We start from the raw sequence: 57,671 nt of genomic DNA on the forward strand, positions 1-57,671 counted from the left end.
CTTGTCTTCAAACGAAAAACACCTCCAATGAATTTGCATACTTAGTATGCGAATTCAGGAGGTGTTTTTTTCATGTACCACTATTCGGGTTCACTTCATCTTTTGATAACAAGGTTTTTTGTTTTAAATTAGTTATTAATAAACTTCTCAAATACAAAACCATAATCTTTCACATTGTATTGTTTCTTCGTATCAACAAGCCAGTTAAAGGCAATCTCGTTCATCTCTTTAAATTGCTCTGCTAAGTTTACTTGTGCGTTTGAAATACGGCTGAAAGCATTAGATGCCATATCTAAACTTTTATGTGCATATTGTAATGTAATGTCGTTGTCGTATGAAATTTCTTCAATTTTAAGTAAAGCCTTATATAAATCTTTTAATTCTTCAATATGTTTTTTATGAACATCAATTGAGTAATGCTCATCTCCCATTTGAAACTTAATTTCTATATCTAAATCAATCGTTCCTGCAGTTTCAAGTGCTACGTTTTTAATTTGATATTTACTATAGCTATAGCGGCGCAGTGTGCGTTTTTTACTTGTTGCGCTTGTACCATCTAGGTGGAGTAATCCTTTGTTTGTGAAGCAATATTCATCTGATTTGGATTTAATTAGAAAATAAATTTTCTCTCCATCTTCGTGCATCACGTAATCATCAGCATCAACTTTATCGTAATCTTTCGGTGTAATGACAGAACCTACATCGCTTAACCCTAAAACATCAGCAGCTACTTTTTTGAACATATATAATCCCCCTTGTAAATTAAATTCTTAATTGTACAAAAATATATTAACATGATTTTCATTTTTTGTTTTCTTGTAATACGAAAATATCTGAAGGTAAGTTAAGAAAAGTAACGCATAATTATTTTGATCCTAAATTATTTAGTAAATCTATTAGTCTAAGAGTCGATTCGCCGAAAAGTAACCAAGAGAAAAAAGCTAATTTTGCAAGTGATTATAGAGAAATTTCGTGAAAGCACCTCAAGCGATATGAGGTGTTTTTCAATCCCTTTTTGAAATCTTACAATTCTGTAAGGTAACTGTAAGGTAGTTCGATGGTAAGAAATTGCTAATCTTTTATAATGAAGATAACAACGATAAAACGAGGAGGAAGAAATGATGAAAGGGTTAGTTGTAACGGGCTTAACGGTTGCTTTTGGATTTGTAGCGTATGAGAAATTAACGTATGTAGTCGATGTTGTGAAACATTTGATTGCTTAGAGAAAACAGCTATGAGAGGGAAAGGGAATGAGTGAATGAATGGAATGGTTATTTGGAATTATAGGTACTTGTAGTGTAGTGTTATTGTTCTTTGTCCCAAGTGGTATACTTAGTTCGACAACAAGTTTGTTCTTCTTAAGTTTGTTTGCTTGTACGATGCTTATTATTATGTTTTTAATGAAGCGAAGTAAACCAATCTTCTATTTTAGCATGATTGTTATGGCAATTATTGTTCTCCAAATTATTACCCTTGTAATATACCCCACAATTATAAAAGCTTTCCATTAATGATGAATCCTCTGCGCTTGTTGCTGGGGATTTTTATTTGTACAATTTTAATTTTTAGTAGAGATTTACTCGTATCGGAATATAAAAATTAAATATTTTTATATTTCAAACAAATGATTTAGGGATGTTGTGTTCTCATTACGCATTTGATATATTTACTTTGAGCATAATTAAAATCAAGAAAAAGAGGCGGACGTATGGATAAAAAAGAAAATACGGTCGTATTGTTTCCACAACTATCAGAGCGCTATATTGATGAAGGTTTTTTAGCGCTGAAAGAGCGGAAATTCGAAGATGCATTGCGTTGCTTTGAAATATTACGTCAGTATAATGCGGAAACGGAACAAACGGAATTAGCTTCAGTTATTTGTTTACTCGAATTAAAACGTATGGAAGAAGCGAAAGATAAATGTGAACAGTTGCTTAAAACAGGAGTTGTCTTATTTGGTGATATTCTTGAAACGTACGTAACAATTTTAGTTCAAACAAATGATTATGAAGGTGTTATTGAAACTGTTGAAAAGGTTTTACAAACGAAAGATATAATGCCTGATCAAAAGGAAAAATTAGCGCAGCTTGCTTTATTTGCAGAAGGTATGCTAAATGAGGGAGACGCATCGCTAGTGGATTCAAACTTTGAATTGGATGAGTTTACTAATGAAATTTTTGGAGAAAACTTTGGACAGAAGCTAAGAGCGATTCAGCGACTTTCGTTAAAAGATTTAGATCTTGCATTACCTGTTTTAAAGAAATTTTTAATAGACGAAGAGCAGCACCCCTATTTGAAAACTTCTATTTTGTATAAAATGATAGAAAGTCAGGTAGAAGAAGAAATAGAGGTAGAAAAGTTTGGAAATACGATTAAGGTGATTCCAGCATTTACAGGTCATAATGAGGAGCAATCCAATAACATTATACATAAATTATCAAGCCGATTAGAGCAAAATTATCCCGATATATTTGAAGCGATGGTTACATATTGGAAAGAGTTGCAAATTAGCGTTTTCCCATTCGCTCTATTAATGGATAAAGAAGAGATTTGGTCAGCTGTTTTAGAGAGAATTGGAAGAAAGCGTTTCGGATTGGCTATTGATGAAGAAGAGCTTATGGCAGCATATAATATCGAATTGGAAGAGTTTCATATTGCCTATCAATGGTTATTACGTGTTGAAAGAGAAGGATATTTGCCCGTATAATTATGAAAAAGAATCGTTCAGTTCTTGAAACGAGCATATTCTATGTTATAATGTAAGGGTTGCAAAAGGCAGAAATCTGCCTGTTTGTAAGAGAAGAGAAGTGCAATTCTCTTACTTAATATGTTTCATATTATTCTCGAACAAAATATACCGTAGTTGTCTTCTGGGCAATTAGTAGATTGGAACATTATATCTGAAAGCTTTTGCTAGAGGGTTATTTGTGTATTTGTTATTTCAAAAAAGAGATAATGAAGATTTTAATCTATAGAGGTATGTGCATACATTATTATAGTTGGAGGGAAAGAATAAATGTCTACAAAATGGGAAAAATTAGAAGGTAACGTTGGCGTTTTAACAATCGAAGTTGATGCTAAAGAAGTAAACAACTCTATCGACGCTGCGTTCAAAAAAGTAGTAAAAACAATTAACGTACCAGGTTTCCGTAAAGGAAAAATGCCTCGTCCATTATTCGAACAACGCTTTGGTATTGAATCTTTATACCAAGATGCTTTAGATATCATTTTACCAAAAGCATACGGTGAAGCGATTGAAGAAGCTGGTATCTTCCCAGTTGATCATCCTGAAATCGACATCGAGAAGTTCGAAAAAAATGCTAACCTTATCTTCACTGCAAAAGTTACAGTGAAACCTGAAGTTAAATTAGGTGAGTACAAAGGTTTAGCAGTAGAAAAAGTTGAAACAACTGTAACTGACGAAGATGTAGAGAACGAATTAAAATCTTTACAAGAGCGTCAAGCTGAACTAGTTGTTAAAGAAGAAGGAACTGTTGAAAACGGTGATACAGCTGTAATCGACTTCGAAGGTTTCGTTGATGGCGAAGCATTTGAAGGCGGAAAAGGCGAAAACTACTCTCTAGCAATCGGTTCTGGTACATTCATCCCAGGTTTCGAAGAGCAAGTAATCGGTCTTAAATCTGGTGAGTCTAAAGACGTTGAAGTATCATTCCCAGAAGAGTACCATGCTGCTGAATTAGCTGGCAAACCAGCAACATTTAAAGTAACAATTCACGAAATCAAAACAAAAGAACTTCCTGAGTTAAACGACGAGTTCGCTAAAGAAGCAGACGAAGCGGTTGCAACTCTTGATGAATTAAAAGCAAAACTTCGCACAAACTTAGAAGAAGGCAAAAAGCACGAAGCTGAGCACAAAGTACGTGACGAAGTAGTAGAATTAGCTGCTGCTAACGCTGAAATCGAAATTCCAGAAGCTATGATCAACACTGAGTTAGATCGTATGGTTCGTGAATTCGAGCAACGTTTAAGCCAACAAGGTATGAACCTTGAGCTTTACTACCAATTCACAGGTACTGACGCTGACAAATTAAAAGAGCAAATGAAAGAAGATGCACAAAAACGTGTAAGAATCAATCTTGTTCTTGAAGCTATCATTGAAGCTGAAAACATCGAAGTTACTGAAGAAGAAGTAACTGCAGAAGTTGAAAAAATGGCTGAAATGTACGGTATGCCAGTAGACGCTATCAAGCAAGCTCTTGGAAGCGTAGACGCTTTAGCTGAAGATCTTAAAGTGCGTAAAGCTGTAGACTTCTTAGTAGAAAACGCTGCATAATAAAATAACAAGGCACGATTTTAATCGTGCCTTGTTTTATAAATATAGAAATAGATTTATAAAACTTTTCGATGGAGAAGGAAAAGTTCCTTTACAAGTCGAATATACATATTTCAAAAGTTTTAAATTTTTTTATTTGTACATAACTAGTCATATTATTTGTATTTCTCGCCACGTAGTGACATAATATGTATTTACATACGATACATTTATCGTGTACATACGAAGGCAAGAGGTTAGCACTTTGTAAGGGGTGTGAAAATATGTTTAAATTTAATGATGAAAAAGGGCAATTAAAATGTTCTTTCTGTGGTAAAACACAAACGCAAGTTCGAAAGTTAGTGGCAGGTCCAGGTGTTTACATTTGTGACGAGTGTATCGAACTTTGTACTGAAATTGTACAAGAGGAGCTTGCGAAGGACGAAGAAGTAGAATTCAAAGATGTACCGAAACCGGTAGAAATTCGTGAAATCTTAGATGAGTATGTCATCGGGCAAGATAGCGCGAAAAAAGCACTAGCGGTAGCGGTATATAATCATTACAAACGCATTAATTCTAACAGCAAAATTGATGATGTAGAATTAGCGAAGAGTAATATCGCACTTATCGGGCCAACAGGTAGTGGTAAAACATTACTGGCACAAACGTTAGCGCGTATTTTAAATGTTCCATTTGCAATCGCGGACGCAACATCTTTAACAGAAGCTGGATATGTTGGGGAAGATGTAGAAAATATCTTACTAAAATTAATTCAAGCAGCTGATTATGATGTAGAGAAAGCGGAAAAAGGAATCATTTATATTGATGAGATTGATAAAGTGGCACGTAAGTCCGAAAATCCATCAATTACACGTGATGTATCTGGTGAAGGTGTGCAGCAGGCACTTCTGAAAATTTTAGAAGGTACTGTAGCAAGCGTTCCACCTCAAGGTGGTCGTAAGCATCCGCACCAAGAGTTCATTCAAATTGATACAACGAACATCTTATTCATTTGTGGTGGAGCGTTTGATGGCATTGAGCCGATTATTAAACGTCGCCTTGGTGAGAAAGTAATTGGATTTGGTTCTGAGAAGAAAAATGCTGATGTAAATGAGAAGCATGTTTTATCTCACGTATTACCAGAGGATCTTTTAAGATTTGGTTTAATTCCAGAGTTTATCGGTCGTCTTCCAGTTATTGCGAACCTAGAGCCACTTGATGAAGATGCTCTTGTTGATATTTTAACGAAACCGAAAAATGCACTTGTTAAGCAATTCCAAAAACTATTGGAGCTTGACGATGTTGAGTTAGAGTTTGAAGAAGGTGCACTAATCGAAATTGCGAAAAAAGCAATTGAACGTAAAACGGGTGCTCGTGGACTTCGTTCTATTATTGAAGGCTTAATGCTTGATGTAATGTTCGAACTTCCATCTCGTAAAGATATCGAGAAGTGTATTCTTACAAAAGAAACAGTAGCTGATAATGAACCGCCAAAATTGGTGTTACAAGACGGTACTGTACTTGATACAAAAACATCTGCATAATGCGAAAGGGAAACAGCAATTTTTATAATTGCTGTTTTTCTTTATGTTTAGCTACGTTCCTCCGCGGAAATACTAAGAGATAAAATATTGCGGGAGGAAATAAATAATGAGCTGGACAAATATATTTTTAGTTGTTCAACTTGTTTTTGGTGTAATTGTCGGATTATATTTCTGGCATTTACTTCGAAATCAACGAACACAAAAAGTTTCAATTGATCGAGAATCGAAAAAAGAATTAGAACAGCTTCGTAAAATGCGTGAGATTTCTTTAACAGAGCCGCTAGCAGAAAAGGTGCGTCCTACAACCTTTTTAGATATTGTAGGGCAAGAGGACGGGATTAAGTCGTTAAAAGCGGCTCTTTGTGGTCCGAATCCGCAACATGTAATCATATATGGCCCGCCAGGTGTTGGGAAAACAGCGGCAGCACGTCTTGTATTAGAAGAAGCGAAACGAAATCCTAAATCTCCATTTCGTACGAATGCAACATTTATTGAACTTGATGCGACGACAGCTCGGTTTGATGAACGTGGTATCGCAGACCCTTTAATTGGTTCGGTGCATGATCCGATTTATCAAGGTGCTGGGGCGATGGGACAAGCAGGTATTCCGCAACCGAAAAAAGGTGCTGTAACAGATGCGCATGGTGGTATTTTGTTTATTGATGAGATTGGCGAACTCCATCCGATTCAAATGAACAAAATGTTAAAGGTGTTAGAAGATCGAAAAGTATTTTTAGAAAGTGCGTACTATAGTGAAGAAAATACGATGATCCCAACATATATACATGATATTTTCCAAAAAGGCTTACCGGCAGATTTTCGCTTAGTTGGAGCAACGACACGTTCGCCAGAGGAAATTCCTCCTGCTATTCGGTCACGTTGCTTAGAAGTATTTTTCCGTGAATTAGATACGGAAGAAATTCAAAAAGTAGCGAAAAATGCTGCGGAAAAAGTAGAAATGCAAATAGGCGAAAATGGTATTGAAATGATTGGGATGTATGCAAGAAATGGACGAGAAGCGATTAATCTCGTGCAAATCTCTGCTGGTATGGCGATAAATGAAGAACGTTCTTTCATTAAAGATGAAGATATAGAGTGGGTTGTTCACTCAAGTCAGCTTACACCGAAATACGAAAAGCACATTTATCCGATTCCAAGGATTGGTCTTGTAAATGGTCTTGCTGTATACGGACCAAATACAGGTGCGTTATTAGAAATTGAAGTAACAGCAATTCCGGCGAAAGATAAAGGGTCGGTAAATGTTACCGGAATTGTAGAAGAAGAAAGTATTGGTAGTCAAACGAAATCGATTCGCCGTAAAAGTATGGCAAAAGGCTCTGTTGATAATGTATTAACAGTACTTCGTTCTTTAGATGTGTTGCCAGAAGGATACGATATACATATTAATTTTCCAGGTGGTATCCCAATTGATGGACCTTCTGCAGGAATCGCTATGGCAACAGGTGTATATTCTGCGGTGCATCGCACATATGTAAATAATGAAGTAGCGATGACAGGTGAAATAAGTATACACGGAGAAGTAAAGCCTATTGGTGGCGTGTACGCAAAAATAAAAGCTGCGAAAAAAGCGGGAGCTAAGAAAGTCATTATTCCTGCTGAAAATATGCAACCATTTTTGTATACTATAAAGGGAATCGAAATTATTCCTGTCCGTAAGTTAAAAGAAGTATTTGAGTTAACATTTATGCAAGAAAATGCGCATAGAGAGCTAGATGTACATACTAACGTAGACGAAACAGATGCACAATCTATGTAAAAATAAACAATAATAAAATTTGCCAGACTTCGTTTAAGTTTGTATGCTTAATCGGAGTCTTTTTTCTTTTCGTGAGGTAGAAAAATAAGCTATTTATAATTGCGAGGAATCTCAGCAATTGCATCTAGGTGTATTGTAATATAAAATAGTTGAACAGGAGTTTAATTTATTATGGAGGTGCTATGTCTAGTATGAATACGAACGAAAGAATCGTGCCCCTCCTACCATTAAGAGGCGTTCTCGTATATCCAACGATGGTTTTGCATCTTGATGTAGGACGTGATAAATCGATACAAGCACTAGAGCAGGCGGCAATGGATGAAAATATCATCTTTTTAGCAATGCAAAAAGAAATGAATATCGATGATCCGAAAGAAGATGACATATATAGTGTAGGTACAGTGGCGAAAGTCAAGCAAATGTTAAAATTGCCGAACGGTACGCTTCGTGTCCTTGTGGAAGGTTTACATAGAGCAGAAGTAATAGAGTTTATCGAAGAAGAAAATATAGTACAAGTGTCTATTAAAACGGTAACTGAAGAAGTAGAAGATGATTTAGAAGAGAAAGCTCTTATGCGTACGTTACTGGAGCATTTCGAACAATATATTAAAGTTTCGAAAAAAGTTTCAAATGAAACATTTGCAACGGTAGCTGATGTAGAAGAACCAGGGAGATTAGCTGATCTAATTGCTTCTCACTTGCCGATTAAAACGAAGCAGAAACAAGAGATTCTAGAGATTGTATCTGTAAAAGAACGATTACATACACTTATTTCAATTATTCAAGATGAACAAGAGTTACTTAGCCTAGAAAAGAAGATTGGACAAAAAGTGAAACGTTCAATGGAGCGCACGCAAAAAGAATATTTCTTACGTGAGCAAATGAAGGCGATTCAAACTGAACTTGGCGACAAAGAAGGTAAGGGCGGAGAAGTAGAAGAACTTCGTGAAAAAATTGAACAGTCAGGAATGCCTGAAGAAACAATGAAGGCTGCGCTGAAAGAATTAGATCGTTATGAAAAGTTACCAGCAAGTTCTGCGGAGAGTGGTGTTATTCGCAATTATATTGATTGGTTATTAGCGCTTCCGTGGACAGAGGCAACAGAAGATATAATTGATCTTGCTCATTCAGAAGAGATTTTAAATAACGATCATTACGGTCTTGAAAAAGTGAAAGAGCGTGTACTTGAATATTTAGCTGTACAGAAGTTAACGAATTCATTAAAAGGACCTATCCTTTGTTTAGTAGGCCCTCCTGGGGTCGGCAAAACTTCGTTAGCGCGTTCAATTGCAACATCATTGAATCGTAAATTTGTCCGTGCATCTCTTGGTGGTGTGCGTGATGAATCTGAAATTCGTGGTCACCGCCGTACATATGTTGGAGCAATGCCAGGACGCATTATTCAAGGTATGAAAAAGGCGAAAACAGTTAATCCAGTCTTCTTATTAGATGAGATTGATAAAATGTCTAACGATTTCCGTGGAGATCCATCAGCGGCATTACTTGAAGTATTAGATCCAGAACAAAACCATAACTTCAGTGATCATTACATTGAAGAACCATATGATCTATCGAAAGTTATGTTTGTAGCAACCGCTAATACACTTTCAAGTATTCCAGGTCCATTACTTGACCGTATGGAAATCATTTCGATTGCTGGCTATACAGAACTTGAAAAAGTACACATTGCTCGTGAGCATTTATTGCCGAAACAATTAAAAGAGCATGGCTTACGAAAAGGTAATTTACAAGTGCGTGATGAGGCGCTTCTTGAAATTATTCGTTATTATACACGTGAGGCTGGTGTTCGTACGCTAGAACGCCAAATTGCAAAAGTTTGCCGTAAAGTAGCGAAAATTATCGTTACAGCAGAACGTAAACGTATCGTTGTGACAGAGAAAAAGATTGTTGATTTACTTGGTAAACACATATTCCGTTATGGGCAAGCTGAAAAAACAGACCAAGTTGGTATGGCAACAGGTCTAGCTTACACAGCAGCAGGCGGCGATACACTTGCAATTGAAGTTTCTGTAGCGCCAGGAAAAGGGAAACTAATTTTAACGGGGAAACTTGGGGATGTTATGAAAGAATCAGCACAAGCTGCGTTTAGTTATATACGCTCTCGTGCAGAAGAGCTTCAGATTGACCCGAATTTCCATGAGAAAAATGATATTCATATTCATGTTCCAGAAGGAGCAGTTCCAAAAGATGGACCGTCAGCAGGTATTACGATGGCAACGGCACTTATTTCTGCACTAACAGGTATTCCTGTAAGTAAAGAAGTAGGTATGACAGGTGAAATTACACTTCGTGGTCGTGTATTACCAATTGGTGGCTTAAAAGAAAAAACATTAAGTGCTCACCGCGCAGGCTTAACAAAAATTATTTTGCCAGCAGAAAACGAGAAAGATTTAGATGATATTCCAGAGAGCGTAAAAGAAAACCTTACGTTTGTGCTTGCATCTCATTTAGATGAAGTATTGGAGCACGCATTAGTAGGAGTGAAACAATGAAAGTAACAAAAGCAGATATTGTAATTAGTGCTGTTAAACCAGAACAATATCCAGACAGTGATTTACCAGAAATTGCATTAGCAGGTCGTTCAAATGTCGGGAAGTCTTCCTTTATTAATAAAATTTTAAATCGTAAAAAGTTAGTGCGTATTTCTTCTAAACCAGGAAAAACGCAAACACTGAACTTTTTCTTAATCAATGAGATGATGCATTTTGTTGACGTTCCAGGTTATGGATATGCGAAAGTGTCTAAATCGGAGCGCGCGGCATGGGGGAAAATGATTGAAACGTACTTTACAACGCGTAAGCAATTAGACGCAGCTGTATTAGTAGTTGATTTACGTCACCAACCAACAAGTGATGACGTGATGATGTATGATTTCTTAAAGCATTATGAAATCCCAACAATTATTATTGCGACGAAAGCCGATAAAATCCCGAAAGGGAAATGGCAAAAGCATTTAAAAGTTGTAAAAGAAACGCTTGCTGTTGAAATTGGCGATGAAATCGTTCTATTCTCTTCTGAAACAGGACTTGGAAAAGAAGAAGCGTGGAAGGCAATTCATAAAATGACAAAAACAAAAAACGCGTGACGAATGTCGCGCGTTTTTTTCTTTATATAAGCTGTTAACGTACGTTTAATGTAACTTCAATATTACCTCGTGTTGCTTTAGAGTAAGGACATACACCGTGAGCCGCTTCTACAAGTTCTTTTGCTTCGCTATGTGAAACGCCAGCGACATGTACATCAAGCACGGCAGATAGGCCAAAACCACCATCTGTATCTTTTCCGATAGAAACGTGAGCGGTTACTTCTGTACTTTCTACTTTCATACGTTTTGTACGAATGACAAGTTGTAATGCACTATCAAAACAAGCTGCATAACCAGCTGCAAATAGTTGTTCTGGATTTGTTGCTTCTCCGCCTGCACCACCTAGTGCTTTCGGCATTTTTACATCAAGATTTAATATGCCATCATCTGAAACTACTTTCCCATTTCTTCCACCTGTTGCTGTTACTGAAGCAGTATATAATTTATCCATATTTATTCCCCTTTTCCATCATTAATTGTTTTCATTGTTTCAATTAGTTTATTTAGCTCAATTAATAAAGAGCGATATTCTTGCTCTGTAATTCCTAAATTTGTAGCCATCGTTGTCGGTAATGAACAAGCCTTTTCCTTTAAATCTTTGCCTTGTTCTGTTAATTCAATACAAACTTTTCGCTCGTCTTCTTTGGAACGAACACGTTTTACAAGTTTTAATGATTCCATTCGTTTTAACATAGGTGTTAACGTACCGGAATCTAAAAATAGACGTTCTCCAATTTCTTTTACTGTTAGTCCATCTTGCTCCCATAGTACGAGTAAAGTAATGTACTGGGGATACGTAATACCCATCTCTTCTAAATAAGGTCGATAAAAACGAGTAACCTCTCTAGAACAGGCATAAATAGAAAAACAAAGTTGGTTATCTAGATGCAAAGAGTCCTCTGTCATACATAACTCCCTTCTAATTAAGTTGTTAACAATTTAATTTTGTAAAATCAATATAACGAAAAAGAAATAAAATGTCAAATACATTGTATTGAGAAAGTGTTTGCTACATTTTGGAACAATCATACATATTTTCCTTCATGATGAAAGAAGATAGGAAAGATGATGTTATAATTTATATGGAATAGTTTCCATCACTTGATTATGAGGACTTTTTTTGGTAACGTACAAATAGAGTTATTAATTTATAATCATTATAAAGTAGAAGATTTTTTTATTAGTTTACTGAATCTCCTTTATTACATACGGAGAATAATTAAAAAATAATCGGTTGTTCACACGATTGTCAGATTCATAAGAGGAAAGTTGTATTATGATAGTAGATAAAGTGATAAAACGGGTGAAGGGGGACATGCTGCGTGCATATTCTTGTTGTTAGTGTAAATTATCGAACAGCCCCTGTAGAATTTCGTGAGAAACTCACATTTCAGGCAGCAGAGCTAGAGCGAGCGATGAATACATTACAAAATCAAAAGAGCGTGTTAGAGAATGTCATTGTATCAACTTGTAATCGCACTGAGATTTATGCTGTTGTCGATCAATTACACACGGGACGGTATTATATTAAGAAGTTTTTAGCTGATTGGTTTCAGCTTGAAATAGAAGAAGTCGCGCCATATTTAACTATTTTTGAACAAGATGGTGCAATAGATCATTTATTCCGCGTAACGTGCGGTTTAGATTCGATGGTAGTCGGAGAAACGCAGATTTTAGGTCAAATAAAAGATAGCTTTTTAGAAGCGCAACAAGTTAAAGCAACAGGCACAATTTTTAATGAATTGTTTAAGCAAGTCATTACATTAGCAAAACGTGCCCACTCAGAAACAACAATCGGGGAAAGTGCAATGTCTGTTAGTTATGCTGCTGTTGAGCTTGGAAAGAAAATATTTGGCGAGTTAACAGATTGTCATGTGCTTATTCTTGGTGCTGGTAAAATGGGCGAACTTGCACTGCAAAACTTATATGGAAGTGGTGCTCGTAAAGTAACAGTTATGAATAGGACACTTTCGAAAGCAGAAGTAATGGCTGAGAAATATATGGGACATGCAAAATCGTTAAGCGAATTGCAATGTGCATTATTAGAAGCAGATATTTTAATTAGTTCAACTGGTGCATCTGAGTATGTCATTACGAAAGAGATGATGACAAAGGTGGAGAAAATGCGCTCTGGTCGCCCTTTATTTATGGTTGATATTGCAGTACCACGTGATATTGATCCAGCGATTGATGAGTTAGAAGGTTCTTTTTTATATGACATTGATGATCTGCAAGGAGTAGTGGAAGCAAATCGTGCTGAGCGTTTGAAAGAAGCGGAGAAAATTCAATTTATGATTGAAGAGGAAATTGTTCTATTTAAAACGTGGTTAAGTACACTTGGTGTTGTTCCATTAATATCAGCTCTTCGTGATAAGGCACTTGCAATCCAAAGTGAAACGATGGTAAGCCTAGAGCGAAAAATACCAAACCTTAGTGATCGTGAGAAAAAAGTCATTAGTAAGCATACGAAAAGTATTATTAATCAATTATTAAAAGACCCAATTTTAGTAGCGAAAGAAATAGCTGCTGAAGAGGGAGCGAGCGAAAAATTAGCGTTATTTGCGAAGATTTTCGATTTAGAAACGGAAGAAGTAGAGAGTCGTGCGGAAGAAGTAGAACATAAAAGAGTGTGGACACCATCCGTTCCATCTTTATAATTTGGAAGGATGATCGGATGAGTTTTTTAAATAACAGTATTATTTATCATATTGCAATTATTTTATATGCTTGTAGCATTAGTTTATATTTTATAGATTATTTCCAAAGTAACCGAAAGGCGAACCGATTTGCTTTTTGGTTACTTTCGATTGTATGGGTATTGCAGTCTATTTTTATGTTGCTTAGGGCGACAGATTCAGAAACGAACCCCATTTTAACTTTATTATCAGGGATTTATTTTTATGTTTGGTTATTGATTACGATGTCGTTAGTCATAAATCGATTTATGCGCGTTGACTTTTTAGTCTTCTTTACAAATGTTGTTGCATTTGGCGTAAGCGCTTTTTCTATTTTTACACCGCTCGGAAAGATGTCGCCAGTACTTGCAGAGCAATTAGTTTCAGAACTTGTATACGTGCATGTTGGAATGGCGATTATTTCTTATGCAACGTTTACGGTATCATTTATTTTTTCTATTATGTATTTACTGCAATATCGCCTATTAAAAAAGAAAAAGTGGAATGCGAGATTAAGAAGGTTAGGGAATTTACCGAAGCTTGAATCTACGTCTTACGGATTAAATTTATTTTCTGTTCCATTTTTCTTACTAGCAATTTTATTAGGATGTATATGGGGATATACAAAATTAGATAATTTTCATTGGTATGATACGAAAGTAATTGGTTCGTTTGTCGTTCTATTTGTATACTGTGCGGGCTTGTATTTAAGAGCGGCAGATGTATTGCAAGGGAAGAAAATTGTACTGTGGAATGTAGGGGCCTTTCTCGTAATGCTAGTTAACATTTTTTTATTAAGTAGTTTATCTAATTTCCACTTTTGGTATTTATAATGAGGAGAGAGAATTATGCGCAAAATTATTGTAGGGTCACGAAAGAGTAAGCTAGCATTAACACAAACAAACTGGTTTATTGATCAGTTAAAAGCACTTGGTTTACCATATGAATTTGAAGTGAAAGAAATTGTCACCAAAGGTGATGTGATTTTAGATGTTACTCTTTCAAAAGTAGGCGGAAAAGGTTTGTTCGTTAAAGAAATTGAGCATGCGTTACTTACGAAAGAAATCGATATGGCTGTACATAGTATGAAAGATATGCCAGCCGTACTTCCAGAAGGGTTAATGATTGGCTGTACACCAAAGCGTGTTGACCCTCGTGATGCTTTTATCTCAAAAAATGGAGCATCGTTTAAAGAGTTAGCGGAAGGTGCTATTTTAGGTACGAGTAGTTTAAGACGTAGTGCACAGCTACTCGCTGCGAGACCAGATTTACAAGTGAAGTGGATTCGCGGAAATATCGATACACGTTTACGTAAATTAAAAGAAGAGGATTACGATGCGATTATTTTAGCGACAGCTGGATTACAAAGAATGGGCTGGGATGATGAAGTTATTACAGAACATTTAGATGAAACGTTATGTGTACCTGCTGTAGGACAAGGTGCATTAGCGATTGAATGTCGTGAGGATGATAAGGATTTATTGCAGTTGTTAGCGCATATGAATGATGCGATAACAGAAAGAACAGTGGCAGCGGAGCGAGTATTTCTTCATAGACTTGAAGGTGGATGTCAAGTTCCAATCGCTGGATATGCAACCCTTAAAGAAAACGATACAATCGAATTAACAGCTCTTGTTGGCTCTATGGATGGCTCTGTTTTATTAAAAGAGACAGTAGTAGGTACTAATCCTGAGGAAGTAGGATTAGAAGCCGCGGGCCGTTTAATTAAACAAGGCGCCAAAGAACTCATTCTTGCTGCAAATAAGGAGCAACAATAAATATGAACGCTCTCGCTGGAAAAACGGTATTGATTACACGTGCCCAGCATCAAGCGAAACAAATGAGTGTAGCAGTGAAAGAAAAGAGCGGAATTCCATTGGAAATTCCGCTTTTGCATATGGAAGGTATGTCTCATAGGCAAATTCAACATATTGAAGGGCAGCTACATTCGTATGACTGGGTTATTTTTACGAGCAGAAATGGTGTAGCTTTTTTTCTAGATAGTTTGAACAAGAAACTACCGCTAACCATTAAAATCGCTGCGGTAGGTGTGAAAACAAAATTAGAGTTAGAAAAAAGGGGCTATCAAGTTCATTTTGTTCCAACTTCATTTGTTGCAGAAGCATTTGCAGAAGAGTTTCTAAAAGAATTAAGTGGAAACGAACGTATTTTATTTCCGAAAGGGAATATAGCAAGAGAGGTAATTCCGGTTGCACTTCGGGAAATTGGTGTTTCTCTAGATGAGCTAATCGTATACGGTACGAAAGTGAATATAGAAAAAAAGCAAGAGCTTATAGCGGCATTGAAGTTAGGGAAAGTAGACATTATTACATTTACGAGCCCTTCAACTGTTACTAGTTTTGTTCGTTTACTTGAGGGTGCAAACTGGAGAGAATGGACAAAAAAATGTACAATTGCTTGTATAGGACCTATTACGGAAAAAGAGGCAAGTCGTTATTTTCCGTCTGTTATTGTGCCGAAAGAGTACACTGTAGAAGCATTACTACAATGTGTTTGTGAATCTATAAAATGAAAGAATGGGGATAGAAATCTATGAACTCTTTACAATTTAATCGTCATCGTCGTTTAAGACAAAGCGGTAGTATGCGTGCACTTGTGCGTGAAACGTTTTTACATACGGAAGATTTTATTTACCCTATTTTTGTATTAGAAGGTGAAAATGTTCGTAATGAAGTTCCTTCTATGCCAGGCGTATATCAAATGTCTTTAGATTTATTGCAAGCTGAAATGCAAGAAGTTGTTGATTTAGGTATTCGTTCTGTTATTGTATTTGGTTTACCTGCTGAAAAAGATGAAGTTGGATCATCAGCATATTGTGATCATGGAATTGTACAACGTGCTATTCAACAAATTAAAGGCGATTTCCCTGAGCTAGTAGTAGTTGCAGATACATGTTTATGTCAATTTACAAGTCATGGTCATTGCGGTGTAATTGAAGATGGTATTATTTTAAATGACGAGTCTCTTGCAGTTCTTGCGAAAACAGCTGTAAGTCAAGCGAAGGCAGGAGCGGACATTATTGCGCCATCAAACATGATGGACGGCTTCGTAACAGCAATTCGCCATGCATTAGATGAAAATGGTTTTGGACACGTGCCAGTTATGTCGTACGCTGTGAAATATTCATCAGCGTTTTATGGGCCCTTCCGTGATGCTGCGCACGGTGCGCCGCAATTTGGTGACCGTAAAACATATCAAATGGACCCAGCGAACCGTATGGAAGCATTCCGTGAAGCAGAATCAGATGTAATGGAAGGGGCTGATTTCTTAATTGTAAAGCCAGCTCTTTCTTACTTAGATATCATTCGTGATGTGAAAAATAACTTTAATTTACCAATCGTTGCTTACAACGTAAGTGGTGAATATTCAATGATTAAAGCGGCAGCGCAAAATGGTTGGATTAATGAAAAAGAAGTTGTGCTTGAAAAATTAATTAGCATGAAACGTGCAGGAGCAGACTTAATTATTACGTATCATGCGAAAGATGCAGCAAAATGGTTGCAAGAAGGAGGCGTTAAATAATGAAAAAGTTTGATAAGTCAATTGCAGCGTTTGAAGAGGCGCAAGATTTAATGCCTGGTGGCGTAAATAGCCCAGTTCGTGCCTTTAAGTCTGTTGGGATGAATCCGTTGTTTATGGAGCGTGGTAAAGGCTCTAAAGTATATGATATTGATGGAAATGAATACATCGACTACGTATTATCATGGGGGCCTTTAATTCATGGGCATGCAAATGATCGTGTTGTTGAAGCGTTAAAATCTGTTGCTGAAAGAGGTACAAGCTTCGGTGCACCGACAGAAATCGAAAATAAATTAGCGAAACTTGTTATTGAGCGTGTACCATCGATTGAAATTGTCCGCATGGTTAACTCTGGAACAGAAGCGACAATGAGTGCACTACGTTTAGCTCGTGGTTATACAGGCCGTAATAAAATCTTGAAATTCATCGGTTGTTACCACGGTCATGGTGATTCGTTATTAATTAAAGCTGGTTCTGGTGTGGCGACTCTAGGTTTACCAGATAGCCCTGGCGTACCAGAAGGTGTAGCGAAAAATACGATTACAGTAGCTTATAATGATTTAGAAAGTGTGAAATACGCTTTTGAACAATTCGGTGATGATATTGCTTGTGTAATTGTAGAACCAGTGGCAGGGAATATGGGTGTTGTTCCTCCGCAACCAGGATTTTTAGAGGGACTTCGTGAAGTAACAGAACAAAACGGTGCACTGCTTATTTTTGATGAAGTAATGACAGGATTCCGTGTTGCTTATAACTGTGGACAAGGTTACTACGGTGTAACACCTGATTTAACTTGTTTAGGTAAAGTAATCGGTGGTGGCTTACCAGTAGGAGCGTACGGTGGTAAAGCAGAAATTATGCGCCAAATTGCGCCAAGCGGACCGATTTATCAAGCTGGTACTTTATCAGGTAACCCACTTGCAATGGCAGCAGGTTATGAAACGTTAGTACAGTTAACGCCAGAATCGTATGTAGAATTTGAGCGTAAAGCTGAAATGTTAGAAGCTGGATTACGTAAAGCAGCTGAAAAACATGGCATTCCACATCATATTAATCGTGCAGGTTCTATGATTGGTATTTTCTTTACAGATGAGCCCGTTATTAATTACGATGCAGCAAAATCTTCAAACTTAGAGTTCTTTGCGGCTTACTATCGTGAAATGGTAGAACAAGGTGTATTCTTGCCACCATCTCAATTCGAAGGTTTATTCTTATCGACAGCACATAGTGACGCAGATATTGAGGCGACAATTGCAGCGGCTGAAATTGCAATGTCAAAATTAAAATAATGTATTAGAGAAAAATCGCTCTCCATAAGGGGAGCGATTTTTTTTATTCATAAAGTAAGCTTTCCCTACATAAATCTGTAATGACATATAGTTTGGGAGGGGGAAAAGAAGTGGCTGCAGATCATTCGTTACGATTTTCATTAAAAGAATCTGTTTGGTTCCAAAAGGGACAGGAAGTCGATGAACTTTTGTCAATTTCGTTAGATCCAGACGTTGAGATAGAAGAGCTTGATCATGAAGTAATCGTGAGAGGGCAATTAGATTTAACGGGAGAGTATGTTGCAAGGCAAGATGATTCGGCGTATTCACTAAGAGAACTATCGCCAGCAAAGTCAATTGATTATGTAGAAACAAGGGAAGATGGGGTTAATGAACTTGTTCATTCCTTTCCGCTTGAAATATCAATTCCGAGAAATCGCGTGAAAGTAATTGAAGAACTATATGTATCAATTGAGGAATTTGATTATGAATTAAAGGAAAATGGTTGCTTACAATTATTAGCGGATATATCTATTACTGGTTTATGTGATGAAGAGAGAAGCGAGGATGAAGAAGAAACGGTGTATGCTGATTTAGAAGAAGATTCAGCGCAAGAGGATGAGAATAGACCGGCGCCCCATGTAGAAGAACCAACATACAAGGAATCAGATGAGTGGGAAGATTACGCATTTGAACCGTTCCAATTAGAGGAAAGAAAAGAGCAGGAATTAGAAGAAGAGAAAATAGAAGAACATGAATTTGTGGAACGTGAAGAGGAGCAAGAAACAACGCCGCAATTTGAATTGTTCGGACGAAAAGATTTCAAGAAAGAAAAAGCGAAAAAGCAGGAAGAACAAGAAGAAGAGTACTCACAGCGAGATGAAAATGCGCTTTATTTAACAAAACTATTTACGAAAGAACCGGAAGAGGAATTTACAAAGTTAAGAATGTATTTCGTACAAGAAGGGGATACAATTGAATCTATTGCAGACCGTTATGAAACATCGGTACAAAATTTGTACCGTGTCAATCAAACAGAAGATATATTTTTAAATACGGGGCAAATTATTTATATTCCCGTTTCAAGAGTAAAGGCGAAATAAAGAAGTTATGTTTTGAATAGAAAGGGTTATTCGTATGGATATTGAATTGCGAAATCACTATGAACCTATCGTGAGGCAATATAGATTGGATACGCAGCATATGGAAGAGCACGGAAATGTAATGAAAATTTATACGAATCAAGGTCCATATGCACTTAAGAAAATAGAAGGCAGAAAGTTAGAGCGGAATAACTTTCTGCATCATATTCAATATTTGAAGGAGAAAGGTTTTTCAAATTATGTACCTATATACCATGCGACGGATGGAAATTATATTTTAAGTGACGGGACGTATAATTATTATTTAATGCCTTGGTTAGAACGTGCAGAAGGAAATGGTGAGGACAATGATCAATACCATAAAATGTTTCAGACACTCGGAACGTTGCATCAAAAAACTGTGAAGGAAGAAACGTATACGGAAGAAGATTTAGAAAAACATTATACAACTATATCCAATCGCTGGGAAAATGATGGTGAGATGTTAGAAGAGTTTCTCGTAGAATCTGAATCAAAATGGTATATGTCCCCGCTTGAATTGCAATATTGTACGTACTATCATCATGTAATGAGAGCGCGTGAATTTGCAACGAAGCAATTAAATGAGTGGAACGATGCGATGAAAGAAAAAGATAAAACGCGTATTACTTTTGTACATGGTAACGTGTCACTTAATCATTTTTTATTTGACTATGAGCGGAATGGCTATTTTATTAGTTTGGAAAAATCGAAGTTTGCAACGCCTGTGCAAGATATAGTAGGTTTTTATTCACGGTCTTTAGACACATATCCGATCGCAAGAAGTGATCGGTTTGAATGGTTTCAAATGTATCAAAAAAATTTTCCGTTTACGAAAGAAGAGCAACTTCTCATGTTTGCTTATATGACGTACCCATCACAATTTATTCGACAAATCGGTTCGTATAGAAAAAGAAAAGATAATCGCAACGAGGAAAATGAATTGCTGGAAGTAAAGAGTTTGCAACAATCGCATTGGCTCGTTAGCAATATAGAATATTTCCTATCACAATTACAAGCTGCCCAGCAAGGGAACGGGTAAAGTAAAACTTTAATCAGCGGGGCTCCCGCCTAACTTCTTTGCTTCAGCTGAATTTTGATGTAGGGATCTTACTGCCCGCAAATAGCGAGATAAAGAAGATAAGTAGAGAATGCTACTTATCTTTTTTGTGCGCCTGAAAATTCATAGACTTAAATTTATCTTGACGAATAAGGTTTCGTTTTTTACACTATTGTATATAATAATTAACAATCATATAAATGCCTTGAAGGGGAAGAGTATAACATGAAACGTCTTCAGAGAGGAGAATCATTAGCTGGGAGATTCTCTAGATAGTTATGTTAGAAGGTAGCCCTGGAGCATCTTTTCTGAACGGAATAGTTCTTATTAGGAAAAGACGGATTTGTCCGTTATCAAATTAAGAGTATAAGCAAATTATGAATTTGTTTGTAAATAAAGGTGGTACCGCGATGTCCCTCGTCCTTTTTGGATGAGGGACATTTTTTATTTTAAGGAGGGAAAATAATGTCAAACACGGAAAAGAATTTACCAACTAAATATGATCATATGTCCGTTGAAGAAGGCCTTTATCAATGGTGGCTTGAAGGCAAATATTTTGAAGCAACAGGAGACGAGAAGAAACAACCGTATACAATTGTAATTCCACCTCCGAACGTAACTGGTAAGTTACACTTAGGTCATGCTTGGGATACAACTCTTCAAGATATTTTAACTCGTACGAAGCGTATGCAAGGATACGATGTACTATGGCTTCCAGGAATGGACCATGCTGGTATCGCAACACAAGCGAAAGTAGAAGGAAAACTTCGTGAAGAAGGTATTTCACGTTACGATCTTGGCCGTGAAAAATTCCTTGAAAAAGCTTGGGAGTGGAAAGAAGAGTACGCTTCTCACATTCGTCAACAATGGGGGAAAGTTGGTTTAGGACTAGACTATTCTCGTGAACGCTTCACATTAGACAAAGGTTTATCAGATGCGGTTAATAAAGTATTCGTTCAATTATACGAAAAAGGCTTAATTTACCGTGGTGAATATATTATCAACTGGGATCCAGCAACACGCACAGCTCTTTCTGATATTGAAGTAATTCATAAAGAAGTTCAAGGTGCATTCTACCATATGAACTATCCGTTAACAGACGGTTCAGGTCACATTCGTCTTGCTACAACTCGTCCAGAAACGATGCTTGGTGATACAGCAGTAGCAGTTCATCCAGAAGACGATCGTTACAAACATTTAATCGGAAAAACAGTTACACTTCCAATTGTAGGCCGTGAGATTCCGATTATTGCTGATGAGTACGTAGAAAAAGACTTCGGAACAGGTGTTGTAAAAATTACACCAGCTCATGACCCGAATGATTTTGAAGTAGGTAACCGTCATGACTTACCACGCATCTTAGTAATGAATGAAGATGGATCGATGAACGAAAAAGCTGGTAAGTATAACGGTATGGATCGTTTCGAATGCCGTAAAGCATTAGTGAAAGACTTACAAGAGGCTGGCGTATTAGTAGAAATCGAGCCTCATATGCATTCAGTAGGTCATAGTGAGCGTAGCGGTGCAGTAGTTGAGCCTTACTTATCAACACAATGGTTCGTAAAAATGGCTCCACTTGCAGAAAAAGCAGTAGCACTTCAACAAAAAGAAGAAGAAAAAGTAACGTTCGTACCAGAGCGTTTTGAAAACACATACTTACGCTGGATGGAAAACATTCATGACTGGTGTATTTCTCGTCAATTATGGTGGGGACACCGTATTCCAGCTTGGTATCATAAAGAAACTGGTGAGGTATACGTAGGTACAGAAGCACCAGCAGATATTGAAAACTGGAATCAAGATAACGATGTACTTGATACATGGTTCAGTTCAGCGTTATGGCCATTCTCAACACTTGGTTGGCCGGATGAAGATTCAGCAGACTTTAAGCGCTACTATTCAACAGATGCATTAGTAACTGGTTATGACATCATCTTCTTCTGGGTATCTCGTATGATTTTCCAAGGTTTAGAGTTTACAGGCGAGCGTCCATTTAAAGATGTATTAATTCACGGTTTAGTTCGTGATGAGCAAGGTCGTAAGATGAGTAAATCTCTTGGTAACGGTATTGACCCAATGGATGTTATCGAGAAGTACGGTGCAGATGCAATGCGCTATTTCTTATCAACAGGAAGTGCACCAGGTCAAGATTTACGCTTCAGCATGGAGAAAGTAGAATCTACTTGGAACTTCATTAATAAAATTTGGAATGCATCACGTTTCGTATTAATGAACATGGATGATATGAAGTATGAAGAAATCGATTTAACTGGTGAAAAATCAGTTGCAGATAAGTGGATCTTAACTCGCTTAAACGAAACAATCGAAAGTGTAACACGTAACATGGATAAATATGAGTTCGGTGAAGCTGGACGTTCATTATACAACTTCATTTGGGACGATTTCTGTGACTGGTACATTGAAATGGCGAAGCTTCCACTATACGGTGAAGATGAAGCAGCTAAGAAAACAACTCGTTCTATTTTAGCTTACGTATTAGACCAAACAATGCGTCTATTACATCCATTCATGCCATTCGTAACAGAAAAAATTTGGCAACATTTACCACATGAAGGCGAATCTATTACAGTAGCTGCGTGGCCAACAGTTCGCGAGGATTTACAAGATACGGAAGCTGCGGCAGAAATGCACCTTCTAGTTGATATCATTCGCTCTGTTCGTAACATCCGTGCAGAAGTAAATACGCCAATGAGCAAAAAAGTTCAAATGCAAATTAAAGCAAAAGATGAGGCTGTACTTGCTCAACTTACGAAAAACAGCTCTTACATTGAGCGTTTCTGTAATCCAAGCGAATTAACAATTCAAACGGATTTACAAGCGCCAGAAAAAGCAATGACTGCAATCGTATCAGGTGCAGAGTTATTCTTACCATTAGCTGATCTTATCAATCTTGATGAAGAGAGAGCTCGTCTTGAGAAAGAACTTGAGAAGTTCGATAAAGAAGTAGAACGTGTACAGAAGAAACTTTCTAACCAAGGTTTCGTAGCGAAAGCTCCTGCGGCAGTTATTGAAGGAGAGCGTGCGAAAGAGCAAGATTACCTAGAAAAACGCGAAGCAGTTCGTCAACGTCTAGTAGATCTTGAAAAGTAAAAATGTTTTTAGAGACTCACTATATTGGTGAGTCTCTTTTCTTTGCGTATAATAGAACTATGAAAGTTGTCTTTTGAAAGGGGAAAAGCATACGTGATACATACATACGAAGAAGCGATAGGGTGGATTCATAGCCGATTGAAATTTGGAATTAAGCCAGGATTAGAAAGAATGAGATGGATGCTAGAAGAACTCGGAAATCCAGAGCGTCATATAAAATGTGTTCATCTTGCTGGTACAAATGGAAAAGGTTCAACGTTAACATATATGCGCTACATGTTAGAAGGCGCGAAATATAAGGTAGGAACGTTCACCTCTCCTTATATCGAAACATTTAATGAACGCATTAGTGTGAATGGGGCACCAATTGCAGATGAAGAGATTACTGAACTTGTAAAGATGGTAAAACAAGTCGTGGAAAAACTAGATGAGACGGATTTAGGGGAAGCGACGGAGTTTGAAATTATTACTGTTATGGCAATTTGTTATTTCGGTAAAGTCAATTTCTGTGATGTTGTTTTATTTGAAACAGGGCTTGGTGGACGTTTTGATTCTACAAATGTTATACACCCTGTTCTCACGATTATTACGAATATCGGTCACGATCATATGCATATTTTAGGGAATACACTAGGAGAAATTGCATATGAAAAGGCGGGGATTATTAAATCTGGTGTGCCGGTAATTACTGGTGTGCAGGACGAAGAAGCTTTGGAAGTCATTCAAAATGTTGCAAAGGAAAACCATGCAAACCTATACGAACTTGGCAAGCATTTTACAGCGTTACATAAGCAGTCTAAAGAAGATGGGGAACAGTTTGATTTTACTTGTCCTTTTGCCGCATTTGAAGATTTGCAAATCTCAATGAAAGGCATTCATCAAGTAGGAAATGCAGCGCTAGCACTTATGGCAGTCATGTATGTAAAAACATATCTATCATTTTTAATTGAGGAAGAGGAAATAAGAACGGGATTACGGGAAGCGTATTGGATTGGGCGCTTTGAAAAGCTGCAAAGTAACCCGGATATTATTATAGATGGTGCCCATAATCCAGAAGGTATTGAAAGCCTTGTGAAAACAGTAGAAGCGCATTACAAAGATAAAAATGTAATAGTTTTATTTACTGCCCTTGGTGATAAACAATTGCATAACATGGTAGGCCAATTAGAAACCATTGCAGATGAAATTATTTTTACAACATTCGCCTTTGATCGTGCTATCTCTGCTGATAAACTTGCATCATATTCACAAAAAGAATCAAAATTAGTTTTTGAAAATTGGAAAGAGGCAATTGATACAAAAGTTGAAATGATAGGAGAAAATGATGTTTTCATCATAACAGGTTCTCTTTATTTCATTTCTGAAGTTCGAAAATATATTCGCGAGAAAAACTAGATAGTCTTTGCTATCTAGTTTTTTGTTCTACAAATGAAGTCAAAAGCATACATATAAGATAAATATATAGGGTTATTTGGCGAATTTCTCTGACAAATATCTCGTTTTTTTGTGAAAGGAATATGATATGATGCGGACAACGATAAGAGGTGAGGTGTGAGTGTATGGACAAGCAATCACGAACGATCTCAGTGAAAGTGAATGGAACAGAAGCGAAGTATGAGGAAAAGAAGAAAGATGAATTTGAATGGATGGTAGTAGAAGGTGAACGACCGAGAAATGTTGTTCCGTTTCAAAAAGCGAAATCGATGTCTGTGGAAAAATACCGAAAGAAGTGGAGTAATACATTAATTGCAATCGTTGCAACCGCAATTATTATCGGTACGGCGTTTGGAATGGGGATGCTTCATTTACTCACCGGACAAGGAACGACAGGAGGAAGTGAAGTAACAGCTTCCAAGCCGACTGGGAATGGAGAATCAAAGGTGGGTGGAACGGCAGGACAAACATCAGAACCAAAAGAAGAAAAACAAAAAGCACAGGCAGGAGTGTCATTGGATCCGATGAAATTATTTTTTGTTCAAGGGGGGCTTTATTCTTCTGAAGAAAAGGGACGAGCAGCTCTTGAAGAATGGAAAGGCAATGGGGGCATTGGAGCTTTGAGACCGAGCGGGGATAAGTATGCAATAGTTGTTGGTATTGCTAGCGATGAACAGGCTATAAATCAATTAATGACTCAGTATAAAAATGATGGTGTCTCCGTTTTAAAAAAGAACTGGGATATAACAGATAAAGCGTTGCTGAAAGATGATAAAGAAGTAGGAATATTTTTAACAAAAGTGCAGCCATTATACACTCATTTAGCAAAATATGCTTCTAGTGTACAAGTTGGTGGAAAAAGCAGCGCAAAAGATATAGAAGCGATTGAAAAAGAATGGAAAGCGATTGAAAAAGAGGGGAAAAGTATGAAGCAAGAAGAAGCAAAGAAACTGTATATGTATACGTCGGTAGCTGTACAAACAGTAAAAGATGGGAAAATGGATAAGGAATCTTTGGTGAAATTAAATCAAGTTATTATTGATGGCCTACTTTCGTATGAAAAAATTGTTTCGTAGAAAGTGAAATGATAGGATAATAAAATGAGTAAGAAAGAAGTACATGTACTTCTTTCTTTTCTTTTGAATTTAGAGCAAAGTGCTTTCTCTATGACAGGAATATAATCGTATGCAATAAAGAATTGTTATTTTAGTTAGAGAAATTAATATTTCTTTCATTTGTGGACAAACTATTCCTTTGATACGATTGATATAAATTGTTCTGCTTCATGTGAGAAAGGAAGGAGAAAATATGAAAAAAATAATTTTAGCTTCAGGATCACCTCGGAGGAAGGAATTGCTTGAGTTAGCTAGCATACCATTTGAAATCGTTGTAAGTGAAGTAGAGGAAACAATTGGTGCATATTCATCGCCTTCTGATATTGTAATGTCGCTTGCCTTGCAAAAAGCATCAGCGGTGGCAGAAAATAATAGTGATCACATTGTGTTAGGTGCAGATACAATTGTTACATATGAGTCGCGTATTCTTGGTAAGCCTTCTAATGAGGATGAGGCGAAAGAGATGTTACAATTACTATCAGGGAAAACACATGAAGTGTATACAGGTGTTGCGATTATATCAAAAGAAAAAACGGTTACTTTTTATGAGCGTACAGAAGTTACGTTTTGGGAGCTAACAGAAGAGGAAATTGATACATACGTCACGTCGAAAGAACCTCTTGATAAAGCCGGTAGTTATGGGATTCAAGGTAAAGGATCTATTTTCGTTCAAAATATTCAAGGGGACTACTATAGTGTAGTTGGCTTACCAATTGCACGTCTCGTTAGGGAATTAAAACAATTTGATATTGATGTAACCCATGCGTAAAATTGCATGGGGTTTTCTTTGAGAGAACAAATAAAGGAGTGGAGAGATGAACGGTATTCGTGATGTTGTAAGAGAAGAACAGCCACGGGAGCGTTTATTGTTAGAAGGTGCCGGAAGTTTATCAAATCGAGAGCTTCTCGCAGTATTACTCAGAACAGGTTCTAAAGAAGAAACAGTGTTAAAGTTATCAGATAAAATTTTACACCAATTTGATGGCTTACGTATGTTGAAAGATGCAACATTAGAAGAGCTAATTAGTATACATGGTATTGGGATTTCAAAGGCATCGCAACTTATGGCAGCCTTTGAACTAGGCAGAAGAATGGTGCGTTTAGAATATCAAAATAGATATAGTATTCGAAGTCCAGAAGATTGTGCGAAATACATGATGGAAGAAATGCGTTTTTTACAACAAGAGCATTTTGTTTGTTTATATTTAAATACAAAAAATCAAGTTCTACATAGGCAAACGATTTTTATTGGAAGTTTAAACACGTCAATTGTACACCCCAGGGAAGTTTTTAAAGAAGCCTTCCGTCGTGCAGCAGCCTCTATTATATGTCTTCATAACCATCCCTCAGGAGATCCCACGCCGAGCCGTGAAGATATTGAAGTAACAAAACGTTTAGTAGAATGCGGCCAGATTATCGGAATTGAAGTGCTAGATCATATTATAATAGGTGACCATAAATTCGTGAGTTTAAAGGAAAAAGGTCATATTTAAGACTATGCTTTTTACTTATTTTGTTTTATAATGTGATTTATGAGTTTTTTGTAGAAATTTATCTACAAAAAGGATAAAGATATAAAAAACGTACTGTTTTTATAATATAAAGTAAGAAAAAATGAGTCCGTGAAAACAAGAAAGGAAGATAAATAATATGTTTGGATTTGGTGGATTTACTCGCGATCTTGGAATAGACTTAGGAACTGCGAACACGCTTGTATATGTAAAAGGAAAAGGTGTAGTTTTACGTGAACCTTCAGTAGTTGCGTTACAAACTGATACGAAACAAATCGTTGCTGTAGGTAGCGACGCAAAACAAATGATTGGTCGTACACCAGGGAACGTTGTGGCACTTCGCCCGATGAAAGACGGTGTAATTGCTGATTATGAAACAACTGCAACAATGATGAAATATTACATTCAACAAGCTCAAAAATCAAACGGTTTCTTCTCACGTAAGCCGTATGTAATGGTATGTGTACCATCTGGTATTACAGCTGTAGAAAGACGTGCAGTAATCGATGCGACTCGTCAAGCGGGTGCTCGTGATGCTTATCCTATCGAAGAGCCATTTGCAGCAGCAATTGGTGCAAACTTACCTGTTTGGGAACCAACTGGTAGTATGGTAGTTGATATCGGTGGTGGTACAACAGAAGTTGCAATTATTTCTTTAGGAGGTATTGTAACAAGTCAGTCAGTTCGTGTTGCTGGTGATGATATGGACGATTCAATCATTCAGTACATTAAGAAAAGCTATAACTTAATGATCGGTGAAAGAACAGCTGAAGCATTAAAATTAGAAATCGGTTCTGCAGGCGAGCCAGAAGGTATCGAGCCTATGGAAATTCGCGGTCGTGATTTAGTAAGTGGTTTACCAAAAACAGTACTAATTCAGCCAGAAGAAATTGCAGATGCATTAAAAGATACAGTAGATGCGATTGTAGAATCAGTTAAAAATACACTAGAAAAAACTCCACCTGAATTAGCAGCTGATATTATGGACCGCGGTATTGTATTAACAGGTGGCGGGGCATTACTACGTAATTTAGATAAAGTAATTAGTGAAGAAACAAAAATGCCAGTTCTTGTTGCAGAAGACCCATTAGATTGCGTAGCAATTGGAACAGGTAAAGCATTAGACAATATCGATCTTTTCAAAACTGCTGCTCGATAATATTGCAAAATAAAAATCAGTGAAATTAAGAGGGTGTGAACGTGCCACAGTTTTTCTTAAACAAAAGATTAATTGTTTTGTTAGTTAGTATTATTCTTCTCGTGGCATTGATTGGAATCTCATTGAAAGAACGGAACAGTTTAACATGGCCAGAGCAGTTTGTTAAAGACACTGTCGGTGTTGTAGAACGTGTATTCCAAAAGCCAGCGAAATACGTAGCTGGATTCTTCGAAAATGTAGAGGATGTAAAGCGCACGTATGAAGAGAATAAAGAATTAAAAGCAAAATTAGATAATTATGCAGGTCTATCAGGGAAAGTAAAACAATTAGAAGATGATAACAAGAAGTTACAAGAGTTAACTGGAAAAAAGGAGTTGCTGAGCGATTATACTGAGATTCCAGCTACTGTTGTTTCTCGTAGTTCAGATAAATGGTACGATTTAATTGGAATTGATAAAGGGGCACAGCAAGGAATTAAAAAAGATATGGCTGTTATGACTTCACAAGGTTTAGTTGGACGTGTGAAAAGTGTATCTCAGTTTACATCATCAGTAGAGTTATTAAGCTCTATGAGCCGAACAAATCGTGTATCTGCTATTGTACAAGGGCAAGAAAATATCTTTGGTTTAATTGAAGGTTACGACAAAGAAAAACACTTACTTCTTTTCACAAAGATTGGTTCTGATGCAAAAGTAGAAAAAGATCAAATGGTTGTAACATCTGGACTAGGTGATATTTTCCCGAAAGGTCTTGTAATTGGGAAAATCGTTGATGTACAACCAGATGCATACGGCTTAACAAAAACAGCTTATGTAAAACCTGCCGCTGATTTAAATGACGTAGAGCATATTATGGTTGCTAAACGTAAAAAGCCTTCAGCGCCATTAGAATAGGAGGGAGAGAAGAGATGATGAAGATTTTAAAAAGAGCAGCTCTTCCTCTTTTGCTCCTTTTTGTGTTTCTATTTGAAAATATGTTTGCTACCATTGTTCCAACAAATGTGTTTTGGAAAGAGAGTATAGCAGCACCGCATTTCTTTATAATCGTCTTATGTTTTATTACAGTGTATTATAGTCCGGTCCAAGGGATTTATTACGGACTATTATTTGGTTTCTTATTTGATACCGTATACACAGAACTTGTCGGTATATATATTTTTGCTTATCCGATTTTAGCTTATTTAGTTTATAGTGTGATGAAAGTACTGCAATTGAATTTATTTATTGTTGTTTCCATCATATTAGCTAGCGTTGTAGCACTAGAGTATTATGTGTATGGATTTTTAACTTTGTTGGGACGTACTCATATGCCAGCGTATGTCTTTTTCACAGATCGTCTCCTTGCTACTTTATTGTTAAATGCTATTTTCTTGTTGATAGTTTGTTTCCCACTGAGACGATATATATTGCGTCTTTCAAAAGCGATGGAAGAAAAAGAAAAAAGGATTTTCTAATTTTATGTCGAATTGAATCGGTGGGGTGAACTTTAGTGGAAGAAAAAAAGCAACAAAATGTAACGATAAAAGGGACAAAAGATGGGATAACGCTTCATTTAGATGATTGTTGTTCATTCTCTGAATTGTTGATAGAATTAGACGAAAAACTTTCTACACATTACTACGATGGTGATGGACGCTCTTTAATTGAAGTGCATGTGAAAGTAGGAAATCGTTATTTAACAGAAGTCCAACAAGAAGAGATTCGTACGTTAATTCGTAATAAAAAGAATCTTGTTGTGGATTCAATTAAAAGTGATGTTATCACTAAAGCAGAAGCAATAGCTTGGAAAGAAGAAACAGAAATTGTCCCTATTTCCAAAATTGTTCGCTCTGGACAAGTTTTACATGTAAAAGGAAATTTGTTGTTAATTGGAGATGTTAATCCAGGCGGAACGGTTATCGCTGGGGGGAATATTTTTGTTGTAGGATCATTAAGAGGAATTGCACATGCTGGGTATTATGGGGATTCGGATGCTGTAATCGCTGCATCTGTTATGAACCCGATGCAACTTCGAATTAGTGATGTGGCAATGCGGGCTCCGGAAGAGAAAGAAGACGGAGCGGAGGCGGCAGAATGTGCGTATATTAATGAGAACAATCACATTGTTGTCGATCGCCTGCAACTTCTCACTCATCTTAGACCTAATTTAACAAAGTTAGAAAGGGGAATTGTATAGCTGTGGGAGAGGCAATAGTAATTACATCTGGAAAAGGCGGAGTAGGTAAAACTACAACGTCTGCGAACATTGGTACGGCCCTAGCGTTATCTGGAAAGAAAGTGTGCTTAATTGACACAGATATCGGTCTTCGAAATTTAGACGTAGTAATGGGGCTGGAAAATCGTATTGTATTTGATCTTGTTGATGTCGTTGAAGGGCGTTGCCGTTTACCTCAGGCTCTTATTAAAGATAAACGTTTTGATGATCTTTATTTATTACCTGCAGCACAAACGAGTGATAAATCAGCGGTAACACCTGAACAAATGGATGAATTAATACAAGTATTACGTCAAGATTATGATTACATATTAATTGATTGTCCTGCGGGGATTGAGCAGGGATTTAAAAATGCGGTAGCTGGTGCGGATAAAGCAATCGTTGTTACGACGCCAGAAGTATCCTCAATGCGCGATGCGGATCGTATTATTGGGCTTTTAGAAAAAGAGGATATTGAACCACCAAAACTTGTTATTAACCGTGTACGTAGTCATATGCTTCATGAACAGGATATGTTAGATGTTGATGAAATTGTACGTACATTGTCAATCGAGCTTCTTGGTGTTGTCGAAGATGACGATGAAGTTATTCGAGCTACAAATACAGGTGAACCTGTGGCGTTGCAACCAAGCGGAAAAGCAGCGTTGGCTTATCGTAATATCGCAAGACGCTTGTTGGGTGAGAATGTACCATTACAAGCATTTGAACAAGAAAAGGTATCGGTATTTGCAAAGGTAAAAAACTTCTTTGGAATCCGTTAAAAGCACTTCGCACATATGCGAAGTGCTTTCTTTTTTCTTCACACGAATATCTTTCTTTCTTAGCTCATACACATGTACAAACTGTATACAACTGTTTCTATTGAAATTAGCTTACGGAAAGAAAGGAGACAGTATGAAGAATAGACGCGTAGAAGAAATTAAAAAGCGGATTGCGAAAAGGAAGGCCGAGCAAGAAAGGATGGAGGAAGAGCAGTATTTTACCGGAGGGAATTTTGGTAGCGAAACAGTATTTATTGAAGAAGGAGAAAAGGAAATTCACCCTTTATTTCGAAAGGAAGTCTTTTTCTTCAAAGTTTTATTATCAGCAATATTAGTTCTTTCGGTTGCTATTTTATATAAGAATGCCCCGTCTTCGTTCGATGGTGCTAAAGCTGTTACAGAAAAAGTGATGAAAGAGGAATTTCAGTTTGCTACTGTAGCGAAATGGTATGAAAAGCAATTTGGAAAACCGCTTGTATTTTATTCACCGAATGAGAAAAAAGAAGGAAGTATTCAGCAAAAAAATTATGCAATTCCTGCTTCTGGAAAAGTAATGCAAGGGTTTCAAAAAAATGGTCAAGGTGTATTTGTCCAAACAGCTACAAATGCAACAGTTGAGTCAGTGAATGAAGGATTAGTTGTTTTTGCGGGTAAGAAAGAGGAACTTGGAAATACAGTTCAAATTCAACATGCAGATGGTACGGAGTCATGGTATGCAAACTTAAACGATATGTCAGTGAAATTATATGATTACGTTTCAAAGAAACAAAAAATTGGAACGGTGAGTAATGATACAAATGATAAAAATGGAAAGTTTTATTTCGCGATAAAAAAGAATGAAAAATTTATTGATCCGATCCAGGTGATATCATTTGATTAAATATAGGGACGTTTTAACGAAAATTTCCGTGCATCCATTATTTTGGGTTATCATTGTCATTGGTATTTTTACTGCACGTTTTAAAGAATTAATACTGTTATTTTGTATTGTTCTTATTCATGAACTTGGGCATGCTCTTGCAGCAGCGCACTATAATTGGCGTATAAAAAAAATTCAGCTTTTGCCGTTTGGTGGCGTGGCTGAGCTTGAGGAACATGGTAATAAGTCGTTGAAAGAGGAACTTGTTGTCGTAATTGCAGGACCGATTCAACATGTTTGGATGATGCTAGTAGGTTATATATTATTTGAAGCCGGTTGGCTGAACGCGGATTTATATTATTTCTTTATGTGGAATAATATAATTATTTTAGCGTTTAATTTACTCCCTATTTGGCCGTTAGATGGCGGGAAAGTATTGTTTAATATACTATCATATCGTTTTCCTTATTTACAAGCACATGGAAAGATGATGAAATTGTCATGTGTTTTTTTTGGTGTAATATTAGGATGGCAGTTACTCTGGAATAGCAATAATATTATGATGTGGGTACTACTCATGTTTTTGGCAGTGTCGTTATATCAAGAGTGGAAACAAAGACGGTATGCCTTTATGCGTTTTTTATTAGAACGTTATTATGGGAACAAAAGAGGAATTGAAAAGATTGCACCTATTGAAGTGCAATCAGAAGATCATTTATATAAGATATTCACAAAATTTCGTAGAGGATATAAGCACTCTATTATCGTCCATGGAAAATATAAAGAACATTACACATTAGATGAAAATGAACTGCTCTATGCATATTTTACTGAAAAACGAACAACTTCATCAGTTGAAGAATTAATCGGTTAGTGTTGACGATAGCACTAACCTTTTATTATTGTAAAAGCAAAGAAGATTATAAAGTGAGGAAATAATTTTGAAAACGTTATATGTGAATTACGCTGGATCGGAAAAGCGCGTTGCAATTGAAGAGAAGAAAAAAATTGTTGAGTTTTTATGGAAACGTAATGAAGAGCAAGAGATTGTTGGGCATATTTATGCCGGACGTATCGTAAGAACAATCGCTGGAATGAACGCAGCATTTGTAAACATCGGTTTAGAAAAACATGCGTATCTTTCATACGATGATGTACCATCTTGTTATCGTATACATGAAGGGCAAGCGATTCTCGTACAAGTTGTGAAAGAGGCAATTGATACGAAAGGGCCTAAATTGACAGCGAATATAGAATTTACCGGGAAATATGTCGTTTATATGCCGTTTGATGAGATGCGCGCTGTTTCTCGGAAAATAAAAAATAATAAAAAAAGACAACAGTTACTCCAAATTGAGGTAGAAGGAACAGGGGGTTACATTTTCCGCTCTGCTTCTGAAAAAGGAGCGATTGAAGAAATACAAGCTGAAATGCAAATGTTACAGCAGTTATATGAAGAGCTAAAAAGAAAAGAGGGCCAAGGAAAGGCGCCGTTATTACTTCATCGACCGGCCACCTTTTTAGATCGTGTATTCCAAGAGAATCCGATTGAAACAATTGAAAAAGTAGTTGTAGATACAAGAAGTATAGTAAAAGAATTAGAGGAAAATATCGGAAAAGAAAAAGTATCTTTTTATAATGAAAAATCTTCAATGTTTAACCATTTTGGAATAGAGCGTGAAATCGAGAAAGCACTTCAAAAAATTGTATGGCTCCCGAATGGTGCTTATTTAATTGTGGAACAAATGGAGACGATGACTGTAATTGATGTGAATACGGGCAAGTTTACTGGAAAACAGAATTTACAAGATACAGTCCTTCGTACAAATGAAGTGGCAGCTGAAGAGATTGCACGTCAATTAAGACTGCGTGATATCGGTGGTATGATATTAATTGATTTTATTAATATGAAAAGAAGAGAAGATAAAGAAATGGTAAGAGAATGTCTCATGGCTGCTATGCAAAATGATCGCACATATACAAGAGTGCTTGGGTTTACAGAGTTAGGGATTTTAGAGATGACACGTAAACGTAAGAAACATTCTTTACGCGACGTATTACTAGAAGAATGTGTACCGTGCAAAGCGACGGGGTATATGATGTCATATGAGACAATTGCGTATGAGTTAGAGAGAGAGCTAATTACATATGGCAATATAGAGGATGAGGCAGTATTAATCGCTGCACCTAAAGACTTGCAAAAACAATTTTTGCAAAAAGAATTACAAAAAAATATTCCATTTGAAATTTATTTCAAAGATGATATGATCGAAAAGTATGCAATTGTCCGTTTTGGAAGTAAAACAGAAATTGTAGAGCGGAAAAATAGTTAGCAGAACATTTATTGACAACCGTCTATGATTCATGATAACATCTTTATGTTATAGTTTATAGCACCTAAACGGCTATATGCTACAACCGCACAAGACAGGTTCCCTAAAGGCATATATGTCTACCTCGTTTTTGGCGAGTCTTAGTAATTAAGAGGAGGTGCAAGTATGTACGCAATTATCGAAACAGGTGGAAAACAAATTAAAGTTGAAGCTGGTCAAGCAATCTACATTGAAAAATTAGATGTTGAAGCTGGTGAAACTGTTACTTTTGACAAAGTTCTTTTCGTTGGTGGCGAAAACGTTAAAGTTGGTAGCCCAGTTGTAGAAGGTGCAACAGTTACTGCGAAAGTTGAAAAACAAGGTCGCGCTAAGAAAATTATCGTTTTCAAATACAAAGCGAAAAAGAACAATCGTAAGAAACAAGGTCATCGTCAACCTTACACTAAGCTAGTTGTTGAAGCTATCAACGCTTAATCCAGGTTAACATGATTAAAATTACGATAAGTCGCACGAAATTAGGAAGTATCCAATCATTTAAAATGACTGGACATGCCGATTATGCGCCACATGGACAAGACCTTGTCTGTGCTGGAACTACAGCGGTTGTGTTTGGTTCTATAAATGCAGTGGAAGAACTTTGTAATGTGCAGGCAACTATTGAACTCGGAAGTGATGGCGGATTCTTAACGTATGAATTGCCTAATGATTTAGACGTTCATACAGTAGAAAAAGCACAGATACTTTTGGAAGGATTGGTTGTTTCGCTTAAGACGATCGAACTTGATTACGGAAAGTATATCCGTTTAATAGAAAAAGTGCAGGAGGTGTAACGTATGTTAAGATTAGATCTTCAGTTTTTCGCATCTAAGAAAGGTGTAGGTAGTACAAAGAACGGTCGTGACTCTCAGTCAAAACGTCTTGGTGCTAAACGCGCAGATGGTCAAACGGTTTCAGGTGGTTCAATTCTTTACCGTCAACGCGGTACAAAAATTTATCCAGGTGTTAACGTTGGTCGTGGTGGCGATGACACTTTATACGCGAAAGTTGACGGCGTAGTACGCTTTGAGCGTCTTGGCCGTGACCGCAAACAAGTGAGCGTATATCCTGTTGCTCAAGAAGCATAAGAACTCACGGAAAACTCTAACCTGAGTGCAGGTTAGAGTTTTTCTATATTAAGGGGTATCTAAATGAATGAAAAATGGACAATTATAGATGCATTGCGCCATTCAAGACATGATTGGCTCAATCGTATGCAGATGGTGAAAGGAAACCTTTCCCTTGGAAAAGTGGAAGAAATTCATAGTCTCATCGATCGTTTTGTCCAAGAAGCGAGACAAGAATCCAATCTGATGGGGCTATCAATGCCTTTATTTTCAGAGTGGATTTTAACATATAATTGGAAACAGCAGCCGTGCTTATTGGAGTACGAAGTATTAGGGAAATTACATAACTTATCTCACTTAGATGAGACTGTATGTACATGGACGAATCAATTTTTCTCGATGCTTCAGCATAGTTTAGACGTATATGTTGAAAATTATGTTTGTATCACAATTGAATGTGACGCGGATAATGCTCGTTTCTTTTTTGATTTTCGTGGTAAGCTAACGAGTGTAGAAGAACTACAGAATTGGCTTGCGACCCAAAACAATAAATGGTATTCCATTTCTTATACAGTGCGAGACGAAGAAGTCTCAGTTATATTACAACCAATTGAAAAAGTGTGGTGAAATAATGTTTGTAGATCAGGTCAAGATATATGTAAAAGGCGGCGACGGTGGTAACGGTATGGTTGCGTATCGTCGTGAGAAGTATGTTCCTAAAGGTGGCCCAGCAGGTGGCGACGGCGGTAAAGGTGCAGATGTTGTTTTCGTAGTTGAGGAAGGCTTACGTACATTAATGGACTTCCGCTACCAACGTCATTTCAAAGCTGATCGCGGTCAGCACGGAATGAGTAAAGGTCAGCACGGACGTAAATCTGAAGATTTAATCGTAAAGGTTCCACCAGGAACAATAGTAAAAGATGAAAAAACTGGTCAAATTCTTGCCGATTTAGTAACGCATGAACAAACTGCTGTAATCGCAAGAGGTGGCCGTGGTGGCCGTGGTAACTCACGTTTCGCAACAGCTACGAACCCAGCACCAGAAATCGCTGAGAACGGAGAACCAGGTCAAGAACGTGATGTCATTCTAGAACTTAAAGTACTAGCAGATGTTGGACTTGTTGGATTCCCAAGTGTAGGTAAATCTACATTATTATCTGTTGTATCATCAGCACGTCCGAAAATTGCAGAGTATCACTTTACAACAATCGTTCCGAATCTTGGTGTTGTTGAAACTGGTGATAACCGCAGCTTCGTGATGGCTGACCTTCCTGGACTAATTGAAGGCGCACATGCTGGCGTTGGACTTGGACACCAATTCTTACGTCATATCGAGCGTACACGTGTAATTGTACATGTTATTGATATGTCTGGTTTAGAAGGCCGTGAGCCATATGAAGATTATGTTACAATTAATAATGAATTAAAAGAATACAATATGCGTTTAACAGAGCGTCCGCAAGTTGTTGTAGCAAACAAAATGGATATGCCAGATGCAGAAGAGAACTTACAAGCATTTAAAGAGAAAGTGGGAGACGAAGTAAAAATCTTCCCAATTTCAGCTGTAACGAAACAAGGTGTTCGTGATTTACTATTTGAAGTAGCGAACTTATTAGAAACAACACCAGAATTCCCAATGTACGATGTTGTCGAAGAGTCTGAAGCAAGTGTAATGTATAAATTTGATGCTGAAAGTCTTAAATTTGAAATTACACGTGAAAGTGACGGCACATTTGTTATTTCTGGTTACGATATCGAGAAGACATTCAAAATGACAGACTTCTCACGTGATGAATCTATACGTCGTTTCGCTCGCCAAATGCGCGGAATGGGTATTGATGAAGCGCTTCGTGCACGTGGTGCAAAAGACGGAGATATTGTAAAAATTCTTGAATATGAATTTGAATTTATCGATTAAGACTGCCGAAATATGGCAGTCTTTTTTTTATCCCACTATTTGCCCGTAGAACCTCCACTGATTAAAGTATCACTTTATATTGCAATAGTTAGATTATTATAGGGAAAAATCCCCACTAATTAAATTTTCAATTTATAATGGAAAAAGGAGTAAATGTAGAAGAATTCTTTTATGGGGAGAAAAAGAACATGTATAAAATATTAATTGTAGAAGATGATGAGAAAATTGCGGGAATATTAGAGGAGCATTTAGAAAGGTATGGCTATCAATCATTTAGAGCAAGTGATTTACGTCATATAAAAGATGAGTTTGTAAAAATAAATCCTCATCTTGTGTTACTTGATATTAACTTACCGTACTTTGACGGTTTTTATTGGTGTCGTCAAATTCGTACTGTATCGAATGCGCCGATTATTTTTGTTTCTGCAAGAACAGGGGAAATGGATCAAGTGATGGCGATTGAAAATGGCGGCGATGATTATATTACGAAGCCATTCCATTTAGATATCGTAATGGCAAAGGTGAAGAGTGCGCTTCGCCGTGGCTATGGAGAGTATGCCTCTGCTGCTGAGAGTGATTGTTTAGGTGTAAATGGACTGTTGTTATTCCCGTCCCAGCATATCGTTGAGTGGCAGGGACAACAAACTGAACTGACAAAAAATGAGTTTTACTTATTAGAGTGTTTAATGAAACAGGTGAATCAATATGTAACGCGTGAAGAACTGTTAGAAGCTCTATGGGATGAAGTAGCATTTGTGGATGATAATACATTAACCGTAAATGTAAAACGTGTAAGGAAGAAACTAGAAGAGCTAGGCATTAAAAATGCAATTGTAACGAAACGTGGATATGGTTATGCGCTTCTTACGGAGTGGGGCGAAGGGCATGAAGGTTAAAAATTACCTCGTGGATCGCTTTCCTTTAATTCTTTCTTATATTGTTAGCCTTTGTTTATTTGGGCTCGTTTTGCAGTTGCAAAGTCTTTTAGAAAAGAAATCCATTGATTGGAGTACGTGGTTATATGGACTTTTATTAGGAACAGTTGTGTTTACTGTATACCTCATTTACGATTATCGAAAACGGAGTGTGTTTTTAAAGAGGATCGAAAAGTACGTTACTGGCGGAAATACATTACATGACTCTTTACTTATTGATGAATCTTATACATCAGAGCAAGAAATGGTCGTTGAATCTTTTACGTTATTAAGACAGCAATATATGAATGAAATTCATAAACAGCATGCGAAAGAGCAACAGCAAATGATATTTATGAACCAATGGATTCACCAAATGAAAACACCAGTATCTGTTATTGAATTATTGTTGCAGAAGTTTGGCAAAGAGCATCGTGAGGCAAGAGTAACAGTTGAAAGTATCCGTGAAGAAAATAACCGTATACTAAATGGGTTAGATTTAGCGTTACATATGGCAAGACTAGAGCAGTTTGCGAAAGATTATAAGGTAGAAGTAGTAAATGTTATAGATATCGTGCGAGGTATTATTAATGAAAACCGAAAATCCTTCATTCAATCGTCTGTATTCCCGAAAGTGATGTTTGAAGAAGATACTTGTATGGTTGCATCTGATAGAAAATGGCTGAGCATTGCTATAGGTCAAATTGTTGTAAACGCAATCAAGTATACCAAAATTTCAGCGGTAGAGAAAAAAGAAATTCAATTTCAAATTGAAGAGAAAAATCAAAAGGTGTTATTACATATTAAGGACAATGGAATTGGTATTCCAGAGCAAGACGTAAAGCGCATATTTGACCCATTCTTTACGGGAATAAATGGACGTAAAACGAGAGAAGCGACTGGGATGGGCTTATATATTACGAAGGAAATTTGCGATAATTTACATCATGGAATGTATGTTCAATCGGCTGAAGGAGAAGGGACAACATTCACGTTCCAATTTGCAAAAGATGAAGAATATCATACATTGATGAGAAAAATGACAAAACTGTAAGATAACAAAACGTTTTGTAAGGGAAATCACTCGTTTCTTTTTCTTATTTTTCTTATAGTAAATGTAAGAAGAAAACACATAGGGGGATTAGAAATGAGTGTTCTTGAAGTAAAAGGATTAACGAAGGTGTACCAATCAAAAGGTTCAGTAGCGACGACTGCTTTAAACGATATAAATTTTAAAATAGAAGAAGGCGAATTTGTAGGGATTATGGGTCCTTCGGGAAGCGGGAAAACAACGCTTTTAAATTTATTGGCGACAATTGATAAGCAAACTTCAGGTCATGTGCTTGTAAATGGGGAAGAAATTAATCAAATGCGTGCTGCAAAATTAGCGGAGTTTCGCCGTACACATTTAGGGTTCATCTTCCAAGATTTTAACTTACTTGATACGTTATCTATTAAAGAAAACATTATTTTACCACTTGTAATGGCGAAGAAATCTGTAAATGAAATCGATGCGAAAGTACTGGAAATTGCGAAGTTTTTAAACATCGAAGAAATTTTAAATAAAAAAGTATACGAAGTATCAGGCGGACAACAGCAACGTGCAGCAGCTGCGAGAGCGATTATTCATGAGCCTACGTTAATTTTAGCAGATGAGCCGACTGGAAACTTAGATTCGAAGTCAGCAAAATCATTAATGAGCGCGTTGCAAGACTTACATGAACAAAAGAAAGTGACAATTGCAATGGTAACGCATGATCCAGTAGCAGCGAGTTATTGCGAACGTATTCTATTCATTCGCGACGGAGAAATTTTCTCAGAAATACATAAAGGAAGAACGAAACAAGCCTTTTTCCAAGAAATTCTGGACGTACTTGCGATGCTAGGAGGAGAATATCATGAACTTTCGCCAGCTCGCGCTTAATAACGTAAAAGGGAATTGGCGTAACTATAAAGCGTTTCTTATAAGTAGTTGTTTATCGATTGTCGTATTTTTCATGTATGCTTCTTTTATTTATCATCCAGATGTCGTAAGCGGTAATATTAGTATGAGAAAGATGATTACAAAAGGATTAGAATCGATGAATTATATTGTGGTCATCTTCTCGGCACTCTTTATTTTATATGCAAATTCAACGTTTTTACGAGCAAGAAAAAAAGAGTTTGGTCTACTAACATTAATAGGCGGAACGAAATCGCAGCTCGGCCGAATGATTATATTAGAACAACTGATGTTAGGTGGTATTGCAATTGTAGTTGGTATTGGGGTTGGAATGCTTTGTTCAAAATTATTTTTCCAAGCGTTAAGCGTATTATTGAAAATAGATAAGACACTTCCACTCGTTTGGAATAGTAAAGCAGTTCTTATTACAGCTGGTGTATACTTTATTCTATTTTTAATCCTATCATTATTTAGTGTTTGGACAGTAGGACGCTTGCAAATTATTGATTTATTAAGAGAAGCAAGAAAGCAAAAAGTAGAGCCGTTTGCATTTACATGGTTAAGTGTAGTTGGTATAGGATGTATTATTGCTGCATATGTACTTAGCTTCCAAGTAACGTTTCTGAATTTCATCATCCTCTTTTTACCGGTGGTAGGACTGACAATTGGCGGAACGTATTTACTATTTACACAAGGTAGTACAGTTGTATTAAAAGCATTACAAAAAAGAAAGCAATCTTTCTATACGTATCCAAATATGTTTGTTCTTAGCAACCTTATTTATAAAATGAAAGATAATGCTCGTTTTCTATTTGTAATTTCTATTATTACGGCGATTGTATCCTCGGCAGTTGGCACGCTTTACGTATATTTTGAAAATTTGAGTGCGAAAACGGTAGAACTTACACCACATGCTATCTCATATGAGGAAAAGGGGTTAAATACATATAGCCTTATTAATGAAGAAAAGGTACAGGAGCTTGTGAAGAGACACGGGTTTGAAGATGCGCGAAAAGTAACATACATAAAACTACCAGCAACACAGAAAATAACGTTGTTTAATAGTGAACATGAAGTACCGATGACGATTATTTCAGAAAAAGAATATAATGCGGAAGTGCGTAAACAAAAGAGAGAGCAACCTTCAGAAATTCATAATGCAATGGGTAGTGCAACGATGGTTATGGTTGATATGTCAAATGAACTGATGAAGATAGATCGTACGAAACCGTATGAATTTACAATTAACGGACAAAAGCAGTCTGTTCAATTAAATGCCCCAACGCAGTATTCTGTTTTTAATGATAGTGAATATCTCGTTGTAAATGATCAAGATTTTGAGAAATATGCAAAACTCGTACCAGATGAAGAAAAGAGGAAATATTACGGTTATTATATTGAGGATTGGAAAAGTACAGAAGATCTTGTATTAGATTTGAAAAATGAAATTGCACCAGAAAAGCAAGGAGAATTGAGAAATTCAGTGTTTGCGTATAAGGATATAAGAGAAGGTGGAGCAATTACAATGTTCATCGGTTTCTTCGTAGCAGTACTGTTCTTCTTCTTCGCTTGTAGTATGACATACTTTAAATGGTTTAACGATAAAGAACAAGATCGTATTCAATTTAAATCGTTAAAGAGAATCGGTATGACAGATAAAGAAATTCGCAAAATTGCGATTCGACAAATGGGAGTTATCTTCTTTATCCCAATTTTAATCGGTTCCATTCATAGTGGAGTTGCTCTTCATACGTTAGGGAAAATGCTTTATATTGATTTGTGGAAATCAGGTGCGCTTGTAATTGGAGCATACATTTTAGCTTCTGCCATTTACTTTATGATCGCGCAAAGAGGATATTTAAAACACGTAAAAAGCTAGGGGAATCTCTAGCTTTTTGCCTATGTAGTAAGTTACAGGAGGACGATAGATGAACATTCGGCAACTAGCGCTGCAAAATATAAAAGGAAATTGGCGTAATTATAAAGTGTTTTTCTTAAGTAGTTGTTTTGCAATATTTGCTTCTTACGCATATATGTCTGTCATTGTGCATCCATATATGCAAGAGACGATGTGGTATCAAAACGTACGCTGGGGACTTATCATATGTAATGTTATAATCATTTCTTTTTTCGTCATATTTATTTTGTACTCTACTTCTATTTTCATAGAAGCACGTAAGAAAGAATTAGGGTTATATATGTTAATGGGAGCAACGAAGTCTAACGTAATAGGAGTGATTATGACCGAGCAAATTTTAATTGGGGTCTTCGCGAATATTTTCGGTATTGGGCTTGGTATGATATTTTTAAAACTCTTTTTTATGGTATTTAGTATGTTACTGGGGCTTCCGAAAGAACTGCCTGTCATATTTGACGTAAGGGCGATTGGTGTAACATTTATTACATATATAGTCGTTTTTATTCTATTATCTTTTATAAGTGCTTTACGTATATGGAATATAAAAATCATTCGGTTATTGAAAGAATTTCGAACAGATAAAAAAGAGAAGAAAACATCAAAGTGGCTCTGTTTATTCGGTTTTGCTTGTTTAGTGGGCGGGTATGCGTTGGCGCTACAAGTGACGATGGCTACGATAGCGATATACTTTTTCCCTGTGTCTATACTTGTCTTTTTTGGAACGTACTTTTCTTTCGCGCATGGTGCTACCCAAGTGTTAGAAATGATAAAGCGAAATAAAAAGATTATGTATACATATCCGTATTTATTTATAGTGAATCAATTGTCACATCGAATGAAGGAAAATGGTCGCTTTTTCTTTCTGATGTCTATGGCAACGACGTTTGTAGTTACAGCAACAGGTACGGTGTTCTTATATTTTTCTAGCATGCAAGATATGTGGCGAACTGGAGGGATACACTCGTTTTCGTACATAGAAAAAGGTATTTCTACTCATGAAGTCTTTGAAGAAGGTGCGGTTGAAAAATTACTGCATCAATATGAGTATGATGATTTTCAATATATGAGTTTTATTGGAGTGTATGCATCCTTTCAGTCTAATAAGGGAGAAACAACAATAGCACCGCTTATAAAAGAAAGTGAATATAACCAAGAAGCGAGGAAACAAAAACAGAAAACGTATCGTCCTAAAAAAGGTACAGTGACACTCGTTTATTATAATAAATACAATAATTCGAATGTATATAATCAAAAAGAGATTCAATTGCGAGTAATGAATCAACCATATCAATTCGTATTTAACGGTCAGAAAGAAGGTGTTCAATTTAACCATCATCCCTCGTACATTAATGGTCTGTTCTTCGTTATGAATGATGAAGATTTTGACAGTATAGCAAATCAGGTTCCTGATTCTGAAAAAATGATATATAGAGGCTACACATTACCAAATATCGAAAAGACGAAGAAATTAAATGAAGATTTACGGAAACATATGAAACAAGATAATAATGCATTTCGAAGCAATATGGAGTTATATGTAAATATGAAAGAAGGCGGCGATATTACTCTATTTGTAGGCTCATTTATTAGTATATTATTTTTTCTTACTTCATGTAGTATCGTGTATTTTAAATGGTTCCATAATATTGCATCGGACCGAAAGCAGTATGGTGCACTCTCTAAACTTGGAATGACGAAGGAAGAAGTATGGAAAATTTCTCGTTGGCAATTATGTATGCTATTTTTTGCGCCAATTATAGTAGGGAGTATGCATAGTGCAGTTGCGTTATATACGTTTCATAATACGCTTTTTATGGATGGATCATTAAGAAAAGTAGGTTTGTTCATTCTGTTTTATATCGCAGCATGTATCATTTATTTCTTCTTCGCTCAAAGAGAATATAAGAAACATTTAGACTAGCGAAAGCTAGTCTTTTTTTAATATTCGAAATTTGCATAGAAGAATATAAAAAAGTATGGTATAACAGTAAGAAAACGAAAAAGAGGGGAAAAGACGATGATTCGAGTAGGATATTTAGGACCAGAAGCAACATTTACAAATATGGCGGTGAGTCGTTTTTTTCCGGAAGCAGAGCATGTACCGTATCGAACGATTCCAGATTGTATAGATGCAGCTGCAAATGAAAATGTAGACTTCGCAGTTGTACCGTTAGAAAATGCAATAGAAGGTTCAGTGAATATAACGGTTGATTACCTTGTACATGAGCAGCCGCTTTCCATTGTAGGAGAAATTACAGTACCAATTCAGCAGCATTTACTTGTACATCCGCAGTATGCAGAAGTGTGGGATGAAGTATATGCGGTGCATTCTCATCCGCATGCCATTGCACAGTGCCATAAATTTTTAAATGAAGAATTAAAAGGAGTAACTGTTCGAGATATGACATCCACAAGTGCCGCTGCGCAATATGTGAAAGAACATCCTGAAGAGAAAATTGCCGCTATTGCAAATGAAGCAGCTGCAGAAAAATATGGATTAACAATTGTGAGGCGTAGCATTCATACGCATAAAAATAATCACACACGTTTCCTAGTACTCCATAAGAAAAAGAAAGCAGTACTCCCGAATAACGGAGAGAACCGCGGAGAGAAAACGACGCTTATGATAACGTTACCTGCAGATTATGCAGGTGCCCTATATCAAGTGTTATCAGCTTTCGCATGGAGAAAATTAAACTTATCAAAAATCGAATCGCGTCCGATGAAAACAGGTCTTGGAAATTACTTTTTCTTAATCGATGTCGATAAAGCGTATGATGACGTATTATTGCCAGGCGTAACGATGGAACTTGAAGCACTCGGTTTTTCTGTTACTGTGCTGGGGAGTTATTCTTCTTATTGGTTGTAAAGGGAGCTGTTGTTAAACTTGTTTGAAATGAAAAGTTGTTTATCGGTTTGAGGCAGAGTAAGCTATCGATTCTATTGGAGTAAGTGATGTAATTAAGCTAGCAAAATAAAGAAGCCGTCCTAAAAGATATTTTAGGACGGCTTTCTGTTAGGAATAGGTCACTCTTTTGTCGTGTTTTTAGTACGCATCATTACAACTATTATAATAATAGGATTCATCATTGTTCGAATTACTGCAGCAAATACAATTCGTTTGTTGTATTAATAGATTAAGTGTAGATGGAGCTACAGTATCTGAGAAAGTAATACTCAAAACATCTTCTACTAAAAATGTTTTAATATCTCCTGGTGTTAAGGTAAATGTAAGTGGAGAGCGATGGTTTAATCTTGCAATTGTTAATCTAATCGTTGTTGCAAATGCAGGACTGAAACTAAATTTAATAAGTGTCTTATTATGATTTTTAGTGAAGTTTTCAAATACAGTTCGAGGAATTCCAGTTGTTATATCAAGATCTTGAGGGGTATCTTCCGTACCGAAAATAGTATAGTTCTGTATAAAACAGTTAGTTGAATCTGAATTTGAAGAATTACATGGATGATCATTTTTCTTATAATATTTTTTTCCATTTTTTAAGAAGTAATCTGCCATAACTAATCACTCCCTTCATATATAAGGGTTAAAGGTTGTCCATATATAATATGAAATATATTTTTATATGTTTGGACGTGAAGGAAGAGAAAATAAAAATACTCCCATTAGATAAACAGATTTTTATTTTTTATCTGTCTACCTAATGGGGAGCATATCAGAACTCAATACTGTTTACCTGGTGGGATTCTTTATTTTAACTTCACAAGACGCTCTTCTAACTGACCACGCCAAATATCAGCTAGTTCTGGAACAGCAAGAATTTTTTCTATGCCATCTTTATCTTTTCTATTATGAAAATAGATTTCGTTAGAGAACAACACAGAAATATTGCTCGGTTGACGTTCTAGTAATGTAATTTTAGAATCTTTACGTACAGTACCTTCTTGAAGAACACGGCATAGGTAGCCAGTAAATCCAGTTGCTACAATGCGCGGCAAAATGCCAGGAATACCGAGGCGTTTTGAAATAGTGCTACAAGGTACTCTTGCTTGTGTCACTTGAATGATTGCTTCACCTAGTTGATATGTATCTCCGATGCAAACATCACGCTCTAACATATTTGTTACGGTAATGTTTTCGCCAAATGTGGAAGCTGGAAGCGTAGTTTGAAATTCCTCTTCCCATAGTGCGTAATGCTCGTGTGGGTATACACAAACAGCGCGATCAGGACCGCCATGATGTTTTAAATCTGCTACGTCATCGCCGAGGAATCCATCTTTTGAGAGGAAAGCTTCTTCTGTAAGTTCCTTACATATACCAGTAATCATTTCTTTATCTTCGCTATATTTCATTTGTTTCGGTTTGCCAATGCTAAAGTGAACGAGTTTAATTCCCATAAGTGATCTCCTTTACGATTGATTACAATATTATAGCATTAAAAAAAAGCACAGAGAATTATAAAAACTCTGTGCTTTACATTAATAAACGAGAAATCCTGCTTTATCCAGTGCCTTGCAAGCAGCATCTAACTTTTCTTTAGAATCGGCCTCAATTGTATGTAAGTGAATACCATCTGTTAGTTGCGAAAGGTAAGAAGCATTTGTGTTTTCTATTTTTTGTAAATATTGTTCTACATCAAAGCGATTACTTACCATAATAGATGCTGTTAAATCGCCGTATACAGGATGCTCAACTTTTACGTCTTTAATCGTAACACCGTGATCAACAAGCATTGTAAGTTCTTGACGTACTTCTGCTGGTTTGTGCTGGCATACGATTACGCGTTCAAAAGCTTGTTGTTTCTCTTGTGGCTTTAAATATAAATAGCCTTGAGCAGTCGCAATAATTGGTTCGTTTCGTGCTTTAAGTAAGGAAATATCTTGCACGATAACTTGCCTACTTACGTTTGTCTTCTTCGATAGTTCATTCCCAGATAACGGCTCATTTGCAGCGAGAAGCCACTGGAGGATAAGCTGTCGTCTTTCTTCACCTAAAATCTTTTTTTGTTCATTTTGTTTCATTATGATTTAACACCTCTATAAAATTGATTTCCAATTGTGTGTAGTGCATGAATAGTAGTATCAATTTGATCTTTCGTTGTTTGTTGTCCGAAAGAGAAGCGGACATATTGTTTGGCCTCTTCATACGTTTTTCCAATTGCAAGCATGGTTTTCGAAGGTTCTTGTTTACCGACTTGGCAAGCACTTCCGGTGGAAATGGCAATACCATGACGATTACATTCTAGCATAGTATATTGACCTTCTATTCCTTTTATTGTAACCCCAACAATATGTGGTAAACAAGAAGTAGAATGACCTTCTACTTCAATTTCTAGCGGAAGTGTTTGTATTTGCTCTAAAAAGTAGGATCGTAACTCTTTAAAACGTAAACTTTCTTCCCATTGAGTTTTTAATATATTTTCAGCAGCTGTTAAAAAAGATGCGATGCCGGGAACGTTAACTGTACCTGGGCGAAATCCTTTTTCGTGAGAAGTTCCTGGAAATACTTGTTCCCAGCGAGATTGCGGATTTATGTAGCAAGCGCCGACACCTTTTGGTCCGTATATTTTATGTGCTGAAACAGAAAGACTATCAATCCCCATCTCAAAAACATGGATAGGCAGTTTACCAAACGTTTGCACACAATCCGTATGAAATAAAACATTATATTTTTTCAAAATTGCCCCGATTTCTGTAATGTTTTGAACGGTTCCGATTTCAGAGTTTCCATGCTGTATACTTGCTAGCACAGTATCTTCTGTAATAGATGCCTCTAAATCTACTAAACAAATGAGTCCGCTTTTATCAACAGGAATTTCAGTGATCGTATAGCCTTTTGATTTTAGAGATTGAAAATAACTTCGAATGGATGCATGTTCCATAGGTGTCGTAATAATATGCTTCTTATTTCGGGCATTTAGAAGTGATTGGATCGCAAGATAGTTTGATTCTGAGCCACCGCTTGTGAAGAATACTCCTTGTTCTTTTCCACCAATCATTTCCGCGAATGTTTTTCGGCAAACTTGTAATAAAGAAGAAGCCGTTCCTCCAATGTCATGTAAACTTTGTTCATTTCCAAAGTATTGAGAAGCTGCTTTCATATATGTTTGTAACGCTTCCTCGCTCATAGGTGTAGTAGCTGCATAGTCAAGATATATCATCATGTAAGTTCCTCTCTCTAGTAAGAGTTACATTTCTTTTACTTTTTAAATGGTAGTGAAAATAAGAATTATAAAAAAACTCTTGTCATTATTTTAAAACTATGTAAATATAGGTGTCAAGACAGTTGAAAAGTGTAAAGTAGGAGGCAACAATTATGCCAAGTGCAGATGTCTTAATTATTGGAAGTGGCGTTGCGGCACTTCGTGTTGCAAAAGAGATTTGTCACGAAAAGAATGTGATTATTATCACAAAGGAGACGAAACGTAATAATAATACACATTTAGCTCAAGGTGGAATTGCCGCAGCGGTAGCTACATATGACAATCCTAATGATCATTTTGAAGATACGTTAGTAGCAGGGTGTCATTATAATAATGAAGAAGTGGTCCGTTATTTAGTCGAGGAAGGGCCGAAAGAAATTAATAACCTTATTGAAAGAGGAATGAAATTTGATGGAGATGAAACAGGTCCTCATCTTGGAAAAGAAGGAGCGCATCGAAAACGTCGTATTTTACATGCAGGTGGCGATGCAACAGGAAAGAATTTATTAGAGCATCTTATTCAAGAAGTAGCTCCATACGTTACGGTAGTGGAACAGGAAATGGTGCTCGATTTTATTATAGAAAAAGATAAATGTGTTGGGGCTTTAACTCGTAACAATAAAGGAGAACTGAAACGTTACAATGCAGATTATACGGTGTTAGCTTCAGGCGGTATTGGCGGTTTATACGCCTTTACTTCTAATGATGAGACAATTACAGGCGATGGACTTGCAATGGTGTACCGTGCAGGCGGAGAGCTTGTAGATTTAGAGTTTATACAATTTCATCCGACGATGTTATACGCGGGTGGGCGTTGTTCCGGCCTCGTGTCCGAAGCTGTTCGCGGAGAAGGAGCTGTTCTTATAAATGGAAAAGGGCAGCGTTTTATGATGGATATACATTCCGAACAGGATCTAGCGCCTCGTGATGTAGTCGCAAGGGCTATTCATGAACAGCTACTTGCGGGTGAAAAAGTGTACTTAAACATCGAAATGATTCAAAACTTTGAACAACGCTTTCCGACCGTGTCATCGATATGTAAAACAAATGGAGTCGATATAAATAAAAAACTTATTCCAGTCGTGCCCGGTACTCATTTTCACATGGGCGGCGTGAAAACGAACTGTGATGGAGAGACGTCTATTCCGAACCTATACGCAGTCGGTGAAGTAGCTTGTAATGGGGTTCATGGTGCAAATAGATTAGCGAGTAATTCATTATTAGAAGGTCTTGTGTTTGGAAAAAGAATCGGACGACACATTTTATCTAGAGAGACAAAAGAAAAGGTGAGCATGCTAGCCGAAAAGGAAGCGAAGTTTATCGTTCTGAATCATTTACCGACGAAAGAAGAAATACAAAAATGCATGATGAAATATGTTGGGATTGTGCGAACAGAGCAAAGTTTATCTTATGCGAAGAGATGGCTTAGTAAGTACGGTGTTCGAAATATGATATTACAACATGATGTTCTTACGAATGAAGAGATAACACTTATTAATATGTTAACGGTTTGTGAGCTTATAGTTGTGTCAGCTCTGCAAAGAGAAGAAAGTATTGGTGGGCATTACCGGAGTGATTATCCAGATAGAAATGTAGGAAAGAAAGAGATTGTTCGAGTAAAGAGAAAACTACAACTTGTGTGATGAGGGGAAGAGGGGCTTTATGAACACGATAAAAGTGAAAGAAGCATTAAATCGATTTTTTTTAGAAGATATAGGAGAAAGAGATGTAACATCTCAGCTTATTTTTCCAGATAACTTGCTTTCAAAAGGAACGTTTCTTTCGAAGGATACAGGGGTCTTTGCAGGACGTTTAGTAATTGAATCGGGATTTAAATTAATTGATGAGAGAATTGAAGTAGAGCTTCATAAAAAAGATGGGGATCTTGTAGAAAAAGGCGAAATCATTGCAACTGTGCAAGGTCCAATTGCATCGTTATTAACAGCAGAGCGCGTTATATTAAATGTTATCCAGCGTATGAGCGGAATAGCGACGATGACGCGTAAAGCGGTTCTTGCTTTAGATAGCAGCCATACACGTATTTGTGATACGCGAAAAACAATGCCGGGGCTACGTATGTTTGATAAGTATGCAGTCGTGTGCGGAGGAGGATTTAATCACCGTTTCGGTTTATATGATGGTGTCATGATCAAAGACAATCATATTGCCTTTGCGGGTTCTATTACGAAAGCTGTTACATCGCTGAAAGAAAAATTAGGACATATGGTGAAAGTAGAAGTGGAAACAGAAACGGAGGAGCAAGTGAGAGAGGCTGTAGCGGCTGGTGCGGATATTATTATGTTTGATAACCGTACGCCAGATGAGATTAGAGAGTTTTCAAAGATTGTACCAAGTGCCATCGTTACGGAAGCATCAGGAGGCATTACAATTGAAGATTTATCGAAATACGGAAAAACAGGGGTAGATTATATTTCACTTGGAGCGTTAACACATTCAGTGAAAGCACTTGATATTAGTTTCAATATTGAAGGGTAAGGAAAGTCGCTTAGAGGGGGAGAAAGGAATATGAGTATTTTAGAAAAAGTGCAACCAATTGAAACGATGTTACCGGAGCGTTATCACAAGATGTCAAAAGAAGATATGGAAAAGCGTGTTCATGAAATTAAAGAAAAAATGGGAAAAATGTTATTCATTCCAGGACATCATTACCAAAAAGATGAAGTGGTACAATTTTCAGATGCAGCAGGGGATTCACTTCAGCTTGCGCAAGTTGCAGCGAGCAATAAAGACGCAAAGTATATTGTGTTTTGCGGGGTGCACTTTATGGCGGAAACAGCAGATATGTTAACGACAGATGATCAAATCGTTATTTTGCCAGATATGCGTGCAGGATGTTCGATGGCAGATATGGCAGATATTGAACAAACAGAAAGAGCGTGGAAAGAGCTCACGAAATTATTTGGAGATACGATGATTCCGTTAACGTATGTGAACTCTACAGCTGCAATTAAAGCGTTTTGTGGTCGTAACGGAGGAGCAACAGTAACTTCTTCTAATGCAAAGCAAATGGTATCTTGGGCGTTTACTCAAAAAGAACGTCTCGTCTTTTTACCGGATCAACATTTAGGAAGAAATACAGCGTACGACTTAGGTATCCCGTTAGATAAAATGGCAGTATGGGATCCGCATACTGATTCTTTAGAGTACGATGGAGATATAGAAGAAATTCAAGTGATTTTATGGAAAGGTCATTGTTCAGTTCATCAAAACTTTACAGTGAAAAACATAGAGAATGTACGAAAAAATCATCCGGATATGAATATTATTGCACATCCAGAATGTTGCTATGAAGTTGTAGCTGCTTCAGATTATGCAGGGTCAACGAAATATATTATTGATATGATTGAATCAGCGCCATCTGGTAGCAAATGGGCGATTGGTACAGAAATGAATTTAGTGAACCGAATTATTCAGCAACATCCAGATAAAGAAATTGTTTCACTTAATCCATTTATGTGTCCATGTTTAACGATGAACCGAATTGATCTGCCTCACTTATTATGGGCACTTGAAACGATAGAAAGAGGAGAAGAAATTAACGTTATTAGTGTAGATAAACAAGTAACCGCAGAAGCGGTTCTTGCATTAAATCGTATGTTAGAGCGTGTGTAAAGCAACGGTATTCCCGTTGCTTTTTTTCATGCACATAATCATAACGAGAACGAAATGGGCATACATTGTTGTGAAGAAATCATTGCGATTTTTTTATGCTTATTCCACTTCAAATGATATTGAAAATCGAAGAAGTGATGAAAGTGAAAAGAAGTTAACGTTATTTAGAAAGAGTTACTTCATGAGATTTGTTACTTATAGATAAGTTATACAGGAGGGGGAAAATTTGAAAATTCATATCGTGCAAAAAGGGGATACCCTTTGGAAAATTGCGAAAAAGTACGGAGTGGATTTTGATACGCTGAAACAAACAAATACACAACTTAGTAATCCTGATCTAATCATGCCAGGTATGAAAATTAAAGTGCCATCAAAGAGTGTTCATATGAAACAACAGGCTGGAGCAGGCTCAGCGCCTCCAAAGCAATACGTAAAAGAAGTGCAGCAAAAAGAATTTGCAGCAACACCAACTCCGCTTGGAATAGAAGATGAAGAAGAAGTTACGTATCAATCAGCACCAATTACACAGCAGCCAGCTATGCAACAAACACAAAAAGAAGTGCAAGTAAAACCGCAGAAGGAGATGCAAGTAAAGCCGCAAAAAGAAGTACAGGTGAAACCACAGAAGGAGATGCAGGTAAAGCCGCAAAAAGAGGTGCAAAAAGAACAGCCAATTCAAAAAGAAAAACCAGTTGAAAAACCGTCTGTTATTCAAAAACCACCTGTGATAGAAAAACCAAAACCGGCGGAAAAAGAAAGCACGAAGTTTTCGGTAAATGTATTACCGCAGCCGCCACAACCACCAATAAAACCAAAAAAAGAATATAAAATTTCAGATGTAATAAAAAAAGGAAGCGAGTTAATTGCTCCTCAAATTAGTAAAATGAAACCTAACAATATCATTTCTCCGCAAACGAAAAAAAACAATATAGTATCGCCGCAAGTGAAGAAGGAGAATGTAGGGAATATAATATCGCCGCAAGTGAAGAAGGAGAATGTAGGGAATATAATATCGCCGCAAGTGAAGAAGGAGAATGTAGGGAATATAATATCACCGCAAGTGAAGAAAGAAAATGTAGGGAATATAGTGTCACCGCAAGTGAAAAAAGAAAATGTAGGGAATATAGTGTCACCACAAGTGAAGAAAGAGAATGTAGGGAATATAATATCGCCGCAAGTGAAGAAAGAGAATGTAGGGAATATAGTGTCACCACAAGTGAAGAAAGAAAACGTAGGGAATATAGTATCACCAAATGTATCGAAAGAAAATGTAGTTATTCCACAAGTCATACCGCCAAATATTCAAATGCCAAATATAATGCCAATTATGGATAACAACCAACCACCAAATATGATGCCAATTATGGATAATAATCAAATGCCGAATATGATGCCAATTATGGATAATAATCAAATGCCGAATATGATGCCAATTATGGATAATAATCAAATGCCGAATATGATGCCAATTATGGATAATAATCAAATGCCGAATATGATGCCAATTATGGATAATAATCAAATGCCGAATATAATGCCAATTATGGATAACAACCAACCACCGAATATGATGCCAATTATGGATAATAATCAAATGCCGAATATGATGCCAATCATGGATAACAATCAACCACCAAATATGATGCCAATTATGGATAATAATCAAATGCCGAATATGATGCCAATTATGGATAATAATCAAATGCCGAATATGATGCCAATCATGGATAACAATCAAATGCCGAATATGATGCCAATTATGGATAACAATCAACCACCGAATATGATGCCATATCAAATGCCGTATCAACAGCCTATGATGCCGCCGAATCCATATTATCAACAACCAAATCCATATCAAATGCCATATCAGCAAGGGGCGCCGTTTGGACCGCAATATACGTCTATGCCAAACACGAATATGATGCCAATGGATAATAATATGCCGCCGCTTGTGCAGGGTGAGGAAGATTGTGGATGCGGAGGAGAAAGTAGACTATATAGTCCACAACCAGGCGGTCCGCAATATGCGAATCCTTTATATTATCAACCAACTCAATCTGCATATGCACCACAGCCAGGAACGATGTATTATCAACCAGATCCACCAAATGTATTTGGAGAGCCCATTTCAGAAGAAGAGGCCGAAGAAGAAGTTTAAAAAGGCGGGAGTATTTCCGCCTTTTTTGCATGCGTGTTAATTAAGGAAATGAAGGGTTTTTATGAAGTGCTAGAAAATTCCCAGTGAAATATTAACAGTGTAAAAACCCTCTCTGTTACTCATCATAAGAGGGAGCTTTTCAGAAGAGAAGCTCATTCTAACAGAGGGGGTTTTTGTATTGAATACGAAAGTAAAAGTGATTGCTGCTTCTTTGTTAGTTACCAGTGCATTAGCTGCATGTGGTACACCAAAAGATAACAATGCAATGGATGGACGTAACTACAATTACGAGCGTACATCTTATAATGATACACACCAGTATCGTGATAATGTAACGCGTAATGATCGCTATACAGATTATGTAACATATAGAAATGGTCGTAACGATACAGGATATAACAATTATTACCGAGATGTAAATTACAACGGTCAAATTGCTAATCCACATCCAACACGTAATATTACAATGAACAATTCATACATTAACAATGATGGTAAAACAGCAGAAAAAATTACAAATCGTGTGAAACGTATGAATAACGTGGACCGTGTGTCTACAGTTGTATATGGAAACGATGTGGCGATTGCGGTAAAACCGCGTAATACAGTGACAAATGAAACGGCGATGGCGAACGAAATTCGTCAAGCTGTTGTAAATGAAGTTGGAAACAGAAATGTCTATGTTTCTGTAAGAAATGATATGTTTACTCGTGTCGATGCAATGAGCACACGCCTACGTAACGGTACAGTTACAAACGATTTTAATCGTGATATAGGAAATATGTTCCGAGACATTCGTTACGGTTTAACTGGTACTATGCGATAGCAAAACAAAAGAGGAAGGGATAGCCCTTCCTCTTCATTCATCGTTGTCTTGTAAACGACGTTTTTTAATAAAATAACTAACGGAGTAAGAAACTAAAAAGCATATGAGGAAAACACTACCTGTTAGAATAGCTTTAAATAGAGGTCTTTCAGGAATGAAAATGAGATAAATAATAGTAATAATAATTCCAATAAGAAGAGAGCGTAAAACAAGCTTGTAATAAGGGGTTAATTTTATTTCCTTTTCGCCTTCTTCTACATCGATTGAAACACTTAACTGTAAATAAGCAAGTAAAATACTCGTAAGCATAAATAATAGCCATAATGGAGATTTCGTAATTTGATCAATTCCTTCAGTGAATCCGATATAGCCTAAAATCTCAACTACCCCAATGTATTGAAAAAGAAAGGCCATACGTATGTTTTTTAACGTTTGAAGAATGAGACGTTCATCCTTTATTTTTTCACAATATTCATCCCCTACTTATTATGATTTCGCTTTTATATCTATTGTAATATATATTACAATTATCAATTTATAATTTACATAAAATAATTTGGATGAAAGAGGAAATAAGATATTTTTATAAACATGTTGCACTTATACTTTATTAATGTTATATTAACAAAGCGATGAGCTAATTTACGTAAGACGAGAGATATGCTTAAGTGCTAAACACGCGAATGTGGTCGCCTGGTCTCTCGCCGTAAACGCATCAAGACGCCTGCTTTGCAGGCGTCTTTCATTTTATATAAAAGTAAATGATACATGCAGATGAGGTAAATGCCTATCTGCATTTTTTATTTTTTCGAAAGAAATGTAATATGGATAAAACCCCCATTTCCGGAAAAACTACTAATGAAAGTTTGATTTTGCCTAGAAGAGGTGAACGGAAATGAAATGGATACTGATTGCGGTGCAAGCTTTCGTTATGATGTTTTGTTTCGTTTATGAAACGAATGTGAAGGCGGAAGGGCCAGTACCAGAAGTAACGAAAAAAGAACCCGAAGTTACAATTTTATTAGAGCGTATGTATGTTGATGGAGAAGTAAGTGAGGAAATACTTACAGAAAAAGTGGTGGATTTAGAAAAGTTTTTACAGCAGTATAAAGAATGGCAGCTCGTTGATCGTGATGATGTACAAATTGTATTGCAAAAGAAAGTTGATGATATTTCTCCGTTATTAAAAACGAGCGGTTATTTTGGCGTGTCAGAGGAAGGGATATTACAAATTTTCAAAGGTGTACCGAAAAGTGATAATGCGATTCACTCCTTCTTCCAAATTGATATGAAAAAGCTTGAGAGTTATGAGCGTGCGAAATTGAAGCGTGGTATTCGGATTAAATCAAAAGAAGGTTTTGTGAGAACGATTGAAAAAATGAAGCAATACGCAGTGCAAAATAAGAAAAAAAGCAGCTCATGGTGAGCTGCTTTTTCTTACTTATTCTTAGCTAAAATTTCTTTTGCGATTTCATCGATTAGCATATCTTTTCCGATTGGATTGAATGCTTTCGTATTGAAGATTTCGTTTGATACTTCATATACATGATTGTTTTTCACAGCTTTATTGTCTTTCCAAACGGCACTGTTTTTGTAGTCTTCGTAAACTTTATCAGCTTCGCCGCCAAAGTTTACAATAAACATTTGATCAGGTTGGAATGCAACAAGACCTTCTAGCGATACTTGCGCCATTGTTTGTTTTAAATCTGTACCTTTTGTTGCTGGAAGTTTTAAGTCATTAAAGATGATGTCACCGTATCCGAAGCTGCCGTATACGCGGAAGTTTTGTGGTGTAACTGCAACGAACATAAAGTTCTCATCTTTTGTTTTCTCTTTAATTTTTTTAGATAAAGAGTCTGCTTTCTTATCGTAGTCTGCAATCCATTTGTCTGCTTTCTTCTCTTCGCCAAATAGCTTACCTACTTCTTTAAATTTACCACGCCAGTCTTCTAAGTTTGTTTCTAGAACAACTGTAGGTGCAACCTTTTCTAGTTGATCATAAATTTTTAATTGACGGTTGTTTAAAATAATTAAGTCTGGTTTTAAAGCAGTAACAGCTTCTAAATCAACTTTAGGTGCCCAGTACCAACCTACTGCTTTTACTCCATCTAACTTATCTGTTAAGTGATTTTGGATTTTATCTTTATATGTATTTGCTGTACCAACAGGTTTGTGTCCAAGAAGTAATAGTTCTTCTGTTGATCCAGATAAGTCAACAATTCTCTTTGGATTTA

General features: G+C 36.7%; 54 protein-coding genes and 2 other annotated features (1 of these 56 running past the window's edge). Of the genes, 45 read left to right on the top strand and 9 right to left on the bottom strand.

Annotation, left to right across the window (positions count from 1 at the left end):
- Positions 1–128: 128 nt before the first annotated feature.
- Positions 129–743 carry a PH domain-containing protein gene (locus ASE54_RS29535; protein ID WP_000475213.1) on the bottom strand — a complete coding sequence of 205 codons (615 nt, stop codon included), beginning with the start codon at positions 741–743 and terminating at the stop codon, positions 129–131.
- Positions 744–1,262: 519 nt separating this feature from the next.
- Between ASE54_RS29535 and ASE54_RS35385 the strand changes: the two genes are divergently transcribed.
- The 7 genes from ASE54_RS35385 (at position 1,263) to ysxC (ending at position 10,700) form a co-directional block, all read left to right on the top strand.
- A complete protein-coding gene (locus tag ASE54_RS35385) occupies positions 1,263–1,511 on the top strand; it encodes a hypothetical protein (RefSeq protein WP_001983650.1) in 249 nt (82 codons plus the stop codon).
- 197 nt (positions 1,512–1,708) lie between these two features.
- Positions 1,709–2,707 (top strand): hypothetical protein, encoded by a 999-nt coding sequence (locus tag ASE54_RS29540; RefSeq protein ID WP_000358275.1) that lies wholly within the window; start codon positions 1,709–1,711, stop codon positions 2,705–2,707.
- Between the two features lie 309 nt (positions 2,708–3,016).
- Positions 3,017–4,294: a trigger factor gene (gene tig / locus ASE54_RS29545; RefSeq protein ID WP_000105215.1), complete on the top strand. Its 1,278-nt coding sequence runs from the start codon at positions 3,017–3,019 to the stop codon at positions 4,292–4,294.
- Between the two features lie 263 nt (positions 4,295–4,557).
- Entirely contained in the window at positions 4,558–5,817 is a 1,260-nt protein-coding gene (gene clpX / locus ASE54_RS29550) for an ATP-dependent protease ATP-binding subunit ClpX (protein ID WP_000472289.1), read from the top strand.
- Between the two features lie 106 nt (positions 5,818–5,923).
- Positions 5,924–7,594 (top strand): ATP-dependent protease LonB, encoded by a 1,671-nt coding sequence (lonB, locus tag ASE54_RS29555; RefSeq protein WP_000119171.1) that lies wholly within the window; start codon positions 5,924–5,926, stop codon positions 7,592–7,594.
- Positions 7,595–7,776: 182 nt separating this feature from the next.
- The gene (gene lon / locus ASE54_RS29560; RefSeq protein ID WP_000097281.1) at positions 7,777–10,107 is read left to right on the top strand and encodes an endopeptidase La; all 2,331 of its coding nucleotides are present in this window, start codon (positions 7,777–7,779) and stop codon (positions 10,105–10,107) included.
- Complete coding sequence (ysxC, locus tag ASE54_RS29565; RefSeq protein WP_000869118.1) at positions 10,104–10,700, top strand: ribosome biogenesis GTP-binding protein YsxC; 597 nt, start codon at positions 10,104–10,106, stop codon at positions 10,698–10,700. Before lon ends, ysxC begins: the two co-directional genes overlap by 4 nt.
- A gap of 34 nt (positions 10,701–10,734) precedes the next feature.
- Here the strand turns inward: ysxC and ASE54_RS29570 are convergent, their stop codons facing one another.
- Positions 10,735–11,151 carry an organic hydroperoxide resistance protein gene (locus tag ASE54_RS29570; protein ID WP_000359773.1) on the bottom strand — a complete coding sequence of 139 codons (417 nt, stop codon included), beginning with the start codon at positions 11,149–11,151 and terminating at the stop codon, positions 10,735–10,737.
- 2 nt (positions 11,152–11,153) lie between these two features.
- Positions 11,154–11,606, bottom strand: a complete 453-nt coding sequence (locus ASE54_RS29575) for a MarR family transcriptional regulator (protein WP_000133913.1) — start codon at positions 11,604–11,606, stop codon at positions 11,154–11,156.
- Between the two features lie 416 nt (positions 11,607–12,022).
- On the opposite strand from ASE54_RS29575, the gene hemA reads away from it, so the two are divergent.
- The 32 genes from hemA (at position 12,023) to pheA (ending at position 45,525) form a co-directional block, all read left to right on the top strand.
- Positions 12,023–13,357, top strand: a complete 1,335-nt coding sequence (hemA, locus tag ASE54_RS29580; RefSeq protein ID WP_000547856.1) for a glutamyl-tRNA reductase — start codon at positions 12,023–12,025, stop codon at positions 13,355–13,357.
- Positions 13,358–13,374: 17 nt separating this feature from the next.
- The gene (gene ccsA, locus ASE54_RS29585) at positions 13,375–14,208 is read left to right on the top strand and encodes a cytochrome c biogenesis protein CcsA (protein WP_000009002.1); all 834 of its coding nucleotides are present in this window, start codon (positions 13,375–13,377) and stop codon (positions 14,206–14,208) included.
- Between the two features lie 15 nt (positions 14,209–14,223).
- Entirely contained in the window at positions 14,224–15,153 is a 930-nt protein-coding gene (gene hemC, locus ASE54_RS29590) for a hydroxymethylbilane synthase (protein WP_001226404.1), read from the top strand.
- 2 nt (positions 15,154–15,155) lie between these two features.
- The gene (gene hemD / locus ASE54_RS29595; protein ID WP_000992324.1) at positions 15,156–15,908 is read left to right on the top strand and encodes a uroporphyrinogen-III synthase; all 753 of its coding nucleotides are present in this window, start codon (positions 15,156–15,158) and stop codon (positions 15,906–15,908) included.
- 20 nt (positions 15,909–15,928) lie between these two features.
- Entirely contained in the window at positions 15,929–16,918 is a 990-nt protein-coding gene (gene hemB / locus ASE54_RS29600) for a porphobilinogen synthase (protein ID WP_001087080.1), read from the top strand.
- Positions 16,918–18,204, top strand: coding sequence for a glutamate-1-semialdehyde 2,1-aminomutase (hemL, locus tag ASE54_RS29605; protein ID WP_000712938.1), 1,287 nt, complete (start codon positions 16,918–16,920; stop codon positions 18,202–18,204). Before hemB ends, hemL begins: the two co-directional genes overlap by 1 nt.
- 110 nt (positions 18,205–18,314) lie before the next feature.
- On the top strand, positions 18,315–19,286 hold the full coding sequence (gene spoVID / locus ASE54_RS29610; RefSeq protein WP_000718528.1) for a stage VI sporulation protein D: 972 nt from the start codon (positions 18,315–18,317) through the stop codon (positions 19,284–19,286).
- Between the two features lie 34 nt (positions 19,287–19,320).
- On the top strand, positions 19,321–20,346 hold the full coding sequence (gene ysxE / locus ASE54_RS29615) for a spore coat protein YsxE (RefSeq protein ID WP_000350651.1): 1,026 nt from the start codon (positions 19,321–19,323) through the stop codon (positions 20,344–20,346).
- 214 nt (positions 20,347–20,560) lie between these two features.
- Positions 20,561–20,792: a binding site (T-box leader), on the top strand.
- Positions 20,793–20,829: 37 nt separating this feature from the next.
- On the top strand, positions 20,830–23,475 hold the full coding sequence (locus ASE54_RS29620) for a valine--tRNA ligase (RefSeq protein WP_000072243.1): 2,646 nt from the start codon (positions 20,830–20,832) through the stop codon (positions 23,473–23,475).
- Between the two features lie 93 nt (positions 23,476–23,568).
- Positions 23,569–24,870 (top strand): bifunctional tetrahydrofolate synthase/dihydrofolate synthase, encoded by a 1,302-nt coding sequence (folC, locus tag ASE54_RS29625; RefSeq protein ID WP_000582072.1) that lies wholly within the window; start codon positions 23,569–23,571, stop codon positions 24,868–24,870.
- A gap of 164 nt (positions 24,871–25,034) precedes the next feature.
- On the top strand, positions 25,035–25,985 hold the full coding sequence (locus tag ASE54_RS29630) for a hypothetical protein (protein ID WP_000360995.1): 951 nt from the start codon (positions 25,035–25,037) through the stop codon (positions 25,983–25,985).
- Between the two features lie 232 nt (positions 25,986–26,217).
- A complete protein-coding gene (locus ASE54_RS29635; RefSeq protein ID WP_000720491.1) occupies positions 26,218–26,793 on the top strand; it encodes a Maf family protein in 576 nt (191 codons plus the stop codon).
- 46 nt (positions 26,794–26,839) lie between these two features.
- Positions 26,840–27,517 (top strand): DNA repair protein RadC, encoded by a 678-nt coding sequence (radC, locus tag ASE54_RS29640; protein ID WP_001013396.1) that lies wholly within the window; start codon positions 26,840–26,842, stop codon positions 27,515–27,517.
- A gap of 157 nt (positions 27,518–27,674) precedes the next feature.
- Positions 27,675–28,694 (top strand): cell shape-determining protein MreB, encoded by a 1,020-nt coding sequence (gene mreB / locus ASE54_RS29645; protein WP_000466736.1) that lies wholly within the window; start codon positions 27,675–27,677, stop codon positions 28,692–28,694.
- Between the two features lie 41 nt (positions 28,695–28,735).
- The gene (gene mreC / locus ASE54_RS29650; protein WP_001135484.1) at positions 28,736–29,587 is read left to right on the top strand and encodes a rod shape-determining protein MreC; all 852 of its coding nucleotides are present in this window, start codon (positions 28,736–28,738) and stop codon (positions 29,585–29,587) included.
- Positions 29,588–29,601: 14 nt separating this feature from the next.
- Positions 29,602–30,147, top strand: coding sequence for a rod shape-determining protein MreD (gene mreD, locus ASE54_RS29655; RefSeq protein ID WP_000975762.1), 546 nt, complete (start codon positions 29,602–29,604; stop codon positions 30,145–30,147).
- Between the two features lie 35 nt (positions 30,148–30,182).
- Positions 30,183–30,869 (top strand): septum site-determining protein MinC, encoded by a 687-nt coding sequence (gene minC / locus ASE54_RS29660; RefSeq protein WP_000391514.1) that lies wholly within the window; start codon positions 30,183–30,185, stop codon positions 30,867–30,869.
- Positions 30,870–30,871: 2 nt separating this feature from the next.
- Positions 30,872–31,669, top strand: coding sequence for a septum site-determining protein MinD (gene minD, locus ASE54_RS29665; protein WP_000503309.1), 798 nt, complete (start codon positions 30,872–30,874; stop codon positions 31,667–31,669).
- 133 nt (positions 31,670–31,802) lie between these two features.
- Entirely contained in the window at positions 31,803–32,549 is a 747-nt protein-coding gene (gene spoIVFA, locus ASE54_RS29670; RefSeq protein WP_000797477.1) for a stage IV sporulation protein SpoIVFA, read from the top strand.
- Entirely contained in the window at positions 32,542–33,402 is an 861-nt protein-coding gene (locus tag ASE54_RS29675) for a M50 family metallopeptidase (RefSeq protein ID WP_000599047.1), read from the top strand. Before spoIVFA ends, ASE54_RS29675 begins: the two co-directional genes overlap by 8 nt.
- A 67-nt stretch (positions 33,403–33,469) precedes the next feature.
- Complete coding sequence (locus ASE54_RS29680) at positions 33,470–34,861, top strand: Rne/Rng family ribonuclease (RefSeq protein ID WP_000855475.1); 1,392 nt, start codon at positions 33,470–33,472, stop codon at positions 34,859–34,861.
- A gap of 73 nt (positions 34,862–34,934) precedes the next feature.
- Positions 34,935–35,012: a sequence feature (ribosomal protein L21 leader region), on the top strand.
- Between the two features lie 14 nt (positions 35,013–35,026).
- Entirely contained in the window at positions 35,027–35,335 is a 309-nt protein-coding gene (gene rplU / locus ASE54_RS29685) for a 50S ribosomal protein L21 (protein WP_000270907.1), read from the top strand.
- An 11-nt stretch (positions 35,336–35,346) separates the two neighbouring features.
- Positions 35,347–35,691, top strand: coding sequence for a ribosomal-processing cysteine protease Prp (locus tag ASE54_RS29690; protein ID WP_002082112.1), 345 nt, complete (start codon positions 35,347–35,349; stop codon positions 35,689–35,691).
- A 3-nt stretch (positions 35,692–35,694) separates the two neighbouring features.
- Complete coding sequence (gene rpmA, locus ASE54_RS29695) at positions 35,695–35,985, top strand: 50S ribosomal protein L27 (protein ID WP_000944957.1); 291 nt, start codon at positions 35,695–35,697, stop codon at positions 35,983–35,985.
- Positions 35,986–36,048: 63 nt separating this feature from the next.
- Entirely contained in the window at positions 36,049–36,591 is a 543-nt protein-coding gene (locus ASE54_RS29700) for a sporulation initiation phosphotransferase B (RefSeq protein ID WP_001003585.1), read from the top strand.
- Positions 36,592–36,595: 4 nt separating this feature from the next.
- Positions 36,596–37,882: a GTPase ObgE gene (gene obgE, locus ASE54_RS29705; RefSeq protein ID WP_000497121.1), complete on the top strand. Its 1,287-nt coding sequence runs from the start codon at positions 36,596–36,598 to the stop codon at positions 37,880–37,882.
- A 188-nt stretch (positions 37,883–38,070) separates the two neighbouring features.
- Positions 38,071–38,778: a response regulator transcription factor gene (locus tag ASE54_RS29710; protein WP_002082113.1), complete on the top strand. Its 708-nt coding sequence runs from the start codon at positions 38,071–38,073 to the stop codon at positions 38,776–38,778.
- Positions 38,768–39,850: a HAMP domain-containing histidine kinase gene (locus ASE54_RS29715; protein ID WP_000865417.1), complete on the top strand. Its 1,083-nt coding sequence runs from the start codon at positions 38,768–38,770 to the stop codon at positions 39,848–39,850. The genes ASE54_RS29710 and ASE54_RS29715 overlap by 11 nt, the downstream gene beginning before the upstream one ends.
- Positions 39,851–39,943: 93 nt before the next feature.
- Entirely contained in the window at positions 39,944–40,720 is a 777-nt protein-coding gene (locus tag ASE54_RS29720) for an ABC transporter ATP-binding protein (RefSeq protein WP_000114530.1), read from the top strand.
- Entirely contained in the window at positions 40,695–42,617 is a 1,923-nt protein-coding gene (locus ASE54_RS29725; protein WP_001011408.1) for an ABC transporter permease, read from the top strand. Before ASE54_RS29720 ends, ASE54_RS29725 begins: the two co-directional genes overlap by 26 nt.
- A gap of 49 nt (positions 42,618–42,666) precedes the next feature.
- Positions 42,667–44,577: an ABC transporter permease gene (locus ASE54_RS29730; protein ID WP_001026364.1), complete on the top strand. Its 1,911-nt coding sequence runs from the start codon at positions 42,667–42,669 to the stop codon at positions 44,575–44,577.
- 96 nt (positions 44,578–44,673) lie between these two features.
- Entirely contained in the window at positions 44,674–45,525 is an 852-nt protein-coding gene (pheA, locus tag ASE54_RS29735) for a prephenate dehydratase (RefSeq protein WP_000621701.1), read from the top strand.
- 177 nt (positions 45,526–45,702) lie between these two features.
- Here pheA and ASE54_RS29740 read toward each other — a convergent pair whose 3' ends face one another.
- The 4 genes from ASE54_RS29740 to ASE54_RS29755 all read right to left on the bottom strand — a co-directional run bounded on the left by ASE54_RS29740 (position 45,703) and on the right by ASE54_RS29755 (position 48,778).
- Positions 45,703–46,173 carry a hypothetical protein gene (locus ASE54_RS29740; protein ID WP_000796367.1) on the bottom strand — a complete coding sequence of 157 codons (471 nt, stop codon included), beginning with the start codon at positions 46,171–46,173 and terminating at the stop codon, positions 45,703–45,705.
- 191 nt (positions 46,174–46,364) lie between these two features.
- Complete coding sequence (locus tag ASE54_RS29745; RefSeq protein ID WP_000511662.1) at positions 46,365–47,012, bottom strand: MOSC domain-containing protein; 648 nt, start codon at positions 47,010–47,012, stop codon at positions 46,365–46,367.
- An 81-nt stretch (positions 47,013–47,093) separates the two neighbouring features.
- A complete protein-coding gene (locus tag ASE54_RS29750; RefSeq protein ID WP_000812273.1) occupies positions 47,094–47,636 on the bottom strand; it encodes a transcription repressor NadR in 543 nt (180 codons plus the stop codon).
- The gene (locus tag ASE54_RS29755) at positions 47,636–48,778 is read right to left on the bottom strand and encodes an IscS subfamily cysteine desulfurase (RefSeq protein WP_000973781.1); all 1,143 of its coding nucleotides are present in this window, start codon (positions 48,776–48,778) and stop codon (positions 47,636–47,638) included. Before ASE54_RS29755 ends, ASE54_RS29750 begins: the two co-directional genes overlap by 1 nt.
- Positions 48,779–48,930: 152 nt before the next feature.
- Here ASE54_RS29755 and nadB point away from each other — a divergent pair, with 152 nt between their 5' ends.
- The 5 genes from nadB (at position 48,931) to ASE54_RS29780 (ending at position 55,437) form a co-directional block, all read left to right on the top strand.
- Entirely contained in the window at positions 48,931–50,460 is a 1,530-nt protein-coding gene (gene nadB, locus ASE54_RS29760; RefSeq protein ID WP_001138541.1) for an L-aspartate oxidase, read from the top strand.
- 19 nt (positions 50,461–50,479) lie between these two features.
- Positions 50,480–51,313, top strand: a complete 834-nt coding sequence (gene nadC / locus ASE54_RS29765) for a carboxylating nicotinate-nucleotide diphosphorylase (protein ID WP_001092241.1) — start codon at positions 50,480–50,482, stop codon at positions 51,311–51,313.
- A 30-nt stretch (positions 51,314–51,343) separates the two neighbouring features.
- Positions 51,344–52,450, top strand: a complete 1,107-nt coding sequence (nadA, locus tag ASE54_RS29770; RefSeq protein ID WP_000025282.1) for a quinolinate synthase NadA — start codon at positions 51,344–51,346, stop codon at positions 52,448–52,450.
- A gap of 226 nt (positions 52,451–52,676) precedes the next feature.
- Positions 52,677–54,611 (top strand): spore coat assembly protein ExsA, encoded by a 1,935-nt coding sequence (gene exsA / locus ASE54_RS29775; RefSeq protein WP_057273008.1) that lies wholly within the window; start codon positions 52,677–52,679, stop codon positions 54,609–54,611.
- Positions 54,612–54,789: 178 nt separating this feature from the next.
- The gene (locus tag ASE54_RS29780; protein WP_001093530.1) at positions 54,790–55,437 is read left to right on the top strand and encodes a YhcN/YlaJ family sporulation lipoprotein; all 648 of its coding nucleotides are present in this window, start codon (positions 54,790–54,792) and stop codon (positions 55,435–55,437) included.
- 33 nt (positions 55,438–55,470) lie between these two features.
- Here the strand turns inward: ASE54_RS29780 and ASE54_RS29785 are convergent, their stop codons facing one another.
- Positions 55,471–55,851, bottom strand: coding sequence for a hypothetical protein (locus tag ASE54_RS29785; RefSeq protein WP_000874881.1), 381 nt, complete (start codon positions 55,849–55,851; stop codon positions 55,471–55,473).
- Positions 55,852–56,332: 481 nt separating this feature from the next.
- Here ASE54_RS29785 and ASE54_RS29790 point away from each other — a divergent pair, with 481 nt between their 5' ends.
- Positions 56,333–56,863 (top strand): BofC C-terminal domain-containing protein, encoded by a 531-nt coding sequence (locus tag ASE54_RS29790; protein WP_000871202.1) that lies wholly within the window; start codon positions 56,333–56,335, stop codon positions 56,861–56,863.
- Positions 56,864–56,874: 11 nt separating this feature from the next.
- Here ASE54_RS29790 and ASE54_RS29795 read toward each other — a convergent pair whose 3' ends face one another.
- Positions 56,875–57,671: the 3' portion of an iron-hydroxamate ABC transporter substrate-binding protein gene (locus ASE54_RS29795; RefSeq protein WP_000823610.1), read on the bottom strand. It continues 148 nt past the right edge of the window; 797 of the gene's 945 nt are visible here — the last part of the coding sequence; the start codon falls outside the window, past its right edge — the gene reads right to left on this strand; the stop codon is at positions 56,875–56,877.

Origin of the sequence: Bacillus sp. Root131 (genome assembly GCF_001429475.1) — a bacterium.
GTDB classification, from domain to species: domain Bacteria; phylum Bacillota; class Bacilli; order Bacillales; family Bacillaceae_G; genus Bacillus_A; species Bacillus_A thuringiensis_S.

What these genes read in the sequence shown, in the direction of transcription:
- obgE (WP_000497121.1), top strand. Translation starts at nt 36,596, where the DNA reads ATGTTTGTAGATCAGGTCAAGATATATGTAAAAGGCGGCGACGGTGGT.
- ASE54_RS29575 (WP_000133913.1), bottom strand. Translation starts at nt 11,606, where the DNA reads ATGACAGAGGACTCTTTGCATCTAGATAACCAACTTTGTTTTTCTATT.
- mreB (WP_000466736.1), top strand. Translation starts at nt 27,675, where the DNA reads ATGTTTGGATTTGGTGGATTTACTCGCGATCTTGGAATAGACTTAGGA.
- ASE54_RS29700 (WP_001003585.1), top strand. Translation starts at nt 36,049, where the DNA reads ATGAATGAAAAATGGACAATTATAGATGCATTGCGCCATTCAAGACAT.
- ysxC (WP_000869118.1), top strand. Translation starts at nt 10,104, where the DNA reads ATGAAAGTAACAAAAGCAGATATTGTAATTAGTGCTGTTAAACCAGAA.
- lon (WP_000097281.1), top strand. Translation starts at nt 7,777, where the DNA reads ATGTCTAGTATGAATACGAACGAAAGAATCGTGCCCCTCCTACCATTA.
- ccsA (WP_000009002.1), top strand. Translation starts at nt 13,375, where the DNA reads ATGAGTTTTTTAAATAACAGTATTATTTATCATATTGCAATTATTTTA.
- hemD (WP_000992324.1), top strand. Translation starts at nt 15,156, where the DNA reads ATGAACGCTCTCGCTGGAAAAACGGTATTGATTACACGTGCCCAGCAT.
- clpX (WP_000472289.1), top strand. Translation starts at nt 4,558, where the DNA reads ATGTTTAAATTTAATGATGAAAAAGGGCAATTAAAATGTTCTTTCTGT.
- hemL (WP_000712938.1), top strand. Translation starts at nt 16,918, where the DNA reads ATGAAAAAGTTTGATAAGTCAATTGCAGCGTTTGAAGAGGCGCAAGAT.
- nadA (WP_000025282.1), top strand. Translation starts at nt 51,344, where the DNA reads ATGAGTATTTTAGAAAAAGTGCAACCAATTGAAACGATGTTACCGGAG.
- pheA (WP_000621701.1), top strand. Translation starts at nt 44,674, where the DNA reads ATGATTCGAGTAGGATATTTAGGACCAGAAGCAACATTTACAAATATG.
- ASE54_RS29710 (WP_002082113.1), top strand. Translation starts at nt 38,071, where the DNA reads ATGTATAAAATATTAATTGTAGAAGATGATGAGAAAATTGCGGGAATA.
- ASE54_RS29745 (WP_000511662.1), bottom strand. Translation starts at nt 47,012, where the DNA reads ATGGGAATTAAACTCGTTCACTTTAGCATTGGCAAACCGAAACAAATG.
- hemB (WP_001087080.1), top strand. Translation starts at nt 15,929, where the DNA reads ATGAACTCTTTACAATTTAATCGTCATCGTCGTTTAAGACAAAGCGGT.
- ASE54_RS29690 (WP_002082112.1), top strand. Translation starts at nt 35,347, where the DNA reads ATGATTAAAATTACGATAAGTCGCACGAAATTAGGAAGTATCCAATCA.
- ysxE (WP_000350651.1), top strand. Translation starts at nt 19,321, where the DNA reads ATGGATATTGAATTGCGAAATCACTATGAACCTATCGTGAGGCAATAT.
- ASE54_RS29725 (WP_001011408.1), top strand. Translation starts at nt 40,695, where the DNA reads ATGAACTTTCGCCAGCTCGCGCTTAATAACGTAAAAGGGAATTGGCGT.
- spoIVFA (WP_000797477.1), top strand. Translation starts at nt 31,803, where the DNA reads ATGAAGAATAGACGCGTAGAAGAAATTAAAAAGCGGATTGCGAAAAGG.
- nadB (WP_001138541.1), top strand. Translation starts at nt 48,931, where the DNA reads ATGCCAAGTGCAGATGTCTTAATTATTGGAAGTGGCGTTGCGGCACTT.
- ASE54_RS29785 (WP_000874881.1), bottom strand. Translation starts at nt 55,851, where the DNA reads ATGGCCTTTCTTTTTCAATACATTGGGGTAGTTGAGATTTTAGGCTAT.
- ASE54_RS29535 (WP_000475213.1), bottom strand. Translation starts at nt 743, where the DNA reads ATGTTCAAAAAAGTAGCTGCTGATGTTTTAGGGTTAAGCGATGTAGGT.
- ASE54_RS35385 (WP_001983650.1), top strand. Translation starts at nt 1,263, where the DNA reads ATGGAATGGTTATTTGGAATTATAGGTACTTGTAGTGTAGTGTTATTG.
- ASE54_RS29715 (WP_000865417.1), top strand. Translation starts at nt 38,768, where the DNA reads ATGAAGGTTAAAAATTACCTCGTGGATCGCTTTCCTTTAATTCTTTCT.
- rplU (WP_000270907.1), top strand. Translation starts at nt 35,027, where the DNA reads ATGTACGCAATTATCGAAACAGGTGGAAAACAAATTAAAGTTGAAGCT.
- ASE54_RS29740 (WP_000796367.1), bottom strand. Translation starts at nt 46,173, where the DNA reads ATGGCAGATTACTTCTTAAAAAATGGAAAAAAATATTATAAGAAAAAT.
- ASE54_RS29720 (WP_000114530.1), top strand. Translation starts at nt 39,944, where the DNA reads ATGAGTGTTCTTGAAGTAAAAGGATTAACGAAGGTGTACCAATCAAAA.
- ASE54_RS29730 (WP_001026364.1), top strand. Translation starts at nt 42,667, where the DNA reads ATGAACATTCGGCAACTAGCGCTGCAAAATATAAAAGGAAATTGGCGT.
- nadC (WP_001092241.1), top strand. Translation starts at nt 50,480, where the DNA reads ATGAACACGATAAAAGTGAAAGAAGCATTAAATCGATTTTTTTTAGAA.
- hemC (WP_001226404.1), top strand. Translation starts at nt 14,224, where the DNA reads ATGCGCAAAATTATTGTAGGGTCACGAAAGAGTAAGCTAGCATTAACA.
- lonB (WP_000119171.1), top strand. Translation starts at nt 5,924, where the DNA reads ATGAGCTGGACAAATATATTTTTAGTTGTTCAACTTGTTTTTGGTGTA.
- ASE54_RS29540 (WP_000358275.1), top strand. Translation starts at nt 1,709, where the DNA reads ATGGATAAAAAAGAAAATACGGTCGTATTGTTTCCACAACTATCAGAG.
- ASE54_RS29790 (WP_000871202.1), top strand. Translation starts at nt 56,333, where the DNA reads ATGAAATGGATACTGATTGCGGTGCAAGCTTTCGTTATGATGTTTTGT.
- ASE54_RS29750 (WP_000812273.1), bottom strand. Translation starts at nt 47,636, where the DNA reads ATGAAACAAAATGAACAAAAAAAGATTTTAGGTGAAGAAAGACGACAG.
- tig (WP_000105215.1), top strand. Translation starts at nt 3,017, where the DNA reads ATGTCTACAAAATGGGAAAAATTAGAAGGTAACGTTGGCGTTTTAACA.
- rpmA (WP_000944957.1), top strand. Translation starts at nt 35,695, where the DNA reads ATGTTAAGATTAGATCTTCAGTTTTTCGCATCTAAGAAAGGTGTAGGT.
- ASE54_RS29620 (WP_000072243.1), top strand. Translation starts at nt 20,830, where the DNA reads ATGTCAAACACGGAAAAGAATTTACCAACTAAATATGATCATATGTCC.
- ASE54_RS29630 (WP_000360995.1), top strand. Translation starts at nt 25,035, where the DNA reads ATGGACAAGCAATCACGAACGATCTCAGTGAAAGTGAATGGAACAGAA.
- ASE54_RS29755 (WP_000973781.1), bottom strand. Translation starts at nt 48,778, where the DNA reads ATGATGATATATCTTGACTATGCAGCTACTACACCTATGAGCGAGGAA.
- ASE54_RS29635 (WP_000720491.1), top strand. Translation starts at nt 26,218, where the DNA reads ATGAAAAAAATAATTTTAGCTTCAGGATCACCTCGGAGGAAGGAATTG.
- mreD (WP_000975762.1), top strand. Translation starts at nt 29,602, where the DNA reads ATGATGAAGATTTTAAAAAGAGCAGCTCTTCCTCTTTTGCTCCTTTTT.
- ASE54_RS29570 (WP_000359773.1), bottom strand. Translation starts at nt 11,151, where the DNA reads ATGGATAAATTATATACTGCTTCAGTAACAGCAACAGGTGGAAGAAAT.
- radC (WP_001013396.1), top strand. Translation starts at nt 26,840, where the DNA reads ATGAACGGTATTCGTGATGTTGTAAGAGAAGAACAGCCACGGGAGCGT.